Genomic DNA, 55,578 nt, shown 5'->3' with positions numbered 1-55,578 from the left:
AGAACACCAGCGAGCCGGCGATCGCGTTGGGCAGCAGGTGGCGGAACAGGATGCGCGGGCGGGAAAAGCCGAGGCTCGCCGCCGCCACCGCATAGTCCGCGCTCTTCAGCACCAGGATCTGCGCCCGCACCAGCCGGGCGTAGGAAACCCAGCCGACCAGCGCCATCGCTATGTAAAAGCTCGTCAATCCCGGCCCGAGGATGGCGATGATGGAGAGCATCAGCACCAGGAAGGGAAAGGCCAGGATGATGTCGATCAGCCGCATCAGCACCGCGTCCACCACCCCGCCGGCAAAGCCCGCCAGCGAGCCGATGACGGTGCCGATGACGAAGGGGAAGAACACGCCGATCAGCGCCATCTGCAGGTCGACCCGGGCGCCGTGGATCACCCGCGAGAGAATGTCGCGGCCGAAATTATCGGTGCCGAAGGGGTGGGCCCAGCTCAGCGCCACCAGCCGGGCGGCCCCGTCCTGCGCGATCGGGTCATAGGGCGCGACGAGGTTGGCGAGCAGCGCCGCCAGCACGAACAGGGCGAGGATGGCGAGCCCCGCCGTCAACGCGGCGGGACGCCGGGTGTGCAGCATCGCGGCGCTCACAGCTTCACCCGCGGGTCGACCGCCACGGTCGCGATGTCGGCGGCGAGGTTCACCAGCACGGTGGCGCAGGCGAAGACCATGGCGATAGCCTGTACCACCATGTAATCACGGGAGAAAATTGCCCGCACCAGCAGCTGCCCCATACCCGGCAGGGCAAACACGCTCTCGACCACGACGGTGCTGCCGATCAGCCAGCCGACATTGACCGCCAGCAGGTTGATGGTCGGCGCCACCGCATTGGGCAGAACGTGGCGCCAGAACACGACCCCTTCCGGCATGCCGCGCGCACGGGCGGCGGTGGCGACGTCCGATTTCAGCCCCTCGATCATCGCCGCCCGCAGCGAGCGCAGCAGCACGGTGGAGAGCGACAGCGCCACGGTGAGCGCGGGCAGGACGAGATGGGCCAGCTTCTCACCCACGCTGGTGCCATAGCCGGAAACCGGGAACAGCGGCACCTGCACGGCGAGGAACAGGATCAGCATCAGTCCCAGCCAGAAGGGGGGAAAGCCGATGCCGAAGGTGGAGACGATGCGCACGAGATGGTCGACCGGCCGCCCCCGGTTGCGCGCCGCCAGCGCCGCCAGCGGCACCGCGATCAGCACCGAGAGCAGCACGCTCGCCAGCACGAGGGCGACGGTCGGCTCGATCCGGGTGACGATGAGGTCGAGCACGTCGATGCGGAACACGATCGAGGTGCCCATCTCGCCATGGGCGAGGTTGCGCAGAAAGTAGAGGTATTGCAGCCAGATCGGCTCATCGAGCCCGTATTGGGCGCGGATATTGGCGATGGCGGTGGGGGTGGCGCGGGCGCCGAGCAGCACCCGCGCGGGATCGCCGGGAATGAGCCGCACCAGCACGAAGGTGATGAGGCTGACGCCAAGCACCACCGGCAGAAACTGCAGCGGGCGCGTCAGGATGAAACGGTAACGGTGCATGGGTCAGCCCGGGCGGCGGAGAGGAAAATGGACGAACGGCGCCGATTTTCCCGCACGTGGCCAGGCCGGCAAGTCGAGCATGCCCGCACACCGACGCTGTTCGGTGGTACGAAACGAGGCGGGCCGCAGCAGCATGCCGGATTGTCTTCCCTATAGTGGGCCGAAAGTGACGCCAGCCGCGCGAGGGCTGCCCAAGTCTTATGCACGCTTAATTTTCAGCGGAATTGCCGGTGCCCGCCAGCTATCAGAAGTGATAGGGTTCCCGCCGCGGGCTGGCCTCCGGCGTGCCCGCAGGCGACCACAGGGACAAGGGCGATGCCGGACGTCACCACGATCGAGCAGCGGCTGCGCAGCGGGGCGACGCTTTCCGAGCATATCGACCGGCTGTACGGCGTGATGCGCGACTACGGCTTCGACACCCTGATCTACGACTACACCCTCACCCGCTACGGGCTCGACGGCCGCATGATGCTGCCCGCCGTGCTGGAGCTGCGGAACATCGACGAGACCATGCGCGACTACTGGTCCGGCCATGGCTATGCCCGGCTCGACCCGGTGCAGCGGGTCGCGGTGCGCACCACCGCGCCGTTCTTCTGGAACTACGATCCCAAGGCGGAGACGCTGATCCGCGCCTTCCTCACCGAGGAAAGCGCCCCGGTGGCGCATTTCCTGGCCGAGCGCGGCCTCACCGCCGGCGTCACCGTGCCCATCCATATGCCGGGGGGCGACTACGCCACCGTCACCGGCACCCGCAGCGGCGAGGCCGGGCGGTGTGAGCGCGAGGCCCGTCTGTGCCTCGCCGAGGTCGGGCTGGCCGCCCACATCTTCCAGCGCGAGGCGGCCGGCTCGCTCAGCGAGGTGCGGCGGACCGCCGGGCCGGCGCGGCTCACCGCCCGGGAGCGCGAATGCCTGCGCCATTCGGCGGACGGGCTCTCCGCCAAGGAAATCTCCCGCCTCATCGACCGCTCGGTACCCACGGTGGTGATGCACCTCAACGCCGCCACCCGCAAGCTCGGCGCGCGCAACCGCATGCACGCCGCCGTTCTCGCGGCCCGGCTGCACCTGCTGGACGGACCGCTGGACTGACGCGCCCGCCCGGGGCGCGGGAACGGCGACGGTCCTATCAGTTGTGATAGCTGACGCGGCGGCCGTTGCCTTCCTATTCTCCCGGCATTCCCGATCCCCGCCGAGGAGACTGCGCGTGAGTGCCATCGACACGCTGGAAGGCCATGCCCCGTTCCGCGACTACCGGACATGGTACCGCGTGACGGGCACGCTGACGGGCGAGCGGCTGCCGCTGGTGGTCGCCCATGGCGGGCCGGGCTGCACCCACGACTATGTCGATTCGTTCAGGGACATCGCCGCGCTGGATGGCCGCGTGGTCATCCATTACGACCAGCTCGGCAATGGCCGCTCGACTCATCTGCCGGAAAAGGGCGCGGATTTCTGGACGGTCGAGCTGTTCCTCGCTGAACTTGACAACCTGCTCGCCCATCTCGGCATCTCCGGCCGCTACGCCTTTCTCGGCCAGTCCTGGGGCGGCATGCTGGGCGCCGAGCACGCCGTGCGCCGGCCGGCAGGGCTCAAGGCACTGGTCATCGCCAATTCCCCGGCCAACATGCACACCTGGGTGGCGGAGGCCAACCGGCTGCGCCGCGATCTGCCCGCCGAGGTGCAGGCGACCCTGCTGGCGCATGAGGCCGCCGGCACCCTGACCCATCCCGACTACATCGCGGCGTCCCGCGTGTTCTACGATCGCCATGTCTGCCGGGTCTCGCCCTGGCCGGCGGAGGTGGCGCGCACCTTCGCCGCGATGGACGAGGACAACACGGTCTACCGCCACATGAACGGGCCAACCGAGTTCCACGTCATCGGCACGATGAAGGACTGGACCATCGAGGACCGGCTCCACCTCATCGCGGCGCCGACGCTGCTGATCTCCGGCGCCCATGACGAGGCGACGCCGGAGGTGGTGCGCCCCTATCGCGAGCGCGTGCCGGACTGCACCTGGAAGCTCTTTGCCGATTCCAGCCACATGCCCCATGTGGAGGAGAAGGTGGCCTGCCTCGCGGCGGTTTCCGCCTTCCTCCGGCAGCATGACTGAGCGCGGCCGGCCGGGCGGCGACCCCGCGTCAGCGCCCGATCCGCACCGAGGCGAAGCGGCCCACCACCGCGCCGCCGCAGCGCTCCGCCGCGATCAGCGAGGCACGCTCCGGCTGGCCGAGAGTGCCGGCGCCATGGCGCTCCGGCAGGTGCGGCAGTTCCCCGGGCGGGGGCGCCTTCAGCCGGGCGGAGAGATTGTCGATCATCGCGCGCAGACGGCGGTTCTCGGCTTCGAGCTCCTTCATCTGCATCACCGCCGGCGCGCTCAGCCCGCCGAAGCGGCGGCGCCAGCGGTAGAAGGTGCGCAGCGACACCTGCGCGGTGCGGCAGATCTCGCCGACCGGCACCCCCGCATCGGCTTCGCGGATCAGGTGGAGGATCTCGCTGTCAGTGAACTGCGAACGTCGCATGGCTCGCCCTCGGCAGTCGTTGACGGATCAGGCCCCGCGGCCGGGACAACCCCTCGGCGACCCGCGCGTCACGCGCAAGCGGAAGAGGCGGGACGTGCGGTGGCCGCGCTCCGCACATCGCAAAAGCGTGCGATTTTTATGGGCATCACTATAGATCAGTTCCCGCCGGGGTGAATGGGATTTATCCCAGGGCAACATCGCCCGTTCCGATACGCGAGCCGCCCGGATCCGGGGCGCGGACGTAACGGGGTGCGTCCCGGCGCGGCGGTGTCATTGGCAATCCTGACACAATGCCGGCGGGCGGCGGCGGCTTGGCGCCGCTTTGGGCAGGGCTGAACATTATATGAAGTTGCGCGCGAGGGCCTGCGCAACAGAATTGCGACCATCATCGAACCGTTGAGGTGGTCCATGGCTCAGTTTTCGCGGCGTTCCTTCCTGCAGGCCAGCGGTCTCGCCGCCGCCGGGCTGGCATCTCCGATCGGCATGCCGGCCATTCTGCGCAGCGCGCAGGCGGCGGGTCCGGTCAAGCTCGGGTGCCTGTTCTCGTCCTCCGGCACCATGGCCAATCTCGAAGGCCGGCTGAACTATGTTGTGAAGATGGCCGCCGACGAGATCAACGCCAAGGGTGGCGTCAACGCCCGCACCATCGACGTGCTGGTGTCCGATCCCGCCTCCGACTGGCCGCTCTACGCCCAGTCCGCCAAGCAGATGCTGCAGCAGGAGAAGGTGGCGGCGCTGTTCGGCTGCTGGACCTCGGTGTCGCGCAAGACCGTGCTGCCGGTGGTCGAGCAGGAGAACGGCCTGCTCTACTATCCCCTGCACTTCGAGGGCGACGAGAACTCCAAGAACGTCGTCTATGTGAACTCGCCCCCGGCCAGCTCGGTGCTGCCGGCGGTGGATTACCTGATGGGCGAGGAAGGCGTCTCCGCCAAGCGCTTCTTCATGCTCGGCTCGGACTATGTGTGGCCGCGCACCATCAACAAGCAGCTCAAGGGTTACTTCAAGTCCAAGGGCATTCCGGAGAGCGCGTGGAAGGAGGAATATGTCCCCTTCGGCTTCTCCAACTTCCAGACGCTGGTGAACCAGATCCGCGCCTTCGCCGACCAGGGCGGCGGCCAGCCGGTGGTGATCCTCACCGTGGTGGGCAACTCCATCCCCGATTTCATGCGCGAATTCGCCAATCAGGGCATCAAGGCGACCGACATCCCGGTGCTCGGCCTCGACATGGTGGAAGCCGACCTCGAAGGTCTCGACACCTCCAAGCTGGTGGGCCACCTCAACTGCTGGGCCTATCTCCAGAACGCCAAGGGCCCGGCCAACGTCGCCTTCCTGAAGAACTGGGCGGACTATGTGAAGGCCAAGAACGTGCCCTTCAAGGGCGACGTCGCCATCGACCCGATGGTCTCGGCCTATGACTCCGTGCACCTCTGGGCGATGGCGGCGGCCAAGGCCGGCTCGTTCGACGTGCCGGAGGTGTCCAAGGCGTTTGCCGGCCTCTCCTTCGACTGCCCGTCGGGCTACAAGATCTCGATGACCGGCGAGAACAACTACGTCGCCCGCGGCGTGTTCATCGGCTCGGTCAACGACAAGCAGGGCTTCGACATCCTGTGGCAGTCCAAGGACACGCCGAAGCCGGTGCCCTTCAGCCCCTATGGCTGAGCCCGCACCCTTCCCTCCCCGCATGAGGGGCGGCCGTCCTCGCTGGGGGCGGCCGTCTTGATCCCGACATGACGCTCTGGCGCCTCCCCCTGCTGATCGCGGGCCTGCTGATCGCCGCTCCGGCCTGTGCGGCCGGCGCGGAGCCGGCTGCCCGCGCCGCTCTCGTCGAGAAGCTCTGCGGCAATGCCGGGCAGATGGGCGAGGCCGCGGCGGCCCTCTCCACCCTCGCGGCGAGCGGAACGCCCGAGGAGATCGGCTGGGCCGCGCCGCTCGCCCGGGCGGCGCTCGACAAGACGCTCGCCTGCGACGACACCGGCGCCGTGCTGGCGGCAACCGGCACCGATGCTGTGACCAGGGCTCCGCGAGCCCCCGCGCCGGACGCCCGCACCCCGGTGCTGAGCCTGAAGAACCGCGCGGTGTTCGAGCAGGCCGACGCCGCCCTGGCGCTGCGCAGCGCGGCCGATCCCGCCACCCGGACCGCCGCGCTCGCCACGCTGGAGCGCCGGCCCGCCGCCCTTCCCGAGGGCCTGCTGGAAGCCGCCGCGCAGGGCGAGACCGATCCCGGCCTCAGGACGCGCATCGAGACGCTGGCGCAGACCGCCGCCCTCAACGCCGCCGACCCCGCCGCCCGCATCCGCGCCATCGGCCGCATCGCCGAACATCCGAGCCGGCGCGCGCTCACCCAGGTCGAGGCGCTGGCGAAGGACCCCGCCTATGCCGCCGACCCCGCCTTCCGGCAGGCGGTGGACGCCGGTCTCGCCACCATCCGGCGCGGCATCGCCCTCGGCGACGCGCTGGCCACGCTCTATAACGGGCTCAGCTTCGCCAGCATCCTGTTCATGGCCGCGATCGGCCTCGCCATCATCTTCGGCCTGATGGGCGTCATCAACCTCGCCCAGGGCGAGCTGATCATGATCGGCGCCTATGTGACGTGGCTGGTGCAGCAGGGGCTGCGGCAGGCGGCGCCGGCGCTGCTCGACTGGTATCTCGTTCTCGCCATCCCCGTCGCCTTCCTGGTGACGGCGGGCATCGGAATCGCGCTGGAGGCGCTGCTGCTGCGCCACCTCTACCGCCGCCCGCTGATGAGCCTGCTCGCCACCTGGGCGGTGAGCCTGTTCCTGGTGAACACGGTGCGGGTCGTGTTCGGCACCCAGAACCTTCAGTTCGAGACGCCGTTCTACGTCTCCGGCGGGGTGCCGGTGATCGGCGACTTCATCTTCACCTGGAACCGCATGTTCGCGATCCTGTTCGCCGCCGTCACGCTGCTGGTCACCTGGGCGACGGTGCGCAAGACCCCGCTCGGCCTCAACATCCGCGCCGTGACCCAGAACCGCGACATGGCCGCCTGCATCGGCATTCCCACCCGCCGGGTCGACATGATGGCCTTCGGCCTCGGCTCGGGGCTGGCCGGCCTCGCCGGGCTGGCGCTGTCGCCGATCTACAGCGTGAACCCGCAGATGGGGCAGAACTTCATCATCGACAGCTTCATGGTGGTGGTGCTCGGCGGGGTCGGCACCATCGCCGGAACGGTGGTGGCCGCGCTGGGCATCGGCCAGATCAACGTGCTCATCGAGCCGCTGTGGGGCGCCGTGGCGGCGAAGGTCATCGTGCTGCTGATGATCATCGCCTTCCTGCAATGGCGGCCCGAAGGGCTGTTCGCCGTGAAGGGGCGCCGCAAATGACCCGCTGGACCGCCGACCGCCCCTTCCTCGCCGTGCTCGCGCTGCTGCTGGCCACCGCCGCCGCCCTGCCGCTGCTGGCCGGCACGCCGCTGGAGATGTCGCGCTATCTCGCCAACGCGATCGGCCAGCTCGCCGCCTTCGCGGTGCTGGCGCTCTCGCTGGACCTGATCTGGGGCTATCTCGGCATTCTCTCGCTCGGCCACGGGCTGTTCTTCGCGCTCGGCGGCTATGTCGTGGCGATGTACCTGCTCAAACACTCCTTCGAGGTCACCGGCACGGTGCCGGACTTCCTGCAGTTCATGGGGTGGAAGGACTTCCCGTTCTACTGGGCCGGCTTCGGCGCCTTTCCCTATGCGCTGGCGGTGGCGGTGGTGCTCACCACGCTGGTCGCCGGGCTGTTCGGCTACGTCTCGTTCCGCTCGCGGGTCGGCGGGGTCTATTTCGCCATCATCACCCAGGCGCTGGTCTATGTCGCGATGCTGCTGATGTTCCGCAACGACACCGGCTTCGGCGGAAATAACGGCATGACCGGCTTTTCCGTGATGTTCGGCTGGCCGATGGGCACCAGCGGCATGATAACCGGGCTCGCCGTCGCCTCGCTGCTGGTGCTGGCGCTGGTGCTGGCCGGCTGCCGCTGGCTGGTCGGCAGCCGCTTCGGCGCGCTGATGCTGGCGACCCGCGACGACGAAACCCGCCTGCGCACACTGGGCTACGAGACGCTGCGGCTGAAGCTCGCGGTGTGGTGCCTCTCCGCGCTCATCGCAATGGTGGCGGGCATGCTCTACGTGCCGCAGGTCGGCATCATCAACCCGCGCCTGCTCTCGCCGGAACTGTCGCTCGAGATCGCGGTGTGGGTCGCCATCGGCGGGCGCGGCCATCTGGTGGGGGCGGTGGTGGGGGCGCTGCTGGTGAACGCCATCAAGTTCTGGCTGTCCTTCGCCGCGCCGGAGGTGTGGCCCTTCATCCTGTCCGGTCTCATCGTGCTGGTGGTGCTGGTGTTCCCGAACGGGCTCATCGACCTTGCCCGGCTGCGGCTGGTGCGGCCCATGGGCCCGCGCCGGCTCGCCGCCGATGTCGGGGAGGCCCGGCCATGAGCCTCACCGCGCTGCTGGTGGATGGGCTGACCGTGCGGTTCGGCAGCTTCCACGCCATAGACGACCTCTCCCTCGCCATCGACTATGGCGAGGTGCGCGCGGTGATCGGGCCGAACGGCGCCGGCAAGACCACGCTGCTGGACGTCATCTCCGGCATCACCCGGCCGAAGCAGGGCCGCGTCCTGTTCGATGGCCGCGAGGACATCACCGGCCGCAGCGAGGCCGCTATCGCCCGCGCCGGCATCCGCCGCAAGTTCCAGAAGCCGAGCGTGTTCGAAGGCCTCACCGTGCGCCAGCACATCGCCATCGGCGCGGGTACCGGCTTCCGCCGCGGGCCCGAAGGCCCGGCGCTGGAGGACCGCATCGGCGAGGTGCTGGAGACGGTGGGACTGGCCGACCAGGCCGGCCGCCTCGCCGGCGAGCTGGGCCATGGCCAGAAGCAGTGGCTCGAGATCGGCATGGTGCTGGCCTCCGACCCGCGCGTGCTGATGCTGGACGAGCCGGTCGCCGGGCTGACGGATGAGGAAACCGCGCGCACCGCCGCGCTGGTGCGGGCGCTGAACCGGCCCGACCGCGCCATCGTGGTGGTGGAGCACGACATGGATTTCGTCGAGCGTATCGCCGACAAGGTCACGGTGCTGCATGAGGGGCGCACCCTGTTCGAAGGGCCGATGGACAAGGTCCGGGCGGATGCCGGCGTCGTCGACGTCTATCTGGGGCGCTGAGCATGGAATTCCGCGTCGAGGAACTCGATCAGCATTACGGCTCGGCGCAGGTGCTGCGCCGGGTCGGGCTGGAGATCGCGCCGGGCGAGTGCCTCGCCGTGCTGGGCCGCAACGGCGCGGGCAAGACCACCCTGCTCAAATGCATCATGGGCCTCCTCGCGCCCACCGCCGGCCGGGTGCTGGTGGACGGCGCGGACGCCACCGCGTGGTCGCCCAACCGGCGCTCCCGCGCCGGCCTCGCCTATGTCCCGCAGGGGCGGGAGATCTTCGCCGAATTGACGGTGGGCGAGAACATCGAGGCCGCCGCCCGGGCCCACGGCACCCATGGCACGGCGGCGATGGAGGAGGCGGTGAGCCTGTTCCCGGTGCTGCGCGAGATGTGGAAGCGCTCCGGCGGCGCGCTGTCCGGCGGCCAGCAGCAGCAGCTCGCCATTGCCCGCGCGCTGGTCACCCGGCCGCAGCTCCTCATCCTCGACGAGCCCACCGAAGGCATCCAGCCCAACATCGTCGCTGCCATCGGCGAGGTGCTGCGCGCCCTCAAGGGCCGCATCTCCATCCTGCTGGTGGAGCAGTATCTCGACTTCGCGATCGAAACGGCGGACGCTTTCGTCATCCTCTCCCGCGGCGCGGTGGTCGAATCCGGCCGCGCCGTGACGATGACGCGGGATCATCTCACCCGCTTCATCGCCGTCTGAAACCCGTCACCGGTTCCCTTCCCGTCGCGCATTCCAGGAGTTTTGCATGTCGCGCCGCTTTGAAATCCCCGCCACGCCGGAGAACATGGTCTGGGGTTATCTCGACAGCACGACCCCGCCGGTGCTGGAGGTCGCCTCCGGCGACGTCGTCACGCTGCATTCCTTCCCCGCCGGCGGCAAGGAAACCCTGCCCGAGAACCTGCCGGTGCCGGAGGACTATCTGCGCGCGCTCAACACCCTGCCGCAGGGCGCCGGCCCGCACTTCATCACCGGCCCGGTCTTCGTGAAGGACGCCCGCCCCGGCGACACGCTGCAGGTCGACATTCTCGACGTGAAGGTGCGCCAGGACTGGGGCTTCGTCTCCATCCTGCCGCTGCTCGGCACCCTGCCAGACGAGTTCACCGACTACGAGACCATCCACCCCGTGGTCGACCATGCCCGCGACGTGTGCGTGATGCCGTGGGGCACGGAAATCCCGCTCGATCCGTTCTTCGGCATCATCGCCACCGCCCCGCCGCCGGCCTGGGGCCGCTGCGGCTCGCCGGTGCCGCGCGCCTTCGGCGGCAACATGGACAACAAGGAGCTGCGCGCCGGCACCACGCTGTATCTGCCCGTCTTCAACGAGGGCGCGCTGTTCTTCGCCGGCGACGGCCACGGCGTGCAGGGCGACGGCGAAGTGTGCATCACCGCGCTGGAAACCGGCGTCACCGGCTCGTTCCGCCTCACCGTGCGCAAGGACATGGAGCTGGACTGGCCCTTCGCGGAAAGCTCGACCCACCTGATGTCGATCGGGCTCGACGAAGACCTCGACGACGCCGCGCGGCAGGCCACCCGCGAGATGGTGAAGCATGTGTGCCTGCGCACCAACCTCTCGCGCAACCAGGCCTACATGCTGTGCTCGCTGGCCGGCAACCTGAGGGTGACGCAGATGGTGGACGGCAACAAGGGCGTGCACATGCTGCTGGCCAAATCCCTGCTCTGAGGGCCCGCGCCGCGCCGGCCGCCGGGCCTTCCCCGGCGGCCGGCTCAGGCGTAGCGCAGCGGGATGGCGGTGGTGTATTTCAGCTCCTCCATCGAGATGAAGGAGGTGACGTCGGTGAAATCGAGCCGGCTGATCATCTGCTTGTACACGGCGTCATAGACCTCGACACCCGGCACCACGATGCGCAGGAGATAGTCCATATCGCCGGTGAGCCGGTAGGCCTCGACGATCTCGGGAATCTCGGCCATCACCTTTCGGAACGCCTCCAGCCACTCGATGGAATGGCGCGAGGTGCGCACGCCGACAAAGACGGTCATGCCGACATTGGCCTTGCGCCGGTCGACCAGCGCGACCCGGGCCGCGATCAGCCCGGCCTCCTCCAGCGCCTTGATGCGCCGCCAGCACGCCGAGACCGACAGCCCCACCATATCCGCGAGATCGGCGACAGGCACTGTCGCGTCCGCCTGCAGGGTTTCGAGGATTCGCCGGTCACGAATATCCAGCACCCTACGTCTCCATGGCTGTTTGCGCGCTAGCGCGAGCATGCGCAATTATTTTCGATGTAACGGAATAAAAACGCAATCCATTTGCAAAAAGAAAGCAGATGACGCTTTCGCACGCGCGGACTCGCCGACGCCGCCGGCCTAGTCTCTCCGCAGCTTCGAAAACAGGGAGAGCCCGGATGTCGCGCACCATTGGCCTGATCGGCGGCATGAGCTGGGAGAGCACTGCCGTCTATTACCGCGCCATCAACGAGATGGTGCGGGAGCGGCGCGGCGGCCTCGCCTCGGCGGATATCCTGCTGCATTCGGTCGACTTCAGCGAGATCGTCGCGCTGCAGAAGGCCGGGCGCTGGGACCTCGCGGCGGCGCGGCTCACGGCGGTCGCGCAGGGGCTGGTGCGGGCCGGCGCCGGCAGCATCCTCATCTGCACCAACACCATGCACCTCGTCGCCGACGAGATCGCCCGCGCCCTGCCGGTGCCGCTGATCCACATCGTCGACGTGGCCGGCCACGCGCTGACGGCGGCGGGCATGCGCCGGCCGCTGCTGCTCGCCACCCGCTACACCATGGAAGAAAGCTTCTACCGCGACCGGCTGCGGGCCCGCTTCGGCATCGAGGCGATGGTGCCGGAAGCCGGCGAGCGCACCGACATCCACGACATCATCTTCGACGAGCTGTGCCAGGGCGTGGTCACCGCCGCCTCGCGGCTGCGCTACCGCGAGATCATGGCCGCCGCGGCGGCGCGCGGCGCCGACAGCGTCATCCTCGGCTGCACCGAGATCGGCCTGCTGGTGAGGGCCGAGGACAGCACCCTGCCGATGTTCGATTCCACCCTGCTGCACGCGCGGGCAGCGGTGGACTTTCTCGACGGCGCGCTGGATATCGGCCGGGTTGCCGCCTGATCCCGCTGCGAGAGGAGACCGCCCGCATGATGCCGCCGCCCGCCATGCCGGCCACGCTCTGGGCCGCGGTGACGCCGGAGACACCGGCGCGGCCCGCCCTGGAGGGCGAATGGCGGACCGACGTCGCGGTGGTCGGCGCCGGCTTCACCGGCCTGTCCGTCGCGCTCGCCCTTGCCGGACGCGGGCACAGGGTGGTGGTTCTGGAAGCCGCGCGGGTGGGCTGGGGCGCCTCCGGGCGCAATAACGGGCAGGTCATCCCCACCCTCACCGGGGCCGAGCCCGACGCCATCGTCGCCCGCCACGGCGAGACCGGCGAACGCTTCGTGCGGCTGGTCGCCGGCAGTGCCGACGCGCTGTTCGGCCTCGTGCGCGCCCATGCCATCGCCTGCGAGGCGGAGCAGACCGGCTGGGTGCAGCCGGCGCATTCGCCGGGACGGGTCAGGCTTTCGGCGGCGCGGGTGGAAGCCTGGGCCCGGCGCAGCGCCCCGGTGCGGCTGCTGGACGCGGCGGAGACGGCGCGGCTGGTCGGCTCGTCCGCGTGGCACGGCGCCATGCTCAACACCAGCGGCGGCCACATCAACCCGCTCGCCCTCGCCCGCGGCCTCGCCGGCGTGGTGGAAGCGGCGGGGGCCACGCTGTTCGAGGCCAGCCCGGTGCAGAGCCTGACGCGTGCCCGGACCGGCTGGGTGCTGTCGACGCCGCGAGGCCGGGTGATCGCCGATCAGGTGGTGATGGCCGCCAACGCCTATACCGACGCCTTCGCGCCCCGCCTCGCCCCGGCCCTCGCCCGCTCGCTGGTGCCCGTCCTCTCCTGGCAGATGGCGACCGAGCCGCTGCCGGCGGCGGTCCGCGCCACGGTGCTGCCCGGCCGGCAGGCGCTCTCCGACACCCATGGCGACCTGCGCTTCTTCCGCTGGGACGCCCGGGGCCGGCTCGTCACCGGGGGCGCGCTCATCGTTCCGCTGAACGGCGCCGAACGGCTGAAGCGCCTCGTCGGCGTGCGGCTGGCGGCGCTGTTCCCGCAGATGGGCGTGCCGCGCTTCGACAGGGTCTGGAACGGCCGGCTCGGGATGACGGCCGACCGCATGCCGCGCTTCCACCGCGTCGCGGAAGGCCTATGGAGCTGGATCGCCTGCAACGGGCGCGGCGTGGCGCTCTCGGTGGCGCTGGGGCCGGTGCTGGCGGACGCGATCGAGGGGGCGGCCCCGGCGGAGCTGCCGGTGCCGCTCACCGCCGTCGCGCCCTACCCGCTCCACGGTGTGGCGCGGTGCGTCGCCCCGGCCCTGCTGGCGCTTTACCGCTACCGCGACGCCCACGAGCCCGGCTGAGGCCGGAAGCCGCCGCAGACAAGGCCGTGCCTGGCCCCGGTGCTGCCGGCAGGGGCGACGGCGGCGGCGGCACGCGTTATGCAGAGGCCATGAATGCGCCGGCCTCCCCTCGTCCCCACCCCGCCTGTTTCGGCCCCGCCGCCCGCATTCCCGTCGGTGTCGCGCGGCGATGACCGACCTTGCCGTCTATGCCGGGCTGTTCGCCACCGCGCTGATCGCCGCCACCCTGCTGCCGATGCAGTCGGAAGCGGCGCTGGTGGGCCTGCTGCTGCTAGGGGCGCAGCCGCCCTGGCTGCTGGTGGCGGTGGCCACCGCCGGCAATGTGCTGGGCTCGGTGATCAACTGGGCGCTGGGGCGCGGCATCGAGCGCTTCCGCCACGCCCGCTGGTTTCCCGCGAGCGAGGCGCAGCTCGACCGCGCGCAGGGCTGGTACCGCCGCTGTGGCCGCTGGTCGCTGCTGCTGAGCTGGGCCCCGGTGGTGGGCGACCCGCTGACGCTGGTGGCCGGCATGCTCCGCGAGCCCTTGCCGGTGTTCCTGCTGCTGGTGAGCGTGGCGAAACTGGCGCGCTACGCCGTGCTGGCGGCGGTGACGCTCGCCGCGGCCTGACCGTCTCGCCGCGCGCGGAGACCGGCTGCCGCGCAGCCATAGCCCCGCACCATACCGACGTATAGCCCGCGCACGCGTAAGGCCTAGGTGCGGAAGCCGTTGGCTCAATTGAGATAAATCCCCAACCCTCTAGGCTTCGTTCCGCTGGGGCCGACAGGGCGGACCGCCGCAGGGCGCCCGCCCGAGCCCTTGAGGCCCCGGCCATCATCGGTGCGTGCACCCGGATCGGGGCGTGTAGCCGAGGCCGCCACCCCGCAGGGAACGGCAACGAGACGAAAGTATATATCGCGTACGATTAAATCGTGTGCGATTAAATAAGTCACGGAAAGCGGCGCCCCCTTTGGCAGCAACCCGCTCCGCTCAACCACAGGGACCGCGGACCGCGCCCAGCGTCAGGCCCGGGCGCGCCGCGATCCGTACCACCCTTTCGCCCGGCACGGGCGGCGCCCGCAGCGGGCGCCGCAACGCTGCCGGCATGCCCGAAGCTGGAGCCCGTCATGGCCGACCGCACGACCTTCGACCCCGCTCGACCCGACCGGCGCAGCGTCATGGCCCTCGGCCTCGGCGCCGGCATGCTCGCCGCCCTGCCCTTCCCGGTGGCGGCGCAGACCCCCTCGTCTTCCCTCACCACCTCCCCACCCGAAAGGAACGAAACCATGGGTTACGTCACGACCAAGGACGGCGTCGACATCTTCTACAAGGACTGGGGCCCGAAGGACGCCCAGCCCATCATGTTCCACCACGGCTGGCCGCTGTCGTCGGACGACTGGGACGCCCAGATGATGTTCTTCGTCCTCAACGGCTTCCGCGTGGTCGCCCATGACCGCCGCGGCCACGGCCGTTCGGCGCAGGTCAGCGAGGGTCACGACATGGACCACTACGCCGCCGACGCCTTCGCGGTGGTGGAGCATCTCGACCTGAAGAACGCCGTGCATATCGGCCATTCCACCGGCGGCGGCGAAGTCGCGCGCTATGTGGCCAAGCATGGCGAGCCGGCCGGCCGCGTCGCCAAGGCGGTGCTGGTTTCCGCGGTTCCCCCGCTGATGCTCAAGACCGAGTCCAATCCCGGCGGCCTGCCGCTGGAGGTGTTCGACAGCTTCCGCAAGGCGACCGCCGACAACCGCGCCCAGTTCTTCCTCGATGTCCCCACCGGCCCGTTCTACGGCTTCAACCGCGAGGGCGCGAAGGTGTATCCCGGCGTGATCCAGAACTGGTGGCGCCAGGGCATGATGGGCAGCGCCAAGGCCCATTACGAGGGCATCAAGGCCTTCTCCGAGACCGACCAGACCGAAGACCTCAAGGCCATCTCGGTTCCCACGCTGGTGATGCACGGCGACGACGACCAGATCGTGCCGATCGCGGATTCGGCGCTGCTGTCCGTCAAGCTGCTGAAGAACGGCACGCTGAAGGTCTACAAGGGCTACCCCCACGGCATGCTCACCACCGAGGCCGACGTGATCAACCCGGACCTGCTCGCCTTCATCAAGGGTTGAGCCGATCACGCCTTCGGACGGCCGCCGCGCACCCGCGCGGCGGCCGTGCCTTTTTGCCGCGTCTGCCCGTCGCCGGCGACGGCCGACCAAACCTTGATATGACTTTCGTTGTACGCCGCAGGAGCGCTATAGCTGCCCCAGGGGGCGACAGACCGGCTGTGTCCGGCGTGCCAGAGGGTCTTGCGAGTGCGCCAACCACCGATGATCGCCATCATCGACGACGACGAGTCCGTGCGGACCGCGACCGCCAGCCTCGTGCGCTCGCTCGGCTTCGCCACCGGCACCTTCGCCGGCGCCGAGGAGTTCCTCTCCTCTCCGCTGCTCGGCGAGGCCGCCTGCATCATCACCGATGTGCAGATGCCCGGCATGAGCGGGATCGAGATGCAGTCGGCGCTGCGCCGGCGCGGCGTCGCCACCCCGCTCATCTTCATCACCGCCTTTCCCGAGGAGAGGCTGCGGCGCCAGGTGACGGAGGCCGGCGCCGTCGCCTTCCTCGCCAAGCCGTTCGACGGCACCGAGATGATCGAGTGGCTGGAGCGCACGGTGGGACCGGCGCTCTGATCCGCGCCTACCGCCGGGGATCGCCGCACCATATCCTCGTATGAGCGGCGCAACCGAACGGCCAATTTCGCGGCCCGCGGCGAACGCCTAGGTTCAGAAGCGTCGGAACCGGCCGCAAGCGCCGCGGGAGCATCTCCCCCTCTCCCGCGCCCGGGCCGGTTCCGCGTTCCCTTCCGGCCCACGGAGTGTCCCATGACCACGAACCCGCTCAAGACGCGCCAGATCGCCCCCCTTCGCACCCCCACCGATCTCGGGGCCGACGCCACCCGCGACATCGCCGCGGCGCTGACCGGCCTGCTGGCCGACATGTTCGCGCTCTACCTCAAGACGAAGAATTTCCACTGGCATCTCTCCGGCCCGCATTTCCGCGACTACCACCTGATGCTCGACGAGCAGGGCGACCAGATCTTCGCCACCACCGACGCGATCGCCGAGCGCGCCCGCAAGGTCGGCGGCACCACGCTGCGGTCGATCGGCCATATCCAGCGGCTCCAGCGCCTTGAGGACAACGACGCCGAGTACGTCACCGCGCAGGACATGCTGGCGGAGCTCGCCGACGACAATATGCGCCTCACCGGCTTCCTGCGCGCCGCGCATGCGGTGTGCGAGGAGTATAACGACGTCGCCAGCACCAGCCTGATCGAGGTGTGGATCGACGAGGCCGAGCGCCGCACCTGGTTCCTCTACGAGTGCACCCGCGCCCAGCACTGAGCCGACCGCCGCCCGGCCGGCCGCCATCCCCGCGCGGCGCGCTGGGCTGCGGCCCGGCCCGGGCGACAGGTTCCCCGACCCGGGGGCACGACGGGCCACGCGCCTCACCCTATACTCAGGCATAGACGAGCATTACCTTAGGTCACTGCCCAGCGGCGGCTTCGTCTGTATGATGGCAAACAGCTCCGGCTGATCCTTGCAACAGACGATGCCTCCATGCGCAGACAAGCCGCCCCGCCCGCCGGGGCACGCGCCGGCCGCCACGCCGGGGCCGCGGCGCTCGCCGCCGCGATCTTCGCCATCGACGCCTTCACCACGCTCGGCAGCGCGGTGGCTGTGCTCTATGTGCTGGTCCTCCTCATCGTCGGCGACACCACCTCCGAGCGGGCATTGCAGCTCTGGACGGCGGCCTGCGTCAGCCTCACGCTGGCGGGCTTCCTCCTGGTCCATGGCCACGACCCGCGTGTCGAGGCGGTGCTGCGGCTGCTGTTCAGCCTCGCCGCCATCGTCGCCACCTCCTTCATCCTCCTGAAGCGGCTCGGCGAGCGCGAGACCCTGGCGGCCCAGGCCGAACTGCTGGATGTCACCAGCGACGCCATGTACCTCTCCGACGCGCAGGGCTGCGTGATCTACTGGAACCGGGCCGCCGAGACGCTCTACGGCTGGTCCTCCGCCGAGGCCTGGGGCAAGGATGCCCACGTCCTGCTCTCGACCCGCTTTCCCCAGCCGCGCGAGGCCATCGCCACGGCGCTGGCCGCCTCCGGGAGCTGGGAGGGCGAGCTGACCCAGCGCACCCGCGACGGGCGGCTCATCCACGTTTCCAGCCGCTGGCGGCAGAAGGCGCGGATCGGCCGGCGCTCCGGCACGACGCTGGAGACCAACACCGACATCACCGAACGCCGGGCCGCGGTGGAGGCGCTGAAGAAGAGCGAGCAGCGCTTCCGCACCATCTTCGAAACCCTCGCCGTCGCCATCTGGGAGCACGACCTGCGCCCGCTCAAGGCGGCGCTCGCGAAGGCCCGGGCGAACGGCGTCGGCGACATGGCCGCCCATCTCCAGCAGAATCCCGCCTTCGTCCGCGCGCTGCGCCGCATGGTGCAGGTGACCGACGTCAACGGCACCGGCCTGAAGCTCATGGGCGTCGCCTCGCGCGAGGAGTTCTTCTCCCATCTCGACGAATTTCTCGCCGACCCCTCCGAGAGCTTCGTCGACTTCCTGCTGGCCCTCGACGCCGGGGCGCCGAGCTTCGAGGGCGAGGCGACGATCCGCACCCGGCGCGGCGAGGTGCTGCGCGTCATCGTCGCCTTCAACTTCCCGCCGGACGGCGCGCTGGAGCGGGTGCAGGCGAGCGTGCTGAACATCACCGAGCGGCTGAAGGTGCAGGAGGCGCTGCAGAACACCCGCGCCCAGCTGGACCACGCCCTGCGCGCCGCCACCATCGGCGAGGTCTCCGCCTCCATCGCCCACGAGATCAACCAGCCGCTCGCCGCCATCGTCACCAGCGCCGCCGCGGCGCGACGGTGGATGGAGCGCGACCCGCCGGAGCTCGGCGAGGTCCGCGCCGCGCTGGAGGAAACCTCGGCCGCGGCGCGGCGGGTGTCGGAGGTGGTGCGCCGGGTCCGCAGCTTCATGGCCAAGGTCGAGCCGGAACGCACCGCGCTGGAACTCGACGTGCTCGTGGACGAGACGCTGCACCTGCTGCGCAACGACATCGGCGCCCGCGGCGTCACCCTGACCGCGCGCCTCGAGGCGGCGGGCGCCCTCGTCCATGGCGACCGCATCCTGCTGCAGCAGGTCATCATCAATCTTCTCACCAATGCCGTGCAGGCGATGGAAACGGTCGGCCCGGAGCGCCGCGTGCTTTCGGTGCGCACCGCGCCCATGGACCGGGGGGTGCTGGTGGAGGTGGCCGACACCGGCCCCGGCTTCAGCGACGAGGCGGCGCACAAGGCGTTCGAGCCGTTCTTCACCACCAAGCGTCAGGGCATGGGCCTCGGCCTCGCCATGTGCCGCACCATCATCTCCGCCCATGACGGCGAGATCCGCATCGCCGCCGCCACACCCGGCGCCGGCGGCCGCGTCTCGCTCTGGCTGCCGCGGCCGGAGGCGGCCTGAGCGGCGGAGCGGTCCTCCGGCACACCCCGCGAGGCGCGGGCGGCGGGCGCCCGTTGGAGGACGCGCCGGCAATCGGCGCGCCGGGCGACGGCGCCGCTCAGCCCGGCGCGAGGCGGGCGGCGAGCGCCTCGATGAACAGCCGCACCCGCACCGGCACCATGCGGCGGGTGGGATAGACCGCCCAGATCGCCAGCGGCTCCGGCTCCGCGTCCTCCAGCGCCAGCGGCACCAGCGCGCCGCGCGCCACGTCCTCCCGCACGTCCCACTCCGACAGGTTGGCGATGCCGAGCCCGCCCCGGCAGGCCTCGTGCAAGGCGTCGATGGAATTGGCGCTGAAGCGGCCGGCGGCCTTGACCCGCCGGGTCGCCGCGCCGGTGCTGAACGACCAGTGCGGCGCGCCGCTCACGGTGAGGCATTCGTGCCGTTCCAGCTCGGCCAGCCGGGCCGGGCGGCCGGCCGCGGCGAGATAGGCCGGCGCCGCGACCAGCCGGCGCGGATTGTCGGCGAGCCGGCGCGCCACCAGCGTGCTGTCCTCCAGCAGGGCGATGCGGATGGCGAGGTCGAAGCCTTCCGCCACGATGTCGACCAGACTGTCGGAGAGCCGCAGGTCCACCGTCACCGCCGGGTGCGTGCGCATGAAATCGACCATCAGCGGCGCCACCACCTGCCGGCCGAAAGCGAGCGAGGCGGTGACCCGCAGCAGCCCGGCGGCGCGGCCCTCCCGCCCCTTGAGGCTCGCCAGGGCCGCGGCCTGCTCCTCCAGCAGCGCCTCGGCATGGGGCAGGAAGGCCAGCCCCTCCTCGGTGAGGGAGAGCGCCCGGGTGGTGCGCTGAACGAGGCGGGCGCCGAGCTCCTTCTCCAGCCCGGCCAGCAGCCGGGTCGCCGCCATCGGTGTGAGGCGCAGCCGCCGCGCGGCGCCAGCGAGGCTGCCGGCCGAGGCGGTCTCCACCAGCACCGCGAGGCTCTGGAAGTCCATTGTCACTATTCCCGTTATACTCGTGTATCGGATCGACCCACTATAACGCTTTTCGTGACGGTCTATCTTGCCTGCAACCCGATGGCCTGCCGCACCCAAACCGCGACGGGCCTGACAAAACCCCGCCGCCGCCGAGAGCGATGGCGGGCGCAGGAGAGACCCGCATGACAACGCATGACGCGGTGGACGAGGCGGCCGTGCTCGGCCCCATCGCCACCTTCTCGATGGCCGCCGCCGCCGGCGTCGCGGTGGCGAACATCTACTACAACCAGCCCATGCTCGCGGTGATCGAGCTCGACCTGCCCGGCGCCCTCACCGGCGCCGTGCCCACGGCGACGCAGATCGGCTACGCGCTTGGCCTGTTCCTGCTGGTGCCGCTCGGCGACCTCGTGGAACGGCGCCGGCTGATCGTCGCGCAGTTCCTGCTGCTGGCCGCGGCGATGGCGGCGGCGGCGATGGCGCCGGGCGGCGCCACGCTGGTGGCCGCCTCGCTGGCGGTCGGGCTGTCGGCGACGGTGGCGCAGCAGATCGTGCCGCTCGCCGCCCATCTCGCCGCCCCCGCCCGGCGCGGCGCGACGGTGGGCACGGTGATGGCCGGGCTGCTCGCCGGCATCCTGCTCAGCCGCACGCTGGCCGGCGTCGTCGCCGCGCATGGCGGCTGGCGCGAGATGTTCTGGCTCGCGGTGCCGATCGCGCTCGCCGCGGCGCTGCTGATGGCCATGGTGCTGCCGCACAGCGCGCCGGATTCCACCCTCTCCTATCGCCGCCTGCTGGGCTCGATCGGCCATTTGTGGATGGAGTTCGCGGCGCTGCGGCGCGCGGCGCTGACCCAGGCCGCGCTGTTCGCGGCGTTCTCCAGCTTCTGGACCATCCTCGCCTTCCGGCTGGCGGAGCCGCGCTTCGGCCTCGGCACCGAGGTGGCCGGGCTGTTCGGCCTGGTCGGCGCGGTCGGCATCCTCGCCGCCCCGCTGGCCGGCCGCTTCGCCGACCGGCACGGGCCGAGCCGGGCGGTGATGCTCGGCGCGCTCGCCACCCTCGCCTCCTGGCTGGTGTTCGGGCTGTGGGGTTCGCTGGCCGGGCTGGTCGCGGGGGTGATCCTGCTGGATTTCGGGGTGCAGACCGCGCTGGTCTCCAACCAGCACATCGCCTTCTCGCTGCGCCCCGCCGCCCGGGCCCGGCTTAACACGGTGCTGATGGGGGCGATGTTCGTCGGCGGCGCGGTGGGCTCGGCCGCGGCGACACTGGCCTTCGGCGCCGGAGGCTGGGGGGCGGTGCTGGCGCTCGGCACCGGCTTCGCCGCCGTGGGCACCGCGCTCCAGCTCGCGGGCCTTGCCCGCCGCACCGCCGGCTGAACGGCCGGCTCCCGGCGCCGTCGTGCCGGGAGCTTTCACGAGTACCGGCGCCGGCCGAAAGGTCCGGCCGGCCCCGAAGCCCGCAGACGACGGGGCGCGGCACGCTGCAGGCGGCGCCGCGCCTTCGCCGCGACCGGACACTGGCGCGACGGAACACTGGCGCTGCCGCGCGCGTCACCGGCAGCGCCGCGCGGGTCACTCCGGCAGCGCGGCGCGCTCCTTCAGCAGCGCGTCCAGCCGCTCCTGCTGCTCGGCGATGCGGGCGGCGCTGCGTTCCTCATCCTCGGCGCCAGAATAGGCAGCCGCCTGCTCGACGAGATCGCGCAGGTTCTCGCGCAGGTCGGCGATGCGCTGGTCAAGCTCGGCCGCGCTGGCGAGATGGGAGGGGACGGGATCGGTGGGAGACGTCATGGGGTTCCTCCTGTCGGTGCCGCGCCGGGGCCGGCGGTCCTGGTCGCGGTCGTAGCGGTCGGCACGTCCCTGCCGGGCCGGAGCCGGCCGATCCGTCGGCCCCTCCCTCCGGGGGCCGGCACGGGCCGGGCGGCTCAACCCGATCAGGCTTTAGCCCGGGAACACGGCGCGGTCGATGCACGAGATCAAGCGCCTCCCGCGCCGGCCGCGCGGCAAAGCCGGACGCCGCACCCCGCGCCGCCGGGGCCGGCGGCCGGTCAGCCCTTGGTGGTCAGCCCTTGGCGTGGGCAAGCCCCAGCGTCTCGGCCATCCGCACCAGATCGGCCAGCGAGGGCGCCTTCATCTTGCGCATCACATGGCCGCGATGAATCTTCACCGTGATCTCGCTGAGCCCGATCTCCGCCGCGATCTGCTTGTTCATCAGGCCGGAGGTGACCAGCGCCATCACCTGCTTCTCCCGCGGGGTCAGCGCTTCATAGAGCTGCTGCAGGTCGGAGATGGCGCGGCGGGCCTCGCGGCGGGCGCGGTCGAGTTCGAGCGCCGCCGCCACGGCGTCCAGCATGTCCTGGTCGCGGAACGGCTTGGTGAGGAAGTCCACGGCCCCCGCCTTCATCGCCCGCACCGACATCGGGATATCGCCGTGGCCGGTCATGATGATGATCGGCATGTCGCGGTCGGAGCGGGCGAGCTGGGCCTGGAAGTCGAGCCCGCTCACGCCGGGAAGGCGGATGTCGAGCACGAGGCAGCGGGGGCCTTCCGGCAAGGTGGCCGCCAGCAGCTCGGCCGCCGAGGCGAAGAGCTGCACCCGCAGGCCGACCGACCGGAACAGGCTGGACAGCGCGTCGCGCAGCGCGGCGTCGTCGTCCACCACGATCACCAGCGGCTCGGCGGGTTCGGGACGGCGGGGTTGCGGGCGCAGGGTCACGGGGCAGGTTCCTTCAGCACGGGAGGCACGATGTCGAACCGCATGCCGCGCGGGGCGCGGGCGTGGCGGCGGTCCGTCCGCCACGAGGGTATCCGGCGCGCGGCGGACACCGGAGGTGGCTGGTGCCGCCATCGGCCGGGGCCGGACACGCCGAAGGCAAGGGCGGCCACGCTGCGGCCACGCTCATGAATCCCCGCCCTGTGGTCCGCCGCCGGCCCGTACCGCCAAGGCCCCGGGCCGTGCCCGGGTGACGGATCCGATGCGACGCTGTCCACCATGCCTCCACGCGCTCCCCCTGCTGGTCCGGCCGAGCATCGGCCGGCGTCCCGCCTCAGGGCCGCACGGCGACGGCGGCGCAGACGGCGAACCGCGCCCACTAGGGACGATTCTCACGCGCAACGTCTATCGAGTTCCCACGCCGGGCGGCATCCCTGCGGGGACAGAGGCCGGGGCCGGCCGGCGGTTTGGGCCACTCGCCCGCCCTGCGCGAGGGACAAGGCGCGGGCGGCGGCGAATCCGGGCGATGATACCGCCACGCCGGCCGCGCCCTATACCTTGGTATGTGCGGGATGTACCGATCAACGGGGTGACGAACCCCACGTAGAATGGAGCCGCACCGCGGCTTCTCTAAGCTTCCTCCATCGCCGGTGAGCACCGCCCCCGCGGCTGACGGGCAAAGGCCTCGCGAGGACAGGCGCAGCGTCGCGCCTTCCCGCGCAGCTTCCGCCCCGGCCCGCGACGGCGTCGCTCGCTCCGCCCCGATGACGATGGAGAATGACCGTGTCCTTCCATGTCACGCTGCCTGCCGAAGGCCATGTCCGCCGCGACGGCGCGGCCCTGCGCCCCGCGCGGCCCGCCGCCGCCATGCCGCCCCTTCGCGCCCGCGATGTCGCGGCGCCGGAAAGCGTTGAAGCCATCGACCCGGCGATGCAGCGTTTGCTGGACGCGGTGCAGGCGGCCATGGCCGCCGCGGTGGCAGCCGGGGCCCTGCAGGATGACGCGCCGCGCCGCATCGTCGCCCGGCAGCTCGGCCTGCCGGCGCCCGAGAGCGCGCCGGCCCCGGCGATCCGGCGGGAGCCGCGGCGGCCGAAATCCGGCCTCGTCGCCTGGCGGATGAAGCGGGTCGTGGCCTTTGTCGACGCCCATCTCGCCCGCCCCATCGGTCTTGCCGACATGGCCCAGGCCGCCGGCCTCTCCCGCATGCACTTCGCCGCGCAGTTCCGGGTCGCCACCGGCCAGCGCCCGCACGAATATCTGCTGCGGCGCCGGATCGAGCGGGCCTGCCAGCTTCTTCTGGAAACCCGCACCCCGCTGGTGGAGATCGCGCTCGGCGTCGGCTTCCAGACCCAGGCGCATTTCACCACCGTGTTCCGCCGCTTCGTCGGCGACACCCCCCATCAATGGCGCTCCGCCCATCGCGGCCGGAACTGAGCGGGAGCGGAGGACGGGCTATAACCGCGCAGGGCTTCGCGACCTCGACCGGGCCCCACAACCTGACGGCGAACGTCACGCCAGGGGCGCTCGACACGGGCGGGAGGCGCGTTCCAGCAGACGGGAGGAGCGAACCTGATCGAGATCACCCTGGATATACAACCGCAGCATGTCTCCGGGATGATATCCGGGCCGCCCCGTCGCTGCGCTGGTCGCGCGCGCGAAGCCGAGGCCGCAAGATCAAGGCCGCCGACGACATCATCGACGACACGAACCAGAGCATCCGCGGCAATGTCGTCATCGACGCGACGTGGCGATAAGGCGACCCGTCCTCTGGCCATGCCTTCAATGAAGCTCATATTCCTCAGTCCTGACGTGTCGCTTCCTCGCGCTCCACGTCCGTGCTTTCCCGCTGCGCCGACCAGGTGAGCAGCGCGTCCAAAGCCGGGCACAGGGCCTGTCCCCAGTCCGTGAGGCAATATTCGACCTTCGGGGGCACCTGCTGGTGGACGATGCGGCGCACGATCCCGTCCTTTTCCATCTGCCGAAGCTGCTGGATGAGCATTTTCTGGGAGATTCCCGGGATCGCGCGCTCGAGATCGGAGAAGCGCAGAACATGCCCGCCAAAGAGGTGAAACAGGATCACCAGCTTCCAGCGCCCCTCGAGGAGCTTCAGCGCGTTCTCGATGCCCTGGGCTGCCGTTTCTCTCGTGTAGTGGTGTGACATACTTTTCAGTAAGTACCTTACTTTTTCGTGTGTTCTTGTGAATTTGGAAAGTTAGGTCATTTTCGATACCGAGACAAGATCAACCCGGAGATCGATCATGCCCGTCGCACTACCTAAGCCCATAGCCAAGTACTTTGCCGCGGATGCGACGGATGGTGCGGCGATCGCCGAATGCTTCACGGCCGATGCCGTGGTGATCGACGAGAAGAAGACGTACACAGGGCGCGACGCGATCGCGGCCTGGAAGCTCGAGGCATCCGCGACATACGATTATGTCGCCGAACCCGTCGCCGTTGACGATCAGGACGACAGGATCATCGTCACCGCCCATCTCACCGGGAATTTTCCGGGGAGCCCCGTGGACCTTCGCTACGCGTTCACGCTCTCTGGTGATGCGATCGCCCGGCTGGAGATCGTCCTATGAGCTTCGATCTTGGCCTTGATGGGAAACGTGCCCTCGTGACAGGCGGCACCAAGGGGGCGGGCGCAGCGGTCGTTCAGGCATTGGCGGCCGCTGGCGCGCGTGTCGTGGCAACGGCCAGGACCGTGCCCAAGAAGGGAACGGGGAACATCCGTTACATCGCAGCCGACCTGTTGACCTCACAGGGTTGCACCAAGGTCGCCAAGGACGTGCTTCAGACATTCGGCGGCATCGACATCCTCGTCAATATGCTTGGAGGATCGAGCGCGCCGGCAGGCGGCTTTGCGGCATTGACCGATGAGGAATGGCAAAAGGAGATCAATCACAATCTCATGCCTGCCGTCCGGCTCGATCGGACGCTGCTTCCGTCGATGATCACGCAGGGATCAGGCGTCATCATCCATGTGACGTCGATCCAGCACGAACTGCCGCTGCCGGAATCGACGACGGCCTATGCAGCAGCGAAAGCGGCTCTGTCGACCTACAGCAAGAGCCTGTCAAAGGAAGTGACCCCCAGGGGCATCCGCGTTGTTCGCGTGTCGCCGGGCTGGATCGAGACAGACGCCGCTGTGGCGCTCGCGGAACGGCTCGCGCGGGAGGCCGGAACCGACTATGAGGGCGGCAAGAGGATCATCATGAATTCGCTCGGCGGCATTCCGCTCGGTCGACCCGTCAGGCCCGGTGAGATCGCCGATCTGATCGCCTTCCTGGCATCGCCGCGCGCCGCAGCCATAACCGGCACCGAATATGTCATCGATGGCGGAACGGTTCCCACTGCGTGAGGCTTCAGAGCGCGGCGGCGGCGTCTCCTCCCCGAGTTTCAGCACAAGCCGAGGGTGATCGCTCCCACGGCTCCTCTGTCCGCGGCCACCCTCGCAGACCGGGCGACCGGACCCTATCTCCGGAGCACCCCCCTCATGCCGGCGGCCGGCGCCCTGCCGGCCGCGCCCGGCCGTGGAACCCTCCCGATGCGTATCTTCGCCCTGCCGCTGTTTCTTTTTCTCGCCTGTGCCGGTGCTCCGGCGCAGGCGGCCGAGCCGGCCCCGCTCTGCCCGTTCATGACCCAGCCGGAGGCGCTGCCGACCCTCGGCGATCTCCGCCGGCAGATGCCGAAGGGTGACGGGCTGGACGACCCCGCCCGGCTTGCGGAGCTGGTCGACACTTTCCGCCGCGACGGCGCCGCGCCGGGAACCGTGGTCGACCATCTCATCGCCGCGCATTGCCCGGCCATCGCCAATGATCCCGCCCTCGGCGGCGAGGAGAAGGCGCGGCGTCTGCGCCAGTTCGCCGCCCGGGTGGCGGCGGCGGTCTATGGCTGGGCGCCCGACGACCGCGTGATCGTCGATCTCGCCCTGCCCCCGGCGACGCTGGAGGCGGCGGCGAGCCGGGCGCGGGAGAGCGGCCAGAGCCTGTCGCACTGGCTGGAATCCGCCGTCACCCGCGCCGCCGGCACGCCCTGAGGCGGGCGCGGCCCGCCTCAGCCGTGGTGGTGGTGGTCGGGGTGGTTGCAGGCCGGGCCGTCGCAGCCGGCATGGCCAGCGTCGGGCTCGGGCAGCGTCAGGCCGAACACCGCGGTGAGGTCCGCCACCTGTGCCGGCGAGAGATAGCGCGGGTTCAGCCCGCGCAGCAGCAGATAGAGCTTCGCCGTCTCCTCCAGCTCCTCCGCCGCGAACACCGCGCCCTCCAGCGATTCGCCGGCCACCACCGGGCCGTGATTGGCGAGCAGCACCGAGGAATAGCGCCCGCCGAGCCCGCGTATGGCGTCCGCCACCGCCGGGTCGCCCGGGCGGTAATAGGGCACGAGGGCGGTCTGCCCCGCCCGCATGAGGTAATAGGGCGTCATCGGCGGCAGCACCGCGCGCGGGTCGATCTCCGGCAGCATCGAGACCGCGACCGAGTGGGTGGAGTGCAGGTGGACGATCGCCCGCGCCGGCCCCCGCGTCTCATAGACCGCCGCGTGCAGCGGAATCTCCTTGGTCGGGCGGTCGCCGGCGAGCAGGTGGCCCTGGGCGTCCAGCCGCGACAGCCGGGCGGGATCGAGGAAGCCGAGCGAGGCGTTGGTGGGCGTCACCAGCCAGCCGCCATCCTCCAGCCGCACGCTGATATTGCCGGAGGAACCGGGCGTGAGCCCGCGCTCGAACAGCGAGCGGCCGAACAGGCAGATCTCCTCGCGGAGCTTGGTCTCGGTCATGGCAGTGTCCTGTTGCGGGCCGCGATGGGGCCCTGAAGGGTTCGAGGCCGGGTTCGAGCGCGCCCGCCATGTGCCGGCGTCCCGGCCGGCGGCGCGGGAACCCGCACCGGCGCCATCCCCGCCAAAGCGGGCGGCGGTGGAGCGGGGATGGCGCGGGCCGGCGCCACGGCGTTCCACGTGCGGTGCCGCGCGCGGTTCCGCGCACGAGCGGCGCGTCGGCCGTCACCCCGACCGTGCCACCACCGCTCCGCCATCCGCCGCCGCATCGCCCTCGCCTTCGCCTTGGCCCGCCGTCCGCCGCCGCATGACCGCCCCGCCTTCGGGAGCCGGGCACCGGCCACGCCTTCCCGTTACCGATACGGAAACCTCGTTGGCAGCGCTGCCAACAGCATACATTTCTCCGCCGCTTCGTCCAACCGGCCGCCTCTCCGGCCGTGGCCGGGCAATGGGAGCCTTCCTTCTCCACGGAACGCATCGCGGCGCGGCCCGTTAACCCGCATCGGGCGCCCGCGCCCCGACCCCGGCACAGGCTCGGCACAATCCCCATGCGCGTTCTCACCACCCTTCTCCTGGGCCTCATCGGCCTGTTCCTGCTCGGCGGCGGCGTCTGGCTGATCGCGCTCGGCGGCAGCGGGTTCTACGCCGCGCTGGGCCTTGGCCTCGTCGCCTGCGCCTACCTCGTCTGGCGGCGGAACCGGCACGCACGGCTGCTCTACGCCCTGCTGGTCGCGGCGACGCTGGGCTGGGCGCTGTGGGAGGTCGGGCTGGACTGGTGGCCGCTCGGCACCCGCGGCGGGCTCGTCATCCTGCTCGGGCTGTGGCTGCTCACCCCGTGGGCGGTGGGCGGGCTGCGCCGCTGGGATGCCGGCCGCGTGGCGCTGGCGGCGGTGATCCTGGTCAGCCTCGGCGTGGCCGGCGCCTCCCTGCTGCGCGACGAGCAGCGGCTGGAAGGCCGGCTGGCGGACAGCGGCTCCGGCACCGCCGGCACCCTCGACCCCACCCCCGCCGGGGAGTGGCAGCATTACGGCCGCACCCTCGCGGGCCAGCGCTACACCCCGCTGACCCAGATCACCCCCGAGAACGTGGGCAACCTCGAGGTCGCCTGGACCTACCGGACCGGCGACGTGCGCGGCCCCGACGACGTGACCGAGACCACCTATCAGGTGACGCCGCTGAAGGTCGGCGAGCTGCTCTATCTCTGCACCCCGCACAACATCGCCATCGCGCTCGACGCCGCCACCGGGCAGGAGCGCTGGCGCTTCGACCCCAAGGGCGGGCTGGACAGAAACCGCCAGCACCAGACCTGCCGCGGCGTTTCCTATTTCCGTGACACCGCCAATCCCGGGGCCGCCTGCGCGGCGCGCGTGTTCCTGCCCACCTCGGACGCCCGGCTGATCGCGCTCGACGCCGCCAGCGGCGAGGTGTGCCCCGGCTTCGGCGAGGGCGGCACGGTGAATCTGTGGGCCAACATGCCGAACCAGCGCAGCGGCTTCTACTATTCCACCTCGCCGCCGGCGGTGGTGAACGGCCTCGTCATAATCGGCGGGGCTGTGAACGACAATTACGCCAACGAGTCCCCCTCCGGGGTGATCCGGGCCTATGACGCGCGCAGCGGCGCCCTGGTGTGGAACTGGGATTCCGGCAATCCCGACCGCACCACCCCGCTCGCCGCGGGGGAGACCTACACCCCCAATTCGCCCAACAGCTGGTCGGTGTTCAGCGCCGATCCGGCGCTCGGCCTCGTCTATATCCCGCTCGGCAACCGCACCCCGGACCAGCTCGGCATGGACCGCAGCCCGGCGGTGGAGCGGTTCTCCTCCTCCATCGTCGCGCTGGACGTCGCCACCGGGCAGGTGCGCTGGGTGCGCCAGACCGTGCATCACGACCTGTGGGACATGGACGTGCCGGCCCAGCCGGTGCTGATCGACCTCACCACCGCCGCCGGCCCGGTGCCGGCGCTGGTCGGCCCCACCAAGCAGGGCGACATCTTCGTGCTGGACCGCCGCACCGGCGAGCCCATCGTCCCGCTGCACGAGGTGCCGGCGCCCGGCGGCGCGATCGCGGGCGACACCACCTCGCCGACCCAGCCGGTGTCCGAGCTGAGCTTCAACCCGCCGCCGCTGCGCGAGGCCGACATGTGGGGCGCCAGCCTGCTGGACCAGCTCGCCTGCCGCATCAAGTTCCGCTCGCTGCGCTATGAGGGGCGCTACACCCCGCCCTCGCTGGAGGGCACGCTGGTCTATCCCGGCAATTTCGGGGTGTTCAACTGGGGCTCGGTCGCGGTGGACCCGGTGCGGCAGGTGATGTTCGGCATGCCGACCTATCTCGCCTTCACCTCGCAGCTGGTGCCTTCCGAGGATATTTCGGCCGACGAGCAGGCCAATTCCAGCGAGGCCGGGCTGAACGTGAACGAGGGCGGCGCCTATGGCGTGCGGATGGGTCCCTTCGTCTCCCCGCTCGGCCTGCCCTGCCAGGCGCCGCCCTGGGGCTATGTCGCCGGCGTCGACCTGAAGACCGGCGCCAAGGCGTGGATGCACCGCAACGGCACCATCCGCGACGCCGCCAGCGTGGCGCTGCCGCCGCTCAAGCTCGGCGTGCCCGGCATTGGCGGGCCGATCCTCACCGCCACCGGCGTCGCCTTCCTCGCCGCCACGATCGACGACTACATCCGGGCCTATGACGTGCACACCGGCGCGCAGATCTGGCAGCAGCGGCTGCCGGCGGGCGGGCAGGCGACCCCGATGAGCTACGAGGCGGGCGGGCGCCAGTTCGTGGTGCAGGTCGCCGGCGGCCATGGCTCGCTGGGCACCCGCGCCGGCGACTATGTCATCGCCTACGCGCTCCCGGCCCAGCGCTGAGCGCGCGGCCCAAGCGCACAACCCAAGCGCGCGGCCCGAACGCCCGCCGCCGGCACCACGCCGGGGGCGGGCCCCGCCATCGACCAAGCCACGCGGCAGGCGCCCGCGCCCGGACCACGGCCCGGCGCGGGATCAGACGCCGGGCGGCGGGTTCTCGGCCCGCGCCACCTCAGGCATGGCGGCGGCCCCCGCCGGCGGGGCCGGCGGGCCGCTCATCACACGGTTGCGGCCTTCCGCCTTCGCCCGGTACATCGCGACATCGGCGTCGCGCAGCACGGCGTCGACGCTCTCGCCGACATGTCGCGCCACCGCGACGCCCACCGAAACCGTCACCGCCACCCGCACCCCGCCGAGGTCCACCTGCAAAGCCGCGACGGCGGCCCGCAGCCGTTCCCCCACCGCGGCGGCGGCGGCAAGCCCGGTGGCCGGCAGCAGCACGGCGAACTCCTCGCCGCCGATCCGCGCCACCATGTCGCCGGGCCGCAGCGGCACGCGCAGCGACCGCGCCACGGCCGCCAGCACGAGGTCGCCGCCGCCATGGCCGAAGCGGTCATTGATCGACTTGAAATGGTCGACATCGACAAAGACGACGGCGAAGGGCTCCGGCGTCGCCTGCGGCGCGCCGGCGGGCCGGATCACCGCCTCGCGGAACGCGCGCAGATTGGGAAGGCCGGTGAGCGGGTCCTGCCGCGCGGCGGCATCCAGGGCCGCGTTCTGCGCCGCCACAAGGTCCAGCGCCGCCCGCGCCTGCCGCTCGAACACGTGGAAGAAAAGCCCGCAGAATCCTATCGACAGCAGGAAGCTCGACACCGCCAGCGGCGACACCGCGAATGCCCCCTGCGCCATCGCCACCGCCAGCACCACGGAGGCCGCGACGATGCTGAGCCAGCCGGCCCGCCGTCCGAGGATGAGGAACGCACCGCCCGTCAACGGAAAGAACAGCAGCATCCGGAACTGATCGTCCGACACCAGGAACTGGGCCGAGGTTGCGAGGACGAAGGCACCGGACAGATAGGCCCAGCCGATCGGGACCGCCCGCTCCGGCCAGCGCTGCAGCGCCAGCAGCAGGACGAGATTGAACCCGACGAACAGGACGTTGTTGCGGCCCTGCGGCGGGTCCATCGCCAGCAGGCCGAGGCCCGAACCGCTCAGGATCACCGCACCCCAAACGACCGTCGCGATCATCGCGGTGCGCAGGAAGCGGTGGCGCAGGACATCGACCGGCTCGGCACCCTGGCCCAGCGGCAACGCCGCGGCGCCGGCCGGTGACGAGGCGCTGGCCCCGCTGTGTTGCCTCAACGTCATGCTGCACCATTCCCCCCGGCACCGGGACCACCCCGCGCCGCCATAAAGGCAACCGTCCGACTTCCGTGCACCCCTTCGGCATGCCGCCGCCCCTTCCGCCTCACTCCGGCCCCAGCACATCCGTGCCGGCGGGCCCGGGAGGCGCGGCCCGCTCCGCAACCCGGTTGAGGAAGGCGCGCACCAGCAGGTTCTCCTCCGCGCCGCTACGGTGGATGAGGAAAAAGGGCGAGAAGAAGTCGCCCGGTTCCTCGGTGTCGACCCGGCACAACCCGCCGTCGCGAAAGCCTTCGGCATAGTGCACCGGTAGATATCCGATGAAACGGCCGGATCGGATCAGTAGCGCCTGCGCTTCCATGTGCTCGACGATCGCGGAGGGGCGCATCTGGCCGAAGCGCTGGAGGTCGAGCCGCTGGAGATAGCGCCGGGCGACGAAGGGCTCGCGGCGGATCAGGCTCGCCGGCACCCGCGCCCGTCCGGCGAAGCCGTGGCCCGCGCCGCAGTACAGCGCGTGCCGCTCGCGGAACAGCGGGACATAGACCAGCCCCGTCGCCGGCCGCGACACCGGGCCGATGGTGAGATCGCGCGTGCCCTCGCTCACCAGCCGCTCGATGTCGATCGGCGAATCGACGAACACCTCGATCACCGCCGAGGGAGCCCGCTCGCTGAAGGCGGCGAGCAGCCGCGAGAGGTCCCAGAAGGCGTTGGTAGCGATGGCGTCCACCGTGCCGAGCCGCAGCACGCCCTTCAGCTCGCCGGAGATCGAGGCCGTGGTGTTCTGGAACCGGTCCACCGCCGCGAAGAGATCAATGCAGGCGTCGTGCGTGCGCTGGCCGGCCCGGGTCAGGGCGAAGCCGGCGCGGCCGCGGTGGCACAGCCGGAAGCCGAGCCGCTTCTCCAGCTCGGCGAGCTGGGTCGAGACGGTGGACTGCGAGAGGTTGAGGCTCGCCTGCGCCCCCACCAGCCCGCCGGCATCCACCACCGCCTTGAACACCCGCAGCAGCCGGAAATCGATGTCGGATAGCCTGCGCATGCGCCCTCGCCGCTCCGCGCCCGCCCGGGACGCCGACGCAGGATACATCGAAACCAGCGATGCAAGGACGCCTCATATCCTCTTTTCCGAAGCCCGCCGCTGCCGCAGCCTGCGCAGGGAAACGGGCACGGCGGCGGAGGCAGGCATGGCGGCACGGTGGGATATGGAGGCGGTGCGGGCGGCCTTTCCGGGGCTCGCGGTGCGCGACGAGGGCCGCGCGCGGCTCTATGCCGACGCGCCGGCCGGCACCCAGGTGGCGGCGCGCTGCCTGGAGCGGATGAACCGCGCCCTGGTCGAGAGCTGCGCCAATGACGGCGGCAGCTTCCGCACCTCCCGCGCCGCCGAGGCGCTGATGCTGGAGGCCCATGCCGGCGCCGGTGCCCTGTTCAACGCCGGGGCGGACGAGATCGTGTTCGGCCTCAACACCACCTCGCTGTTCTTCGCCTTCGCCTACATGCTCTCGCGCGACTGGAAGACCGGCGACGAGATCGTGCTGACGCGGATGGACCACGACGCCAATGTCGCGCCCTGGCTCACCATGGCGCAGGAAAAGGGCGTCACCGTCCGCTGGCTCGACTTCAGCCCGGAGAGCTTCGAATACGACTATGCCGCGCTGGACGGGCTGATCGGGCCGCGCACCCGCCTCGTCGCCTGCAGCCACGCCAGCAACCTGCTCGGCACCATCAACGACGTCGCCCGCATCGTCGCCGCCGGCCGCGCCGCCGGGGCGGTGACGGTGGTGGACGCGGTGCAGTCCGCCCCGCACCTGCCGGTCGACGTGAAGGCGATCGGCTGCGACATCCTCTGCGCCTCGGCCTACAAGTTCTTCGGCCCCCATGCCGCGGTGCTCTACCTCGCCCCGGCGCTGCGCGACCGGCTGACGCCGCTGAAGGTGCGGCCCTCCCCCGCCGCGATGCCGTGGCGCTTCGCCCCCGGCACCCCCTCCTTCGAGGCGCAGGCCGGCACGCTCGGCGCCATCGAGCACATGGCCGGGCTCGGCGCGACCCTGGGCGGGGCCGACCCCGCCGCCCCGCTGCGCGAGCGGATCGTGGCGGGCTATGCCGCCGCCATCGCCCATGAGGCGGAGCTGATGCGGGTTTTCCTCGACGGCGCCGCCGCCATTCCCGGCCTCACCCTCTACGGCCTTTCCAGCCCGAACCGGCTGGAAGGGCGGGTGCCGACCTTCTCCTTCCGCCTGCCGGGCAAGCACCCCGCCGCGGTGGCGCAGGCGCTGGCGGACGAGAACATCTTCGCCTGGGCCGGCAGCTTCTACGCCCAGGAGGCGGCCGGGCGGCTCGGCATCGGCCCCGGCGGCGGCGTCAACCGCGTCGGCCTCGCCCATTACAACACCGCCGACGAAGTGCGGCGGCTCCTCGGCGCCCTCGCCGCCGCCTGAACGCCTTTTCCCGACCACCCGTGAGCGATCCTGATGACCGACCGCAAGAACAGCTACGAGACCGGCCGCCTCAACCTGCCCTTCGTGGGCATCTGCACCTTCGGCAAGAACCCCTACCAGCCGGACTGGGACGCGATCGAGGCCGACGTCGCCATTCTCGGCGCGCCGTTCGACTTCGGCACCCAGTGGCGCGCCGGCGCCCGTTTCGGGCCCCGCGCGATCCGCGAGGCGTCCACCCTGTTCTCCTTCGGCCATGGCGGCGCCTATGACCATGAGGACGACGTCACCTACCTGCCGGCGGACAAGGTGCGCATCGTCGACATCGGCGACGCCGACATCGTCCACACCGACACCACCCAGAGCCACGCCGCCATCGAGGCGGGGGTGCGCGCCATCCTGAAGGCCGGCGCGCTGCCGGTGGTGCTCGGCGGCGACCATTCGGTCAACATTCCCTGCATCAACGCCTTCTCCGACGACTGCGCGGAAAAGGGGCCGATCCACCTCGTGCAGATCGACGCCCATCTCGACTTCGTCGACGAGCGCCACGGCGTGCGCTACGGCCACGGCAACCCGATGCGCCGCGCCGCCGAGAAGCCCTATGTCTCCGGCCTCTCGCAGTTCGGCATCCGCAACGTCTCCTCCACCGCCAAGGAAGGCTATGACGACGCCCGCGCCATGGGCTCGGACATCCTGTCGGTGCGGCAGATCCGCAAGCTCGGGGTCGAGGCGGTGCTGGAGCGGGTGCCGGCCGGCCAGCGCTATTACGTGACCATCGACATTGACGGCTTCGACCCGTCCATCGCGCCGGGCACCGGCACGCCGAGCCATGGCGGCTTCATCTATTACGAGGTGCTGGAGCTGCTGGCGGGACTGGCGAAGCGCGGCACCATCGTCGGGGTCGACCTCGTGGAGGTGGCGCCGGACTACGACCACACCGGCTCCACCGCCATCCTCGCCGCGCAGATCCTGATGAACCTCATCGGCCGCATCATGCACGCCCGGGAGGGCTGAGCCCCAAGGGCGGGCGGCGGACGGCGCGCGGGGGGGCATCGGGTTCTTGGCACCCGGCTCCGCCCGCCTCCCCCGCAGGCCCATCTTCCCCGCCCGGCCTACCCCCGCCGGCTTGCCATGACCCGGCCTTGCCCCCGCCCGGCCTTGCCCTTGCACGGCTCTTGCAGGCCCGTTGCCGCCTCTCTCCCGGAGTTCCCGATGATCAAGAACCCCATCCCCTGGCCCAACGGGGCGAAATGCGCGGCCTGCGTCACCTTCGACATGGATGCCGACAGCCTCATCCATCTCGACTACCCCACTGACGGCAACAACCGCGTCTCCGCCATCTCCATGCTGCGCTACGGCCCCACCGTCGCGGTGCCGCGCATCGTCGAGACCTACCGGCGGCTCGGCATCCGGCAGACCTTCTTCGTCCCGGCGTGGTGCATGGAGCAGTACCCCGAGGCGGTGGAGGCGATCCTCGCCGGCGGCAACGAGATCGGCCACCACAGCTACATCCACGAGAATCCGGTGGGCCAGACCCGCGAGGACCAGGCCCACTGGCTCGACGTGGCGAGCGCGGTGCATGTGCGGATGACCGGGCGGGCGCCGCGCGGCTGGCGGGCGCCGCTCTACAATTTCTCGGCGGATTCGCTCGACCTGCTGCTGGAGCGGGGCTTTGCCTACGATGCCTCGCTGATGGGCGACGACGTGCCCTATCTGCTGGAAAGCCGGGCCACCGGCGAGCGGCTGGTGGAGCTGCCGAGCCACTGGGGCCTCGACGACTGGCCGCAGTTCGTCCAGTCGATGGACCTCGACTACATGATGCCGATCCGCGCCCCGTCCGACGGCTTCCGCATCTTCGCCGAGGAATTCGAGGCGGCCTATCTCTATGGCGGCCTCTGGGTGCCGGTGGTGCACCCCTTCGCCACCGGCCGGCTGGCCCGCTGGCACGTGGTGGCGCAGTTCCTCGAAAAGCTGCGCGAGCGCGGCGACGTCTGGTTCGCGCCGATGGAGGAGATCGCCGCCCATGTGCGGCATGTCATCGCGACCGGGGACTACCAGCCGCGGATCGAGCGCATCCCCCAATATGCCGCGCCCGTCGGCAAAGCCTTGCCCCGCCGCTGATCCGTGGCCCGGCGGCCCGGCACGCCGGGGCGAAGCCGGGCCCCGGCCGCCGGGACCCGGCCCCGGTACGGGCTGATCCAGGTCATGGAGGTGAGGAACGCGATCGCCTAGAAATGGTTGTGGGTTACTACCGAAGGAGTTCTCCCATGACACGTTCCCTCACCCGCCTCGCCGCCGCCGCCGGCCTCGCCAGCCTCGTCTCCATCGGCATGGCCAGCTCGGCCTTCGCCCTCACCGGCGCCGAATTCCTCGCCCAGTACAACAAGGACGGCGACCAGACGCTGGAAATTCCCGAGGCGATCGACCTCGGCACCAAGACGTTCCACGCCATCAATCCCGACGGCGACACCACGCTGGAGCCGGACGAGACCGAAGGCCGCCTGACCAAGAAGGACTGGGCCAAGATCAACAAGGACGGCGACCAGACCCTCGAGCTGGACGAGTATCTCTCGCTGGTGCGCGCCCGCTTCAACGCCGCCGACAAGAACAAGGACGGCAAGCTGACCGCCAAGGAACTGGACTCCAAGGCCGGCCAGAGCCTGCTCAAGCTCATCGTGAAGTAAGCCGTCCGGCCCTCGGCGCGGCTCAGTCGGCGGGATAGCCGAAGCTCGGCTCCAGCCGGTCGAAGGTCGCGTCCATCGCGTAATACGGCATGAAGGGCAGGCCGAAATGGCCGTAGCGCAGCGAAAGCTGCGCCTCGGCCGTGACCTCGTCGGCCTTCTTCAGCGCGGCGAGGTAGAGCGCCGAGGCGAGCCCGGTGCGGTCGGAGCCGGAGCGGCAGTGGATCAGCACCGGGCGGGGCGCGTCCTTCATCTCCGCGAGGAAGGTCGCGACCTGCGCGTCGGTCAGCTCGCGGCGGGCCGACCATGGCAGGTCGATCAGCCGGATTCCGGCGGCCGCGGCGATGCGGGATTCCTCGCGGTACCACGCCTGCGATTCCGCGGCGCCGCGCAGATTGACGATGGTGCGGATGCCGTGCGTGGCGATGACGTCCGTGAGCCGGCCCGGCGAAAGCGTGGCGGAGCGGTAGAGTTCGCCCTCGATCACGGCATGGACATTGCCAGTCAGGTAATACCACCCGGCATAGCCGCCAGCCGGCAGCAGTAGCGCCAGGAGCGCAAAGGCGAGCCCGCGGCTCCACGCCCTCAGCCGGCCGGTCCTTCGCGCCATCACGGTACTCCCCACACAAGCGCGTAGTTCTAGCGCGGGAAACCTGTCGGAATCCTGTCGGCCGCGCAATACCGCCCGGCGGTAACCCGGCCGGCGGCCATCGTGCCGGCCCGACAGCCGGCCGACAGCCGGGGCAGCCTATCCCTTGCGGCGTCGGCAGCGACCGACACAACGAAAGGGAAACACCATGCGCATCATCACCGCCGCCCTCGCCGCCACCCTGATCGCCGCGCCCGTCGCCGCGATGGCCGGCCCGGTCTGCACCACCGAGGCCAAGGACAAGTGGATGACCGAGGACGCCATGAAGGCCAAGGTCGCCGAGATGGGCTATCAGAAGATCAAGACCTTCAAGACCACCGGCTCCTGCTACGAGATCTACGGCTACACCAAGGACAACCGGAAGGCCGAAGTCTACTTCAACCCGGTGACCGGCGCCGTCGTGAAGTCCGAGATCGACTGACCCCGTACCGCACCATGGTCACCCAGGACACGCCGGCCGGGACGCAGCAGCGCCCGGCCACGGCCACCGCGACGGTCCCGGTGTGGGACCCTCTGGTGCGCCTCTTCCACTGGACCGTCGTGGCGGGCTGCGTGCTGAACCTGTTCGTCGTGGAAGACGGCGGGCGGGCGCACAAGGTGATCGGCTACGCCGTCGCCGCCGCCCTCGTCATCCGCTTCGTCTGGGGCTTCATCGGCACGCCCCATGCGCGCTTCTCCGATTTCGTGCCCGGCCCGACCCGGCTGGCACGCTACCTCGCCGCGCTGGTCCGGGGCCGCGAGCCCCGCACGCTGGGCCACAACCCGGCGGGGGCGGTGATGATGCTGGCGCTGATGGCGCTGCTCGCCGGCGTCAGCGTCACCGGCTGGATGATGGGGCTCGACGCCTTCTGGGGCGCCGACTGGCTGGAGGAGCTTCACGAGACCCTGGCGAACGCCATCCTCGTGCTGGCCCTGTTCCACGCCGCGGCGGCGCTGTTCGAGAGCTGGCGCCACCGCGAGAATCTGGTCTGGTCGATGGTGACGGGCCGGAAAAAAGCCTAGAGATGAAGCCGATGGGTACCGTGGCCGGGGGGCCGACGCCGTGAGGCTGCTGCTGATCGAAGACAGCCCGCGCCTGCGCGAGCTGGTGGGGGAGACCATCCGCGATGCCGGCTGGCGGCTCGACGCCGTCGGCAGCGCGGCGGAGGCCGAGGCGGCGATGGAGGGCGAGGAATACGACCTCATCCTGCTCGACCTCGGCCTGCCCGACGGCGACGGCCTCGACCTGGTGCGCGGCCTGCGCCGCCGCCGCCGCATGACGCCGGTGCTTGTCATCACCGCCCGCGGCGCGGTGGACGAGCGCATCGCCGGGCTCGACGCGGGCGCCGACGACTACCTCACCAAGCCGTTCAACAATGGCGAGCTGCTGGCCCGGGCCCGGGCGCTGCTGCGCCGCGCCCCGCTGGCGGTCGCCCCGGTGCTGGAGGCCGGGGCGCTGCGCTTCGACCTCGCCACGCTGGAGGTGAGCTGCGCCGGCGCCGCCATCGCGCTCACCCCGCGCGAGCGCGCGGTGCTGGAAATCCTGATGCGCGACCTCGGCCGCGTCACCGCCAAGCGGGTGCTGGAGGCCAAGCTTTCCGGCTTCGACGAGGAGATGTCGACCAACGCGGTTGAGCTGCTGCTCTCGCGTATCCGCAAGAAGCTCGCCGCCCATCCCACCGGCACCGCGATCGAGACCGTGCGCGGGGTCGGCTACATGCTGCGCGAGGTTCCGGGGTGAGCGCGCGGGCGCGCCCGCTCGCCAGCCTGGTCGCCCGGCGCATCGTGCTGTTCGCGGCGCTGGCGATGCTGGCCCAGCTCGCCGCCGTGCTGTGGGAATATGTCCGCGAGCCGGACAACCTCGCCCGGCTGCTGCTGGAGCGCGAGACCGAGGCGCTGGCCGCGGGCTTCAGCCTGCATGACGGCCGGCTCGGCTACGAGCTGCCGGCGGGGCTGCGGGCGCGCTACGGCCGTGAGGGCTCGGGCTATGTGGCGCGGGTGCGCACCGCCTCCGGCGTGATCCTCTACTCGCAGTGCGATGAATCCTGCACCGAGCATTTCCTGCCCCTCGAGCTGAACCCGCCCTCGTTCTGGATGCGCATGCGCGGCGAGGGCTACCCGCTCTCCTTCGCCGGCGGCCACACGGTGGAGATCGGCGCGCGAAGCGCCTTCATCGAGCTGGCCATCGACCGCGACCCGCAGCACGCGGTGTGGCGGGTGCTGGCGGACGAGGCGGTCGACCACATGCTGGTGCCGATGTCGCTGACCCTGCTGTTCGTGCTGGGGGCCAGCCTCTATTCCATCCGCGCCGCGCTGCGCCCGGTGCGGGAGGCGGCGGAGGCGGCGGACCGGCTCGACCCGATGCAGCCCGAAGGCGGGCTCGACACCGCCGGCATGCCGCTGGAGATCGCCCAGCTCGCCGGCGCGGTGAACCGCTCCTATGCCCGGGTGCGCGACCTCGTGTCCGGGCAGAAGCTGTTCACCTCGGCCATCGCCCATGAGATCCGCACCCCGCTCGCCATCGTGCGGCTGGAGCTGGAGCGGATCGACCATCCCCGGGCCCGCAAGGCGCTGGCGGAGCTGGACGAGCTCTCGCGCTTCATCGACCAGATCCTCGCCCTCGCCCGGCTGGAGGCGGCCGACCGGCGCGGCTTCGTGCCGATCGCGCTCGATCCCTTCCTGGAAGAGATCGTCGGCTCCATGGCCGGTCTGGTGTTCGAGCGGGGCGGCAGCATCGGCTTCGAGCCCTCCGACAACCCGGTGGTGGAGGGCCAGCCGGCGCTGCTGCGCGACGCGGTGCGCAATCTGGTGGAGAACGCGGTGCGCCATGCCGGGCCGGGGGTCGCGATCCTCGTCGCCTCCGAGCCCGGTGGCGCCATCGTGGTGAGCGACGACGGGGTCGGCTTTTCCGCCCCGCCCCGCCCGGACGCGCCGGGCTTCTACAAGCGCGCCGGCGGGCTCGGCATCGGGCTGGAGATCGTCCGCCGCGTCGCCGCGCTGCACGGCGCCGGCTTCACCATCGCCGGCGGGGCGGCCGGGACGCCGCCGCGCGGCACGCGCGCCCGCATCGCCTTCCCCGGCCGGATCGACCGGCCCGCCGGCACCGAGCCCCCGGCCGGCTGAGGCGGTTCAGGACTGGCAGGCATCCACCCACTGCGCGCCGACCAGCCGCGCCATCCGCTCCGGCGCGATGCGCAGGGCGCTGGTGGTGGAGCCCGCCGCCGGCACCACCTCGTCGAACGCCCGCAGCGACACGTCGCAATAGACCGGCAGCGCCGTGGCGAGGCCGAACGGACACACCCCGCCGACGGGATGGCCGGTGAGCGCCGCCACCTCGACGGGATCGAGCAGGCTCGCCTTGCCGCCGAAGGCCGCCTTGGCCTTGCGGTTGTCGAGCCGGGCATCCCCGCGCGTGACCAGAAGGAAGCGGCGCTCGCCGACCCGCAGCGACAGCGTCTTGGCGATCCGGGCCGGCGCGACGCCATGGCCCTCGGCCGCCTCGGCCACCGTGGCGGTCGAGCTTTCCAGTTCGATGATGGCGATGTCCGGGGCGTGGACGGCGAGAAAGGCGCGGACGGATTCGACACTCATGACACCAGCCTGCCACGCCAGCCCACCGGTTGTCAGCGGCAGATCCGCCCCCGAGGCACGTCACGCCGGGGCGAAGCGCTCACGAACCACCTTCCCCCGGCCAGCGATTCCCGAGGCGCCGCCTTCCCGTCCCCCTCAGTTCGGGGCGTAGCGTTCCAGCAGTTCGCGGGTGCGGGCCTGCGTCAGTTCCAGCGCGCATTGCTGCTGGGCGGCGGTGGTGCCGCTGCCATTGTGCCACTCCGCCGCCACCAGCTCGAACCGGCAGTCGGCGTCGCGAAAGGCGAGCCACGCCTTCTGCGCCGCCAGCAGATGGGCCTTCCACGCCGCCTTCTGGTCGGCCGGGGTGTCGGGATCGGCGGCGATGAGGCCGTTGACCTTCTTCCACGCCGCGTTCAGGGCGGCGTCGGCCTTGGCGAATTCGGTCGCGAGGCAGTCGGTCAGGGCATAGCCGCCGGCCTCGGCACAGGGCGCCGCCGGGGCGGACGGCGACGCGACGGGCGCCTGCGCCCATGCCGGCGCCAGCACCAGCGCGGCCGGCGCCGCCAGCAGCAGCCGGGCCAGCACCGGCAGCCCCCTCAGCCGTGACAGGAAAGGCGCCGTCGGCTCGCGGGACGGCCCCGGCCCGCGGGGAAGAAAACACCTATCCATAGATCACCCTGCGTCACGTCGTTGGCCCGTTCGATCCTTGTTATGGTGCGCGGGTGGACGAACGCCACCCCCGCCCGGACCCCGGCCCATGGATGCCATCCTGCCCGATGACCTGATCGGCCATCTCTACGATGCGGCGGTCGACGCGCGGCTGTGGCGCGGCACCGCCGGGCACATCGCCCGCGCCTTCGATTCCACCAGCGCCGTCGTCAAGGTCCACGGCGCCGCGGGCGAGGTGGAGCTGCTGGAAACCACGGACAACATGGTCGTGCCCGCGCAGAAGCGGGCCTGGACGGAAGACTGGCACCGCCGCGACCTCTGGGTCCAGCGCAGCGTGGCGCACGGCATGGACCGGATCGTCACCGCCGAGATGCTGGTGTCGCCGGAGGAGCAGCGCCGCAGCGGCTTCTATCGGGAATGGCTGGCGGCCTTCGACATCTTCCATCTGGTCGGCGCCGCCTTCACCCTCGGCGATGGCGCGGTGGGCGTGCTCGGCATTCACCGGCCGGAATCCGCGCCGGCCCATGACGCGCGGGACCGCCACGCCGCGGCGCTCCTGCTGCCGCACCTCGCCCGCGCCGTGCGGCTCGGCCGCCACCTGGGGAAGGCGAGCCTCGCGCAGGCCGCCGCCCTCGACGCGCTGGACCGCCTCGACACCGGGGTGCTCGTGCTCGACCGGCGCGGCCGGATCGTCCATGCCAACGCGCCGGCGGAAGAGAGCCTGCGCGGCAGCGTCGATCTCGGCGTGCTGCACGGGCGCTTCTATCTGCGGGACCCGCTGCTTCAGGACCGCTTCGCCCTCGCGCTGCGCGCCGCGCTGGCCGCGGCGGGCAGCGGACCGGCCGGCACCGCCCCGCCGGCCCTCGCCATCGCCCGGGCGGGACGACTGCCCCTGACCCTGACGCTGGCCCCGCTGCGGCCGCGCTGGTCTCCGGGTCCCGATCCCGGGCCGCTCGCCCTCGTTTTCCTGAAGGACCCCGAGCGCCCCTCGCTCCACCACGACCGGCTGCGGGAGCTGTTCGGCCTCACGCCCACGGAAGCCGCGATCGCGGCGGAGCTCGGCGCCGGCCGGTCGGCGGAGGAGATCGCCAGCCGCCAGGGCATCGGCCTCGGCACGGTGCGCTGGCACCTGAAGAACATCCTCGCCAAGACCGGCACCCGCCGGCAGGCAGAGGCCGCCGCCCTGCTGGCGCGCAGCGTCGCGGCCCTGCCGGCGCACGACGCTCCCTGAGCCCTCCCCCCTGTTTGGGAGGGGAAAACCGGCCATGCCGCGCTGCACTCTCGTTCCCGGAAATCCCATGCCCCGACCGGCCGCGACGCGAGGCCTTCCGCCGCGCGCCGCCCGCTGCCGGGCGAGCGGCAGGGCCATTGGCGCCGGGCGACGAAGGAGCTGGCATGAAGGAATATCGGGGTATCCTGAAGCGCGTCGGCGCCAAGGAAGGCGACATGATCGTCAATACGAGGGTCAGCAGTCCGGTGGGGCATGTCCGCGTCTCCGGCACCGTCTCGGTGATCGAGATCGGCGACACGGTGCTGCGCGACGTCCACTGCATGAAGGATATGTACGACCTGCTCGATGTCGGCGAGGAAGCGATCCTCTTTGTGCATTTCAAGAACTTCTACAAGCCGGTCGTCCTCGGCGTCGCCTATCCCGGCCGCCGGCGCGGCTTCGCGGTGCCGCTCATCGCGTTGATCGCCAACACGATCCTGTCGCTGTTCCTGTTCCCGATCCTGTCCATTCTCTTCGGGTTCATGATCGGGTTCCTCCTCGGCGACGTCGTCGGGGTGGCCGTCATGCTCGCCGGCCTCGGCCTCACCTTCTACAACGCCGTCATGCTTATCATCGGCTACGTCCAGACCGCCGCCGGGGTGCGGCGGGCGCGGGCGTGACGCCGGCCGGCCGGCCCTCACGCCGGCCGCGCCGTTCCGCGCCACCTGCGGGCATGGCCGGAGCGCGGGCGGCGCCTGCGCCAGCGACGCGCGCGCCTTGGCGGGCGGCCGGCGGAATCGCACGGAAAAGCCGGCCACGGGCGCTCATCGCGCGCGGGCGGCGGCCGTTTTCGTCATGAACCGACATAATTGACCGGGGTCAAGGACCGGGCGGGGCGGATGGGAAAGGTTGGCGCCCATCAGGAGAGAGCCCAATGACCAACATGATGAAGGCCGCCGTCTGCCGCACCTTCCGCACCCCGCTGGTGATCGAGGAACGGCCGATCCCCGAGCCGGGTCCCGACCAGATCCTCGTGCGTATCGCCGCGACCGGCGTGTGCCACACCGACCTTCACGCGGTGAACGGCGACTGGCCGGTGAAGCCCAATCCGCCCTTCATTCCCGGCCATGAAGGCGTCGGCACCGTCGCCGCCATCGGCCGCAACGTGAAACGGGTAAAGGAAGGCGACCGGGTCGGCGTGCCGTGGCTGCACACCGCCTGCGGCTACTGCCCGCACTGCCGCACCGGCTGGGAGACGCTGTGCGGCTCGCAGCAGAACACCGGCTATTCCGTGAACGGCAGCTTCGCCGACTACGCCCTCGCCGACCCCAACTATGTCGGCCGGCTGCCCGACAATCTCGCCTGGGGCCCGGCCGCGCCGGTGCTCTGCGCCGGTGTCACGGTCTATAAGGGGCTGAAGGAAACCGAGGTGAAGCCCGGCGAGTGGGTCGCCGTCTCCGGCATCGGCGGGCTCGGCCACATGGCGGTGCAATACGCCAGGGCGATGGGCATGCATGTCGCCGCCGTCGACGTCCACCCCGAGAAGCTGGCGCTGGCCCGCACGCTGGGCGCCGAGATCGCCATCAACGCCCGCGAGGAGAATCCGGCGGAACTGCTCCAGAAGCAGATCGGCGGGGTGCATGGCGTGCTGGTCACCGCCGTCTCCCCCACCGCCTTCGAGCAGGCCTTCGGCATGCTGCGCTCCCACGGCACCATGGCGCTGGTGGGCCTGCCGCCCGGCCACTTCGCCATGCCGATCTTCGACACCGTGCTGAAGCGCATCACCGTGCGCGGCTCCATCGTCGGCACCCGGCAGGATCTGGAGGAGGCGCTCGCCTTCGCCGGCGACGGCGCGGTCGCCGCCCACTTCTCCTGGGACCGGCTGGAGAACATCAACGCGATTTTCGCCCGGATGGAAGAGGGCGGCATCGACGGGCGCATCGTGCTGGAGATGAACTGAGGCCCGCCGGCGGCGGTGGACGGCGCGCGAGGCTGTCGTCCACGCCGCGATCGGCCTCATCGTCCACACTCAGGCCGGTCATCGGCCTCATCGTCCACCTCACCGCACCGACCCTCCACACCGAAACGGCCCCGCCGGCGCCCTGAACCGGCGGCGGCGCGGGGCCGTAAAAGGCAGGTTTCGGAGGGTGGACCATGTACATCATCTATGGCGGCACCGGCGGAATCGGCGCCGCCCTCGCCCGCCGGCTGGCCCGGAGCGGGGCCCGGCTGCACCTCGTCGCCCGCGACCCGGCCCGGCTCAAGGCGCTGGCGCAGGAAACCGGCGCGAGCTTCACCGCGGGCGACGTGCTCGATGCGGAGCTGTTCGCCCGGGTCGCCGCCGACGCGCCGGGGCCGCTGGCCGGGCTCGCCTACGCGGTGGGCTCCATCAATCTCAAGCCCTTGTCAAAGCTCACGGAATCGGACTTCCTCGCCGACTTCCGGCTGAACGCGCTGGGCGCGGCGGCGGCGGTGCGGGCCGCCCTTCCGGGGCTGAAGGCGGGGGAAGGGACGCCCGCGGTGGTGCTGTTTTCGACGGTCGCCGTGCAGCAGGGCTTCCCCGCCCATGCCAGCGTCGCCATGGCCAAGGGCGCGGTGGAGGGGCTGACGCGGGCCCTCGCCGCCGAGCTGGCGCCGAAGCTGCGCGTCAACGCCGTCGCCCCCTCGCTGACCCGCACCCCGCTGGCCGCGGCGCTGACCTCGAACGAGCAGATGGCCGGCGCCATCGCCCAGCTCCACCCCCTCCAGCGCCTCGGCGACCCCGAAGACGTCGCCTCCTTAGCTCAATACCTTCTTTCCGGTGAGGCCGGCTGGATCACCGGGCAGATCATCGCTGTGGACGGCGGGCGGTCAACGCTCCGCAACCGGGGCTGAACGTGCCGAAGCGACGGGAAAAGGCCCACTTTCCGCAGAAAACCTGCACCATTTGCGCCCGCCCCTTCGTATGGCGCAAGAAATGGGCGCGGGTGTGGGAAACCATCGAAACCTGCTCCGACCGCTGCCGTGGCGAGGCGCGGCGGCGGCGCATCGGGCGGCCGGACAGCCCGGCCTGACGTCCCCGCCGGCGCTAGGCCGGCCGGGCCGAGCGCGCCAGCCAGGCGGCGCCGGCAAGGCCGATAGCCAGCAGCACGGCCAGTAGCCCCACCACACCCGGCCACGCCCCCTTCGCCCAGAACACCCCGCCCAACGTGCCGATGACGCTGGAGCCGAGATAATAGGCGAACAGGTAAAGCGAGGAGGCCTGCGCCTTGGAGTGGCTGGCATTGGCCCCCACCCAGCTGCTGGCAACCGAATGGGCGCCGAAGAAGCCGAAGGTGAGCGCGGCGAGCCCCAGCAGGATGACCGGCAGGCTTGGCACCAGCGTCACCAGCGTCCCCCCCAGCATCAGGCCCATCGACAGGCACAGCACCGGCCCCCGGCCGATCCGGCTACCGAGATCGCCGATATAGGCGGAGGCGAAGATACCGACGAGATACACCGCGAAAACGAGGCTCACCGTGCTCTGACGCAGATGGAACGGCGCCGCCATCAGCCGGTAGCCGGTGTAGTTGTAGACACACACGAAGCTGCCCAGCAGCAGAAAGCCGGTCAGGAACAGCGCCCGCTGTCGGGCATCGCCGAGATGCGCGAGGAAGGCGGCCAGCATCACCCGTGGCGAGGGCGAGGCGCGGCGAAAATTCCGCGAGGCCGGCAGGCTCCACCACAGCACAAGGCCGCAGAGCACGCCCACCGCGCCAACGGCGAACAGCCCGTGCCGCCAAGAGAAAAAGTCTGCCAATACGCCGACGATGGCACGCCCGCCGAGCCCGCCGAGGCCCGAGCCGCCGATATAAAGCCCCATCGCCAGCCCGACGGACTCCTCGTGCATCTCTTCCCCGACATAGGCCATCGCCACCGCGGGAAGCCCGCTGAAGGTGATGCCCGACAGCGCCCGCAGCCAGACGAGATCGTTCCAGTCCCGCACGAAGGGGCAGGCCATCATCAGCAGCGACGAGGCAATGAGCGAGGCCACCATCACCGGCTTGCGCCCCACCACCTCCGATAGGGCGGAGGCGACAAGCATCGCAACCGCCAGCAGGGCCGTGGTGGCGGAGAGCGCGAGGCTGCTCTGCGCCGGGCTGATGCCAAACTCCGCCGAAAACAGCGGCATCAGCGGTTGGACGCAATAAATCAGCGCGAAGGTGGAGAAACCGGCCGAGAACAGCGCCAGATTGGTAAGGATGAAATGGCGCGTCCCCTTGCGGATGAGCAGGTCCGCACCGGGCACGGCGGCAGGCGCCGCGATGGGCGTGGCAAGGTCGAGCGCGGAAGGAGCGACAGGCTTGGTCATGGAAACAGGGCTGGGTGAGATGGGGTTGACGGCAGTGATGCGGCCGACCATCCATATTGTCCAATACCTGTTTTGTTGCGATCGTTAGGTTTTCCGAATGGATCTGCGGCATCTACGGTCCTTCGTCGTGCTGGCCGAGGAACTGCATTTCGGCCGGGCCGCCCAGCGACTCGGCCTTTCCCAGCCCCCGCTCAGCCAGCAGATTCAGGCGCTGGAAAACGACATCGGCGGGCCGCTGCTGGCGCGCACCAGCCGTCGGGTGGAGCTGACTGAAGCGGGGCGGCTGTTCCTGCCGGAGGCCCGCGCCGTGCTGGCGCGGATGGGCCAGGCGATGCAGGTCGGCCAGCGGGCGGCGCGGGGCGAGGTGGGCGAGCTGCGCATCGGCTTCACCGCCTCGGCACCGCTCGCCAACATCATGCCCGCGCTGATCCACGCCTTCCGTCAGGCCCGTCCGGCGGTACACCTGACCCTTCAGGAGATGCTGAGCACCCAGCAGATGCAGGCGCTGCGCGACAACGCGCTCGACGTCGCCTTCCTCCGCGCGCCCGCCGACCCCACCGCCGCCGATGACAGCGTCACGGCCGTGGAGCTGCACCGCGAGGAGCTGCTGCTGTTCCTGCATGCCAATCACCGGCTGGCGCAGACGCCGCCGGAGGCGCGCATCCAGCTCGCCGAGCTTGCCGGCGATCCTTTCGTGCATTTTTCCGCCGAGACCGGCGCCAGCACCTCGGAACAGTTCTACGCGCTGTGCCGCGACGCCGGATTCCGCCCCCGCATCAGCCAGGAGGCGCGCGAGGCGATCACCATCATCGGGCTGGTCGCGGCTGATCTCGGGGTGTCGCTGATGGCCTCCTCCTTCCGCTCCATCAACCTGCCGCATGTGGTGACCCGACGGCTGGCGGAGCCGGTGCCGCACCTCACCACCTGGCTGGCGCACCGCGCCGGGGACGGTTCGGCGGTGGTGAAGGCCTTCCTCGATCTGGCGCAACGGCGGGTCGACGGGCGCGGCTGAACCGGTCTGGCGGTCGGCCTGCGCGGCCTCCGGCGCCTGCACGGCCGGCCCACTCTCGCGGGGCAGTATGCCGGGCCTTATCATGCGGCAGGGCGCGATTCCCGCGCCATGCCTGCCGGGGAAGCCATGTCCCGCCTCGATCGTGACCGCATGCTGGTCGCCGTACTCGACCTCGGCAGCTTCGCCGCCGCGGCGCGCCGGCTCGGCACCAGCAGCGGGCAGGCCTCCAAGCTGGTGTCGCAGCTCGAAGCGGAGCTGGGCGTGCAGCTTCTGAGCCGAACCACCCGCGCGCTAGCGCCGACGGAAATAGGACGGGCCTATTACGAGCGGGTGAAAGCTCTGCTGGAGGAGTTCGACGCGCTGGATGCCTCGGTGCGCAACGCCTCCGCCGCGCCGGCCGGACGGCTGCGGCTGAGCGCGCCCGCCTCCTTCGGCACCTGCCAGCTCGTGCCGCAGCTCATCGCCTTCGCGCAGGAATTCCCCGCCATACAGCTCGATGTCAGCTTCTCCGACCGGCTGGTGAACCTGATCGACGAAGGCTTCGACGCCGCCATCCGCATCGGGCGGCCGGGCGATTCCAGCCTCGTCGCCCGCAAGCTCTGCGACAGCCGGGTCGTGGTGGTGGCCTCCCCCGCCTATCTCGCCGAGCGGGGCAGCCCGGCCCGGCCGGAAGACCTCGCCCACCACGCCTGCATCATCGACACCAATTTCCCCGATCCGCTGAACTGGGACTTCCACCCGGCCGGCGCCGCCCAGCCGATGCTGGTGCCGGTTGCCGCGCGGATGCGCTTTTCCAATGCCGAGGCCTGCCTCGACGCCGCCATCGCCGGCCTCGGCGTCGCCCGTATGCCGACCTTCATGGCCGGCGACAGCCTGAGAGCGGGACGGATCGTCCCGGTACTGCGGGGTCTCGAGGCGCCGGCGCGGGGGATTTTCGCCATCTACCCGCCGGGCCGCCATCTCGCCGGGAAGGTGCGGGCACTGGTCGACTTCCTCGTCAGGCGCTTCCATGGGGAGCCAGAATGGGATCGCGGCTGGTAGATTTCTTCCTCTCTGGAAGCAATCTTCCGCCCGGCAGGGGTATAATCAAACGACGCCACCCTCGGCATGATCCCCGCGACCCTCATCCCTCGCGAGACCCCTCATGACCGACGCCCGCACCGCTCCCTACGCCGCGCTTCTGCTCCGCCTCACGCTGGGCATCCTGTTTCTCGCCCATGCCGGGCTGAAGATCTTCGTGTTCACCCCCGCCGGCACCGCCGGCTTTTTCAGCTCGCTGGGCCTGCCCGGCTGGCTGGCCTATGTCACGATCGTGTGGGAAGTGGTCGGCGCCGTCGCCCTCCTTCTGGGCGTCTATGCCCGTGTGGCGGCGCTGGCGCTGATTCCGATCCTTGTCGGCGCGCTGGTGACGGTGCATTTTGCCGCCGGCTTCTTCTTCACCAACCCCAATGGCGGTTGGGAGTTCATCGCCCTGTGGATCGCCGGTCTGCTGGCGCTGGCCCTCATTGGGGACGGCCCGCTGGCGCTGAAGCCCACCTCGCGGGCGTGAACCGCTGCCGGCGACGCTCGCCTGACGGGCGGTGCCGCCGGCGTCCCACCCTCCCACGGCACCGGAGCGCAGCATGCTCGTCGACGGCAAATGGACGGCAGAATGGCATCCGGTGCAGGCTACCGATGCCAAGGGTGGTTTCGTACGCCAGATTTCCGGCTTCCGCCACTGGGTCACGCCGGATGGTGCCGTCGGCCCCCCGGGCGAGGCAGGCTTCCGTGCCGAGGCGGGGCGCTATCACCTTTATGTCGCACTGATTTGCCCCTGGGCGTCGCGGACGCTGATCGCCCGCGCGCTCAAAGGGCTGGAAACGGCCATCTCGGTCTCGGTGGTGGAGCCCGCGCTCACGGATCAAGGCTGGCGCTTCGGCGACTATCCCGGCGCGGATCGCGACACGCTGAATGGCGCGACCTATCTCCACGAGCTCTACACCCGCGCCAACCCGCATTACACCGGCCGGGCCACGGTGCCGGTCTTGTGGGACAAGCAGCGCGGCACCATCGTCAACAACGAATCCGCCGACATCGTGCGGATGCTGAACGATGGCTTCGGCGACCTCGCGGATTCGACGGTCGACCTCTATCCCGAGCCGCTGCGCCCGCAGATCGACGCGCTCAACGAGGCGATCTATCCCCGCCTGAACAACGGAGTGTATCGCGCCGGCTTCGCCACCACCCAGATCGCCTATGAGGAAGCCTTCACCGATGTGTTCGGCATGCTGGACGAGCTTGAGGCCCGGCTGGCCGCCGGCGGCCCCTTCCTGTTCGGCGACCGCCTCACCGAAACCGACATCCGGCTGTTCGTCACGCTGGTGCGGTTCGACTTCGCCTATCACGGGCTCTTCAAGTGCAATCGGCGGATGCTGAAGGACTATGCGGCCCTCAGCGGTTTCCTCCACCGGATGCTGGCGGTACCCGGCGTGCGGCAGACGGTGAATGTCGACCACATCAAGCGCGGCTACTACTCGGTGAAGGCGCTCAACCCCAACGGCATCGTCCCGGTCGGACCGGCACTGGACTAGCTCTGAGATCGCGCGGCGCACCAAGCCGCCGCACAAACGCGCCTGAGGTGTCATCACACCAAACACGCACCGGTAGGTTGCATGCCTGGTGCCGCCGTAGTTCTCTCCCGCAGTCGGAAGAGGGGATATGGCTGGTGGGCACGAAACGAGGCATTTTCCCGGCAACCGCCTGTGCGTCTTCGACGCCGGAGATGGCGCGATGAGCGGGGTGACGCCGGAAATGCTGGCCGGCTGCGCGGCCGAACCCATCCATATCCCGGGCGCCATCCAGCCACAGGGCGCGCTGATGGTGCTCTCGCCTGAAGATGGCAGGCTCCGCCACGCCAGCCGCAATCTGCGGGAGGTGACCGGGCTCTCCGTCGGCTTGGGGGAGCGGCTCAATGACGAGGCGCCTGATCTTCTTCGCCGCATCGAGGACTGGCTGGCGGGAGGAGAGCCGGCAACGGTCCACGTCGTCGATATCACCGGCCGGCCCTTCACGATGAGCGGACACGTCACGGCGCAAGGCGCGGTGGTCGAGCTGGAGCCGGTGGCGTCATCCAACACCGCAGTACCTCACGGCCTCTATGGTCATGTCCGGGCGTTTCTCGACCGGCTCTCCCACGCCGCAAGCCTCGACGCCATGGCCGAGGCCGCCGTCGACCATGTCCGTGCCCTCACCGGCTTCAACCGCACGCTGCTCTACCGTTTCGACGAGAAAGGTGATGGCACCGTGCTGGCCGAGAGTTCCGATGGCGTGCTGCCCACGCTGCTGCGCCAGCGTTTTCCCGCCTCCGACATTCCTGCCCAGGCCCGTGCGCTCTATGTGCTGAACCGGCTGAGGCTGATCGTCGATGCCGGCTACACGCCCTGCCCTGTCGAGCCGGCGCTGTCGCCGGTCGATGGTCGCCGGCTGGATCTGTCGCTGGCCGCGCTGCGCAGCGTCTCGCCGGTGCATCTCGAATACATGCGCAACATGGGCACGCAGGCGTCCATGTCGATATCCATCGTCGTGAACGGCGGCCTGTGGGGGCTGATCTCCGGCCACAGCAGCGGCCCGCACGGCGTGGACGCGCAGGTGCGCGGGGCCTGCGACATGATCGGACAGGTGCTTTCCCTCAACATCGAGGCCCGCCAGCAGGCCGAACATGCCGCGAACCGGCTGCGGCTGGGCCGGCGGGAAAGCGACCTGCTCGCCGCCCTGTCGGGAACCGAGGCGCTCGATGCCGGCCTCGCCGCCAATAGCGAACTCTGGCTGGGCATCACCGAAGCGGATGGGGCCGCCGCGCTGGTGGAAGGGCGCCTGACCACCACCGGCCGGGTGCCGCCGGAAAACGTCCTTCGCGACCTCGCCGCGCGCATCCACGAGACCGGGGAGCAGGTCTTCTCCACCCCTTCCCTTGCCGCGCTCTGGCCCGCCTTCGCGGCCGAAGCCGGAATCGTCAGCGGCGTGCTCGCGATCTCGGTCTCGCAGATCCGGCCGGACCTGCTCATCTGGCTGCGGCCGGAAATCGTGCAGGAGGTCGAGTGGGCCGGTAATCCGCACAAGGCGGTAGAGGAAGGCGCCCGGCGCCTGCACCCCCGCCGCTCCTTCGAGACATGGCGCGAGCAGGTGCGGCTTCAGGCCCGGCCCTGGAGCGCGGCGCAGATCGAGAGCGCCGCCTCGTTCCGCGCGGCGGTCCAGAACTTCCTGCTTCACCACGCCGAGGAGCGAGCCGAACTGTCGGACAAGCTGGAGCGTACCAACCAGGAGCTGGAGGCGTTCTCCTACTCCGTCTCGCATGACCTGCGCGCGCCGTTCCGCCACATCGCCGGCTATGCGGAGCTGCTGAGCGAGCGGGAGGCGGGGCTGGAGCCAACCTCACGCCACTACCTGACGTCGATCAAGGAAGCGGCGGCGGCGGCAGGGCGGCTCGTGGACGACCTGCTCAGCTTCTCGCAGCTCGGTCGCCACCGCCTCGCCTCGTCGAGCCTCGACATGAACAAGCTCGCGGCCGAGGTGAAGCGCTCGCTGGCGACCGACATAGGTGCGCGCGTGGTCGAGTGGGAGATCGGCGATCTTCCACCTGCCTGGGGCGACGGCAGCATGATCCGGCAGGCGCTGCTCAACCTGATGCAGAACGCCGTGAAATACACCGCCCCGCGGGAGGTCGCCCGCATCCGCGTCACCGGCGCCGATCTCGGCGAGGCCACCGCCTACACCGTCTCGGACAATGGCGTGGGATTTGAGATGGCCTATGCCCGCAAGCTGTTTGGCGTGTTCCAGCGCCTGCATCTCGCCGAGGAGTTCGAGGGAACCGGCATCGGGCTCGCGTTGGTGAAGCGAATCGTCGACCGGCACGGGGGAACCGTCTCGGCGCAGGGAACTCCCGGCAAGGGTGCGGAATTCTCCTTCACGTTGCCGAAGCGGCAGACGCCGACAGGAGACACGCCCGGTGGCTGATCTACGCCCCATCCTTCTCGTGGAAGACAATCCCCGCGATCTTGAACTCACCCTTGCCGCCCTTGCGAAATGCCAGCTTGCCAACAAGATCGTGGTCGCCCGCGATGGGGCGGAAGCGTTGGACTATCTGTATCTGCGCGGTCCGCACGCTGACCGCGTTCCCGGCGACCCGGCCGTTGTGCTTCTGGACCTGAAGCTGCCGAAGGTCGATGGCATCGAGGTGCTGGAACAGGTGAAGCGCGACCCGGCCCAGCGCCAGATTCCCGTCGTCATGCTGACCTCATCCCGCGAGGAGCGCGACCTCGTGCGCAGCTACGAACTCGGGGTCAACGCCTTCGTGGTCAAGCCGGTGGACTTCAACGCCTTCTTCGAAGCCATCCAGGACCTCGGCATGTTCTGGGCGATCCTGAACGAGCCGCCGCCGAGGCTCAGCTATGGAACCTGACGCTAAGGCAGACGAACGGCCGGCGATCCACATCCTTCTGCTGGAGGACAGCGACATCGATGCCGAGCTGCTTGCCGCCCACATCGGCAAGGCTCAGATCCGCTTCACCATGGATCGGGTGATGCGCCGGCGCGAGTTTGTCTCGGTGCTGGAGGAGCGGGCCTGCGACATCGTTCTCGCCGATTATTCGCTTCCCGATTTCGACGGCTTGTCCGCGCTCACCATCGCCCGCGCGCTTCAGCCGGAAGTGCCTTTCATCTTCGTCTCAGGCGTGGTGGGCGAAGAATTCGCCACCAACGCGCTGAAGCGCGGCGCCACCGACTACGTGATGAAGCGCAACCTCTCACGGCTGCCGACGGCGATCGAGCGCGCGCTGGAACAGGCGCAGGACCGCGCCGAGCGCCGCCGCACCGAGGAGGCTCTGCGCCATAGCGAGATGAGCGCGCGGCTTGCCGCCGAGGCTGCCCAGCTCGGGGTGTGGGACTATCAGCCTGCCACCGGCACACTGACCTTGGACGAACGTTGCCGGTCCCTTTTTGGTCTGACCGCTCCTGTGGAATTCGGCGCCGACGCGCTGCTGTATGGTTGCCATCCTGCCGACCGTGACAGGATGAGACGATCGATCGACGACGCCATCACCTGGCGCGAAGGTCACGACGGTCGCTTCCGCGAGGAATATCGTGTCCTCGCCGTCGATGGGCGCGAGCGGTGGCTGGCCATTCATGGCCAGGCCATCTTCGTGGAAGAGGCGTGCGAGCGCTTCCTCGGCGTGATGCGGGACATAACCGAGGAAAGACGCGCCAGCGAGGCCCTGCGCGACCTCGCCTCCGCGCTGGAGCGGCAGGTGGCGGAGAGGACCGCCGAACGGGACCGCATCTGGCGGCTGAGCGCCGACCTTTTCGCCGTCGTCGGCTCTGACGGGCGGCTGCGCCGCATCAACCCGGCGTGGCAGGCCGTGCTCGGTTACGATCCCGACCACCTCGTCGGCAGCAGCCTCGGCATATTGGTCCATCCCGACGAACACGCCACCCTCGAAGCCGCGATCCGGCAGCTGGGCGCCGGTCGCAAGATCGACCGGCTGGAAAATCAGGTGCGCCATCTCGACGGTAGCTGGCGGTGGATATCCTGGACCGCCACGCCGGAGGGCGACGCCTTCTATGCGGTCGGCCGGGACGTGACCAGCGAGAAGGTCGCAAGCGCCGCCCTCGCCGAGCGAAACCGGGAGCTGGCGGACCAGATCGAAGAACGCGAGCGCGTCGAGGACACGTTGCGGCAGATGCAGCGCTTCGAGGCCGTCGGCCAGCTCACCGCGGGCGTGGCCCACGATTTCAACAATCTGCTGACAGTCGTCCTTGGCAATATCGGCTTCGTCGAGCGGGCACTCGAGCGGGCCGGGGTGCAGGATCGCTCCCGAGAAAGGCTCGGCCACATGCGGATGGCGGCCGAGCGCGGCGCAAAGCTGACGGCGCAGTTGCTGGCCTTCTCGCGGCGCCAGCGGCTGGAACCCAAGCCGCTCGACCTGAACGAGACGGTCGCCGGTATGCAGGATCTGCTTCAGAGCACCATGGGCGGCAGCATCCGGCTCGAAACCGTGCTGAAGCCGGGTCTCTGGCCGGCGCTGGTCGACCCGACCCAGATCGAGCTGATCATCCTCAACCTCGCGATCAATGCGCGAGACGCGATGGAGGTCGGCGGCCTGCTCACCGTGGAAACCGGCAATGTGAAGCACCGCGGCGCACCGCGGCGGCCGGAGGAGCCGGGCCCGGGCGATTACGTCGTGCTCAGCGTCGCCGACACCGGCTCGGGCATGACCGAGGAGGTTCTCGCAAAGGCATTCGAGCCCTTCTTCACCACCAAGGAAATCGGCTGCGGATTCCGACGTAACCGGCCACCTATTCCAATCATTATCCGGCCACCGTTC

At 70.4% G+C, this 55,578-nt stretch carries 56 protein-coding genes and 1 pseudogene (1 of these 57 only partly in view); 41 read left to right on the top strand and 16 right to left on the bottom strand.

Annotation, left to right across the window (positions count from 1 at the left end; genetic code table 11):
* Both KHC27_RS04190 and KHC27_RS04185 read right to left on the bottom strand, forming a co-directional pair.
* Positions 1–583 carry the 5' portion of an ABC transporter permease gene (locus KHC27_RS04190; RefSeq protein WP_213335425.1) on the bottom strand. The gene continues 230 nt to the left of window position 1, outside the view, so only the first 583 of its 813 coding nucleotides appear in the window; the start codon lies at positions 581–583; the stop codon falls past the left edge of the window.
* An 8-nt stretch (positions 584–591) separates the two neighbouring features.
* Entirely contained in the window at positions 592–1,530 is a 939-nt protein-coding gene (locus KHC27_RS04185) for an ABC transporter permease (RefSeq protein ID WP_213335423.1), read from the bottom strand.
* Between the two features lie 315 nt (positions 1,531–1,845).
* On the opposite strand from KHC27_RS04185, the gene KHC27_RS04180 reads away from it, so the two are divergent.
* Together KHC27_RS04180 and KHC27_RS04175 are read left to right on the top strand one after the other, a co-directional pair.
* Entirely contained in the window at positions 1,846–2,616 is a 771-nt protein-coding gene (locus tag KHC27_RS04180) for a helix-turn-helix transcriptional regulator (protein WP_213335421.1), read from the top strand.
* Between the two features lie 115 nt (positions 2,617–2,731).
* On the top strand, positions 2,732–3,634 hold the full coding sequence (locus KHC27_RS04175; protein WP_213335419.1) for a proline iminopeptidase-family hydrolase: 903 nt from the start codon (positions 2,732–2,734) through the stop codon (positions 3,632–3,634).
* 28 nt (positions 3,635–3,662) lie between these two features.
* Here KHC27_RS04175 and KHC27_RS04170 read toward each other — a convergent pair whose 3' ends face one another.
* A complete protein-coding gene (locus KHC27_RS04170) occupies positions 3,663–4,043 on the bottom strand; it encodes a transposase (RefSeq protein WP_213335418.1) in 381 nt (126 codons plus the stop codon).
* A 408-nt stretch (positions 4,044–4,451) separates the two neighbouring features.
* On the opposite strand from KHC27_RS04170, the gene KHC27_RS04165 reads away from it, so the two are divergent.
* The 6 genes from KHC27_RS04165 to KHC27_RS04140 all read left to right on the top strand — a co-directional run bounded on the left by KHC27_RS04165 (position 4,452) and on the right by KHC27_RS04140 (position 10,880).
* A complete protein-coding gene (locus KHC27_RS04165; protein ID WP_213335416.1) occupies positions 4,452–5,702 on the top strand; it encodes a transporter substrate-binding protein in 1,251 nt (416 codons plus the stop codon).
* A 68-nt stretch (positions 5,703–5,770) separates the two neighbouring features.
* Positions 5,771–7,384 carry an urea ABC transporter permease subunit UrtB gene (gene urtB / locus KHC27_RS21840; protein WP_213335414.1) on the top strand — a complete coding sequence of 538 codons (1,614 nt, stop codon included), beginning with the start codon at positions 5,771–5,773 and terminating at the stop codon, positions 7,382–7,384.
* Positions 7,381–8,478 (top strand): urea ABC transporter permease subunit UrtC, encoded by a 1,098-nt coding sequence (urtC, locus tag KHC27_RS04155; RefSeq protein WP_213335413.1) that lies wholly within the window; start codon positions 7,381–7,383, stop codon positions 8,476–8,478. The genes urtB and urtC overlap by 4 nt, the downstream gene beginning before the upstream one ends.
* Positions 8,475–9,203 (top strand): ABC transporter ATP-binding protein, encoded by a 729-nt coding sequence (locus tag KHC27_RS04150; protein ID WP_213335410.1) that lies wholly within the window; start codon positions 8,475–8,477, stop codon positions 9,201–9,203. Before urtC ends, KHC27_RS04150 begins: the two co-directional genes overlap by 4 nt.
* Positions 9,204–9,205: 2 nt before the next feature.
* Positions 9,206–9,898 carry an urea ABC transporter ATP-binding subunit UrtE gene (gene urtE / locus KHC27_RS04145; protein WP_213335408.1) on the top strand — a complete coding sequence of 231 codons (693 nt, stop codon included), beginning with the start codon at positions 9,206–9,208 and terminating at the stop codon, positions 9,896–9,898.
* Positions 9,899–9,944: 46 nt separating this feature from the next.
* Entirely contained in the window at positions 9,945–10,880 is a 936-nt protein-coding gene (locus tag KHC27_RS04140) for an acetamidase/formamidase family protein (protein WP_213335407.1), read from the top strand.
* A gap of 44 nt (positions 10,881–10,924) precedes the next feature.
* Here KHC27_RS04140 and KHC27_RS04135 read toward each other — a convergent pair whose 3' ends face one another.
* Positions 10,925–11,383: an Lrp/AsnC family transcriptional regulator gene (locus KHC27_RS04135; RefSeq protein ID WP_213335557.1), complete on the bottom strand. Its 459-nt coding sequence runs from the start codon at positions 11,381–11,383 to the stop codon at positions 10,925–10,927.
* 179 nt (positions 11,384–11,562) lie between these two features.
* Here KHC27_RS04135 and KHC27_RS04130 point away from each other — a divergent pair, with 179 nt between their 5' ends.
* The 7 genes from KHC27_RS04130 to KHC27_RS04100 all read left to right on the top strand — a co-directional run bounded on the left by KHC27_RS04130 (position 11,563) and on the right by KHC27_RS04100 (position 19,100).
* Complete coding sequence (locus KHC27_RS04130) at positions 11,563–12,285, top strand: aspartate/glutamate racemase family protein (RefSeq protein ID WP_213335405.1); 723 nt, start codon at positions 11,563–11,565, stop codon at positions 12,283–12,285.
* A gap of 26 nt (positions 12,286–12,311) precedes the next feature.
* Positions 12,312–13,613: an NAD(P)/FAD-dependent oxidoreductase gene (locus KHC27_RS04125; RefSeq protein ID WP_213335403.1), complete on the top strand. Its 1,302-nt coding sequence runs from the start codon at positions 12,312–12,314 to the stop codon at positions 13,611–13,613.
* Positions 13,614–13,782: 169 nt separating this feature from the next.
* Positions 13,783–14,220 carry a YqaA family protein gene (locus tag KHC27_RS04120; protein WP_213335401.1) on the top strand — a complete coding sequence of 146 codons (438 nt, stop codon included), beginning with the start codon at positions 13,783–13,785 and terminating at the stop codon, positions 14,218–14,220.
* Between the two features lie 656 nt (positions 14,221–14,876).
* The gene (locus KHC27_RS04115) at positions 14,877–15,713 is read left to right on the top strand and encodes an alpha/beta fold hydrolase (RefSeq protein ID WP_213335555.1); all 837 of its coding nucleotides are present in this window, start codon (positions 14,877–14,879) and stop codon (positions 15,711–15,713) included.
* Positions 15,714–15,914: 201 nt separating this feature from the next.
* Positions 15,915–16,274, top strand: a complete 360-nt coding sequence (locus tag KHC27_RS04110) for a response regulator transcription factor (protein WP_213335553.1) — start codon at positions 15,915–15,917, stop codon at positions 16,272–16,274.
* Positions 16,275–16,466: 192 nt separating this feature from the next.
* Entirely contained in the window at positions 16,467–16,985 is a 519-nt protein-coding gene (locus tag KHC27_RS04105; RefSeq protein ID WP_213335398.1) for a Dps family protein, read from the top strand.
* A gap of 216 nt (positions 16,986–17,201) precedes the next feature.
* Complete coding sequence (locus tag KHC27_RS04100) at positions 17,202–19,100, top strand: PAS domain-containing sensor histidine kinase (protein WP_213335395.1); 1,899 nt, start codon at positions 17,202–17,204, stop codon at positions 19,098–19,100.
* Between the two features lie 97 nt (positions 19,101–19,197).
* Here KHC27_RS04100 and KHC27_RS04095 read toward each other — a convergent pair whose 3' ends face one another.
* Positions 19,198–20,076 (bottom strand): LysR family transcriptional regulator, encoded by an 879-nt coding sequence (locus KHC27_RS04095; RefSeq protein WP_213335392.1) that lies wholly within the window; start codon positions 20,074–20,076, stop codon positions 19,198–19,200.
* Between the two features lie 164 nt (positions 20,077–20,240).
* Here KHC27_RS04095 and KHC27_RS04090 point away from each other — a divergent pair, with 164 nt between their 5' ends.
* Positions 20,241–21,428: an MFS transporter gene (locus KHC27_RS04090; RefSeq protein ID WP_213335390.1), complete on the top strand. Its 1,188-nt coding sequence runs from the start codon at positions 20,241–20,243 to the stop codon at positions 21,426–21,428.
* A gap of 195 nt (positions 21,429–21,623) precedes the next feature.
* On the opposite strand, the gene KHC27_RS04085 is transcribed toward KHC27_RS04090, so the two are convergent.
* Complete coding sequence (locus KHC27_RS04085) at positions 21,624–21,839, bottom strand: hypothetical protein (RefSeq protein ID WP_213335388.1); 216 nt, start codon at positions 21,837–21,839, stop codon at positions 21,624–21,626.
* Between the two features lie 271 nt (positions 21,840–22,110).
* Positions 22,111–22,764 carry a response regulator transcription factor gene (locus KHC27_RS04080; RefSeq protein ID WP_343210827.1) on the bottom strand — a complete coding sequence of 218 codons (654 nt, stop codon included), beginning with the start codon at positions 22,762–22,764 and terminating at the stop codon, positions 22,111–22,113.
* A 780-nt stretch (positions 22,765–23,544) separates the two neighbouring features.
* Between KHC27_RS04080 and KHC27_RS21990 the strand changes: the two genes are divergently transcribed.
* A complete protein-coding gene (locus KHC27_RS21990) occupies positions 23,545–24,195 on the top strand; it encodes an AraC family transcriptional regulator (RefSeq protein WP_343210826.1) in 651 nt (216 codons plus the stop codon).
* A 75-nt stretch (positions 24,196–24,270) separates the two neighbouring features.
* On the opposite strand, the pseudogene KHC27_RS22075 reads toward KHC27_RS21990, so the two are convergent.
* Together KHC27_RS22075 and KHC27_RS04070 are read right to left on the bottom strand one after the other, a co-directional pair.
* Positions 24,271–24,381, bottom strand: a pseudogene (locus KHC27_RS22075) (hypothetical protein); the annotation flags it as partial.
* Between the two features lie 178 nt (positions 24,382–24,559).
* Positions 24,560–24,922, bottom strand: a complete 363-nt coding sequence (locus tag KHC27_RS04070; protein WP_213335384.1) for a winged helix-turn-helix transcriptional regulator — start codon at positions 24,920–24,922, stop codon at positions 24,560–24,562.
* Positions 24,923–25,019: 97 nt separating this feature from the next.
* On the opposite strand from KHC27_RS04070, the gene KHC27_RS04065 reads away from it, so the two are divergent.
* The 3 genes from KHC27_RS04065 to KHC27_RS04055 all read left to right on the top strand — a co-directional run bounded on the left by KHC27_RS04065 (position 25,020) and on the right by KHC27_RS04055 (position 26,803).
* Positions 25,020–25,346, top strand: coding sequence for a nuclear transport factor 2 family protein (locus tag KHC27_RS04065; protein ID WP_213335382.1), 327 nt, complete (start codon positions 25,020–25,022; stop codon positions 25,344–25,346).
* Complete coding sequence (locus tag KHC27_RS04060; protein WP_213335380.1) at positions 25,343–26,125, top strand: SDR family oxidoreductase; 783 nt, start codon at positions 25,343–25,345, stop codon at positions 26,123–26,125. The genes KHC27_RS04065 and KHC27_RS04060 overlap by 4 nt, the downstream gene beginning before the upstream one ends.
* A 186-nt stretch (positions 26,126–26,311) precedes the next feature.
* Positions 26,312–26,803, top strand: coding sequence for a hypothetical protein (locus KHC27_RS04055; RefSeq protein ID WP_213335377.1), 492 nt, complete (start codon positions 26,312–26,314; stop codon positions 26,801–26,803).
* A 17-nt stretch (positions 26,804–26,820) separates the two neighbouring features.
* Here the strand turns inward: KHC27_RS04055 and otnC are convergent, their stop codons facing one another.
* Positions 26,821–27,534, bottom strand: a complete 714-nt coding sequence (otnC, locus tag KHC27_RS04050; RefSeq protein WP_213335374.1) for a 3-oxo-tetronate 4-phosphate decarboxylase — start codon at positions 27,532–27,534, stop codon at positions 26,821–26,823.
* A gap of 545 nt (positions 27,535–28,079) precedes the next feature.
* Between otnC and KHC27_RS04045 the strand changes: the two genes are divergently transcribed.
* A complete protein-coding gene (locus KHC27_RS04045) occupies positions 28,080–30,392 on the top strand; it encodes a glucose/quinate/shikimate family membrane-bound PQQ-dependent dehydrogenase (RefSeq protein ID WP_213335371.1) in 2,313 nt (770 codons plus the stop codon).
* Positions 30,393–30,524: 132 nt separating this feature from the next.
* Here KHC27_RS04045 and KHC27_RS04040 read toward each other — a convergent pair whose 3' ends face one another.
* A complete protein-coding gene (locus tag KHC27_RS04040) occupies positions 30,525–31,697 on the bottom strand; it encodes a GGDEF domain-containing protein (protein WP_213335369.1) in 1,173 nt (390 codons plus the stop codon).
* A gap of 100 nt (positions 31,698–31,797) precedes the next feature.
* Positions 31,798–32,727: a LysR family transcriptional regulator gene (locus KHC27_RS04035; protein WP_213335368.1), complete on the bottom strand. Its 930-nt coding sequence runs from the start codon at positions 32,725–32,727 to the stop codon at positions 31,798–31,800.
* 145 nt (positions 32,728–32,872) lie between these two features.
* On the opposite strand from KHC27_RS04035, the gene KHC27_RS04030 reads away from it, so the two are divergent.
* The 4 genes from KHC27_RS04030 (at position 32,873) to KHC27_RS04015 (ending at position 36,804) form a co-directional block, all read left to right on the top strand.
* On the top strand, positions 32,873–34,123 hold the full coding sequence (locus tag KHC27_RS04030) for a cysteine desulfurase-like protein (RefSeq protein WP_213335366.1): 1,251 nt from the start codon (positions 32,873–32,875) through the stop codon (positions 34,121–34,123).
* A gap of 33 nt (positions 34,124–34,156) precedes the next feature.
* Complete coding sequence (speB, locus tag KHC27_RS04025) at positions 34,157–35,134, top strand: agmatinase (protein WP_213335364.1); 978 nt, start codon at positions 34,157–34,159, stop codon at positions 35,132–35,134.
* A 198-nt stretch (positions 35,135–35,332) separates the two neighbouring features.
* Positions 35,333–36,241 (top strand): polysaccharide deacetylase family protein, encoded by a 909-nt coding sequence (locus KHC27_RS04020; protein ID WP_213335362.1) that lies wholly within the window; start codon positions 35,333–35,335, stop codon positions 36,239–36,241.
* Between the two features lie 146 nt (positions 36,242–36,387).
* Positions 36,388–36,804 carry a hypothetical protein gene (locus tag KHC27_RS04015; RefSeq protein WP_213335360.1) on the top strand — a complete coding sequence of 139 codons (417 nt, stop codon included), beginning with the start codon at positions 36,388–36,390 and terminating at the stop codon, positions 36,802–36,804.
* 22 nt (positions 36,805–36,826) lie between these two features.
* Here KHC27_RS04015 and KHC27_RS04010 read toward each other — a convergent pair whose 3' ends face one another.
* The gene (locus KHC27_RS04010; RefSeq protein ID WP_213335356.1) at positions 36,827–37,411 is read right to left on the bottom strand and encodes a tyrosine-protein phosphatase; all 585 of its coding nucleotides are present in this window, start codon (positions 37,409–37,411) and stop codon (positions 36,827–36,829) included.
* Between the two features lie 187 nt (positions 37,412–37,598).
* On the opposite strand from KHC27_RS04010, the gene KHC27_RS04005 reads away from it, so the two are divergent.
* From KHC27_RS04005 to KHC27_RS03990, 4 genes are read left to right on the top strand one after another with little or no spacing between them, the layout of a single operon-like run.
* Positions 37,599–37,871 carry a PepSY domain-containing protein gene (locus KHC27_RS04005; protein ID WP_213335353.1) on the top strand — a complete coding sequence of 91 codons (273 nt, stop codon included), beginning with the start codon at positions 37,599–37,601 and terminating at the stop codon, positions 37,869–37,871.
* 14 nt (positions 37,872–37,885) lie between these two features.
* Entirely contained in the window at positions 37,886–38,452 is a 567-nt protein-coding gene (locus KHC27_RS04000) for a cytochrome b/b6 domain-containing protein (RefSeq protein ID WP_213335350.1), read from the top strand.
* Positions 38,453–38,492: 40 nt separating this feature from the next.
* A complete protein-coding gene (locus KHC27_RS03995; RefSeq protein WP_213335347.1) occupies positions 38,493–39,170 on the top strand; it encodes a response regulator transcription factor in 678 nt (225 codons plus the stop codon).
* Positions 39,167–40,552, top strand: coding sequence for a sensor histidine kinase (locus KHC27_RS03990; protein WP_343210825.1), 1,386 nt, complete (start codon positions 39,167–39,169; stop codon positions 40,550–40,552). The genes KHC27_RS03995 and KHC27_RS03990 overlap by 4 nt, the downstream gene beginning before the upstream one ends.
* A 6-nt stretch (positions 40,553–40,558) precedes the next feature.
* Here the strand turns inward: KHC27_RS03990 and KHC27_RS03985 are convergent, their stop codons facing one another.
* The gene (locus tag KHC27_RS03985) at positions 40,559–41,020 is read right to left on the bottom strand and encodes a YbaK/EbsC family protein (protein ID WP_213335345.1); all 462 of its coding nucleotides are present in this window, start codon (positions 41,018–41,020) and stop codon (positions 40,559–40,561) included.
* A 135-nt stretch (positions 41,021–41,155) separates the two neighbouring features.
* Positions 41,156–41,668 carry a lysozyme inhibitor LprI family protein gene (locus KHC27_RS03980; protein WP_213335342.1) on the bottom strand — a complete coding sequence of 171 codons (513 nt, stop codon included), beginning with the start codon at positions 41,666–41,668 and terminating at the stop codon, positions 41,156–41,158.
* 88 nt (positions 41,669–41,756) lie between these two features.
* On the opposite strand from KHC27_RS03980, the gene KHC27_RS03975 reads away from it, so the two are divergent.
* From KHC27_RS03975 to KHC27_RS03955, 5 genes are all read left to right on the top strand, one after another.
* Positions 41,757–42,899 (top strand): helix-turn-helix domain-containing protein, encoded by a 1,143-nt coding sequence (locus KHC27_RS03975; RefSeq protein WP_213335339.1) that lies wholly within the window; start codon positions 41,757–41,759, stop codon positions 42,897–42,899.
* Positions 42,900–43,063: 164 nt separating this feature from the next.
* Positions 43,064–43,558, top strand: coding sequence for a hypothetical protein (locus KHC27_RS03970; RefSeq protein ID WP_213335337.1), 495 nt, complete (start codon positions 43,064–43,066; stop codon positions 43,556–43,558).
* Between the two features lie 254 nt (positions 43,559–43,812).
* Positions 43,813–44,838, top strand: a complete 1,026-nt coding sequence (locus tag KHC27_RS03965; RefSeq protein WP_213335335.1) for a zinc-dependent alcohol dehydrogenase — start codon at positions 43,813–43,815, stop codon at positions 44,836–44,838.
* Between the two features lie 194 nt (positions 44,839–45,032).
* Entirely contained in the window at positions 45,033–45,752 is a 720-nt protein-coding gene (locus KHC27_RS03960) for an SDR family NAD(P)-dependent oxidoreductase (protein WP_213335333.1), read from the top strand.
* Between the two features lie 2 nt (positions 45,753–45,754).
* The gene (locus KHC27_RS03955; protein ID WP_213335331.1) at positions 45,755–45,931 is read left to right on the top strand and encodes a DUF2256 domain-containing protein; all 177 of its coding nucleotides are present in this window, start codon (positions 45,755–45,757) and stop codon (positions 45,929–45,931) included.
* A 14-nt stretch (positions 45,932–45,945) separates the two neighbouring features.
* On the opposite strand, the gene KHC27_RS03950 is transcribed toward KHC27_RS03955, so the two are convergent.
* The gene (locus KHC27_RS03950; protein ID WP_213335329.1) at positions 45,946–47,208 is read right to left on the bottom strand and encodes an MFS transporter; all 1,263 of its coding nucleotides are present in this window, start codon (positions 47,206–47,208) and stop codon (positions 45,946–45,948) included.
* Between the two features lie 97 nt (positions 47,209–47,305).
* Here KHC27_RS03950 and KHC27_RS03945 point away from each other — a divergent pair, with 97 nt between their 5' ends.
* The 7 genes from KHC27_RS03945 to KHC27_RS03915 form a co-directional block, all read left to right on the top strand.
* Positions 47,306–48,220 carry a LysR substrate-binding domain-containing protein gene (locus KHC27_RS03945; RefSeq protein WP_213335327.1) on the top strand — a complete coding sequence of 305 codons (915 nt, stop codon included), beginning with the start codon at positions 47,306–47,308 and terminating at the stop codon, positions 48,218–48,220.
* 126 nt (positions 48,221–48,346) lie between these two features.
* The gene (locus KHC27_RS03940; protein ID WP_213335324.1) at positions 48,347–49,261 is read left to right on the top strand and encodes a LysR family transcriptional regulator; all 915 of its coding nucleotides are present in this window, start codon (positions 48,347–48,349) and stop codon (positions 49,259–49,261) included.
* A gap of 103 nt (positions 49,262–49,364) precedes the next feature.
* A complete protein-coding gene (locus tag KHC27_RS03935; RefSeq protein ID WP_213335322.1) occupies positions 49,365–49,769 on the top strand; it encodes a DoxX family protein in 405 nt (134 codons plus the stop codon).
* 73 nt (positions 49,770–49,842) lie between these two features.
* On the top strand, positions 49,843–50,790 hold the full coding sequence (locus KHC27_RS03930) for a glutathione S-transferase family protein (protein WP_213335320.1): 948 nt from the start codon (positions 49,843–49,845) through the stop codon (positions 50,788–50,790).
* A gap of 199 nt (positions 50,791–50,989) precedes the next feature.
* On the top strand, positions 50,990–53,212 hold the full coding sequence (locus KHC27_RS03925) for an ATP-binding protein (protein ID WP_213335318.1): 2,223 nt from the start codon (positions 50,990–50,992) through the stop codon (positions 53,210–53,212).
* A complete protein-coding gene (locus KHC27_RS03920) occupies positions 53,205–53,657 on the top strand; it encodes a response regulator (protein ID WP_213335316.1) in 453 nt (150 codons plus the stop codon). Before KHC27_RS03925 ends, KHC27_RS03920 begins: the two co-directional genes overlap by 8 nt.
* The coding region (locus KHC27_RS03915) for a hybrid sensor histidine kinase/response regulator (RefSeq protein ID WP_213335314.1) at positions 53,647–55,578 on the top strand (1,932 nt) is incomplete at its 3' end. The genes KHC27_RS03920 and KHC27_RS03915, both read left to right, overlap by 11 nt.

It is taken from the genome of Ancylobacter lacus (genome assembly GCF_018390635.1).
Lineage (GTDB): Bacteria > Pseudomonadota > Alphaproteobacteria > Rhizobiales > Xanthobacteraceae > Ancylobacter > Ancylobacter lacus.
This window is presented reverse-complemented; position numbering and strand designations above follow the sequence as displayed.

Coding starts and splice junctions, on each gene's coding strand:
- KHC27_RS03945 (WP_213335327.1), top strand. CDS start 47,306: ATGGATCTGCGGCATCTACGGTCCTTCGTCGTGCTGGCCGAGGAACTG.
- KHC27_RS04015 (WP_213335360.1), top strand. CDS start 36,388: ATGACACGTTCCCTCACCCGCCTCGCCGCCGCCGCCGGCCTCGCCAGC.
- KHC27_RS04170 (WP_213335418.1), bottom strand. CDS start 4,043: ATGCGACGTTCGCAGTTCACTGACAGCGAGATCCTCCACCTGATCCGC.
- KHC27_RS04150 (WP_213335410.1), top strand. CDS start 8,475: ATGAGCCTCACCGCGCTGCTGGTGGATGGGCTGACCGTGCGGTTCGGC.
- KHC27_RS03960 (WP_213335333.1), top strand. CDS start 45,033: ATGTACATCATCTATGGCGGCACCGGCGGAATCGGCGCCGCCCTCGCC.
- KHC27_RS04055 (WP_213335377.1), top strand. CDS start 26,312: ATGCGTATCTTCGCCCTGCCGCTGTTTCTTTTTCTCGCCTGTGCCGGT.
- otnC (WP_213335374.1), bottom strand. CDS start 27,534: ATGACCGAGACCAAGCTCCGCGAGGAGATCTGCCTGTTCGGCCGCTCG.
- KHC27_RS04065 (WP_213335382.1), top strand. CDS start 25,020: ATGCCCGTCGCACTACCTAAGCCCATAGCCAAGTACTTTGCCGCGGAT.
- urtC (WP_213335413.1), top strand. CDS start 7,381: ATGACCCGCTGGACCGCCGACCGCCCCTTCCTCGCCGTGCTCGCGCTG.
- KHC27_RS03930 (WP_213335320.1), top strand. CDS start 49,843: ATGCTCGTCGACGGCAAATGGACGGCAGAATGGCATCCGGTGCAGGCT.
- KHC27_RS03965 (WP_213335335.1), top strand. CDS start 43,813: ATGACCAACATGATGAAGGCCGCCGTCTGCCGCACCTTCCGCACCCCG.
- KHC27_RS04090 (WP_213335390.1), top strand. CDS start 20,241: ATGACAACGCATGACGCGGTGGACGAGGCGGCCGTGCTCGGCCCCATC.
- KHC27_RS04165 (WP_213335416.1), top strand. CDS start 4,452: ATGGCTCAGTTTTCGCGGCGTTCCTTCCTGCAGGCCAGCGGTCTCGCC.
- KHC27_RS04020 (WP_213335362.1), top strand. CDS start 35,333: ATGATCAAGAACCCCATCCCCTGGCCCAACGGGGCGAAATGCGCGGCC.
- KHC27_RS04045 (WP_213335371.1), top strand. CDS start 28,080: ATGCGCGTTCTCACCACCCTTCTCCTGGGCCTCATCGGCCTGTTCCTG.
- KHC27_RS03935 (WP_213335322.1), top strand. CDS start 49,365: ATGACCGACGCCCGCACCGCTCCCTACGCCGCGCTTCTGCTCCGCCTC.
- KHC27_RS03985 (WP_213335345.1), bottom strand. CDS start 41,020: ATGAGTGTCGAATCCGTCCGCGCCTTTCTCGCCGTCCACGCCCCGGAC.
- KHC27_RS04035 (WP_213335368.1), bottom strand. CDS start 32,727: ATGCGCAGGCTATCCGACATCGATTTCCGGCTGCTGCGGGTGTTCAAG.
- KHC27_RS03940 (WP_213335324.1), top strand. CDS start 48,347: ATGTCCCGCCTCGATCGTGACCGCATGCTGGTCGCCGTACTCGACCTC.
- urtB (WP_213335414.1), top strand. CDS start 5,771: ATGACGCTCTGGCGCCTCCCCCTGCTGATCGCGGGCCTGCTGATCGCC.
- KHC27_RS03980 (WP_213335342.1), bottom strand. CDS start 41,668: ATGGATAGGTGTTTTCTTCCCCGCGGGCCGGGGCCGTCCCGCGAGCCG.
- KHC27_RS04085 (WP_213335388.1), bottom strand. CDS start 21,839: ATGACGTCTCCCACCGATCCCGTCCCCTCCCATCTCGCCAGCGCGGCC.
- KHC27_RS04005 (WP_213335353.1), top strand. CDS start 37,599: ATGCGCATCATCACCGCCGCCCTCGCCGCCACCCTGATCGCCGCGCCC.
- KHC27_RS04000 (WP_213335350.1), top strand. CDS start 37,886: ATGGTCACCCAGGACACGCCGGCCGGGACGCAGCAGCGCCCGGCCACG.
- KHC27_RS04125 (WP_213335403.1), top strand. CDS start 12,312: ATGATGCCGCCGCCCGCCATGCCGGCCACGCTCTGGGCCGCGGTGACG.
- KHC27_RS04130 (WP_213335405.1), top strand. CDS start 11,563: ATGTCGCGCACCATTGGCCTGATCGGCGGCATGAGCTGGGAGAGCACT.
- KHC27_RS04030 (WP_213335366.1), top strand. CDS start 32,873: ATGGCGGCACGGTGGGATATGGAGGCGGTGCGGGCGGCCTTTCCGGGG.
- urtE (WP_213335408.1), top strand. CDS start 9,206: ATGGAATTCCGCGTCGAGGAACTCGATCAGCATTACGGCTCGGCGCAG.
- KHC27_RS04040 (WP_213335369.1), bottom strand. CDS start 31,697: ATGACGTTGAGGCAACACAGCGGGGCCAGCGCCTCGTCACCGGCCGGC.
- KHC27_RS04115 (WP_213335555.1), top strand. CDS start 14,877: ATGGGTTACGTCACGACCAAGGACGGCGTCGACATCTTCTACAAGGAC.
- KHC27_RS04110 (WP_213335553.1), top strand. CDS start 15,915: ATGATCGCCATCATCGACGACGACGAGTCCGTGCGGACCGCGACCGCC.
- KHC27_RS04140 (WP_213335407.1), top strand. CDS start 9,945: ATGTCGCGCCGCTTTGAAATCCCCGCCACGCCGGAGAACATGGTCTGG.
- KHC27_RS04185 (WP_213335423.1), bottom strand. CDS start 1,530: ATGCACCGTTACCGTTTCATCCTGACGCGCCCGCTGCAGTTTCTGCCG.
- KHC27_RS03925 (WP_213335318.1), top strand. CDS start 50,990: ATGAGCGGGGTGACGCCGGAAATGCTGGCCGGCTGCGCGGCCGAACCC.
- KHC27_RS04070 (WP_213335384.1), bottom strand. CDS start 24,922: ATGTCACACCACTACACGAGAGAAACGGCAGCCCAGGGCATCGAGAAC.
- speB (WP_213335364.1), top strand. CDS start 34,157: ATGACCGACCGCAAGAACAGCTACGAGACCGGCCGCCTCAACCTGCCC.
- KHC27_RS03950 (WP_213335329.1), bottom strand. CDS start 47,208: ATGACCAAGCCTGTCGCTCCTTCCGCGCTCGACCTTGCCACGCCCATC.
- KHC27_RS04180 (WP_213335421.1), top strand. CDS start 1,846: ATGCCGGACGTCACCACGATCGAGCAGCGGCTGCGCAGCGGGGCGACG.
- KHC27_RS04010 (WP_213335356.1), bottom strand. CDS start 37,411: ATGGCGCGAAGGACCGGCCGGCTGAGGGCGTGGAGCCGCGGGCTCGCC.
- KHC27_RS03975 (WP_213335339.1), top strand. CDS start 41,757: ATGGATGCCATCCTGCCCGATGACCTGATCGGCCATCTCTACGATGCG.
- KHC27_RS03970 (WP_213335337.1), top strand. CDS start 43,064: ATGAAGGAATATCGGGGTATCCTGAAGCGCGTCGGCGCCAAGGAAGGC.
- KHC27_RS04120 (WP_213335401.1), top strand. CDS start 13,783: ATGACCGACCTTGCCGTCTATGCCGGGCTGTTCGCCACCGCGCTGATC.
- KHC27_RS04060 (WP_213335380.1), top strand. CDS start 25,343: ATGAGCTTCGATCTTGGCCTTGATGGGAAACGTGCCCTCGTGACAGGC.
- KHC27_RS04105 (WP_213335398.1), top strand. CDS start 16,467: ATGACCACGAACCCGCTCAAGACGCGCCAGATCGCCCCCCTTCGCACC.
- KHC27_RS04095 (WP_213335392.1), bottom strand. CDS start 20,076: ATGGACTTCCAGAGCCTCGCGGTGCTGGTGGAGACCGCCTCGGCCGGC.
- KHC27_RS04100 (WP_213335395.1), top strand. CDS start 17,202: ATGCGCAGACAAGCCGCCCCGCCCGCCGGGGCACGCGCCGGCCGCCAC.